The organism is Actinokineospora alba, from assembly GCF_004362515.1.
GTDB lineage: Bacteria > Actinomycetota > Actinomycetes > Mycobacteriales > Pseudonocardiaceae > Actinokineospora > Actinokineospora alba.
On sequence record NZ_SNXU01000001.1, the window covers coordinates 3,657,068 to 3,713,254 of the forward strand.

56 protein-coding genes (2 of these 56 only partly in view) are annotated in these 56,187 nt (G+C 70.2%); 28 read left to right on the forward strand and 28 right to left on the reverse strand.

All coding sequences use genetic code 11. The annotated features are described in order from the left end of the window. The 9 genes from C8E96_RS16730 to C8E96_RS16770 form a co-directional block, all read left to right on the forward strand. Positions 1-1,085: the 3' portion of an acyl-CoA dehydrogenase family protein gene (locus C8E96_RS16730; RefSeq protein WP_091383494.1), read on the forward strand. 115 nt of this gene lie to the left of the window's left edge; the window shows 1,085 of its 1,200 coding nt (coding positions 116-1,200); its start codon lies beyond the left edge, outside the window; its stop codon occupies positions 1,083-1,085. Then, positions 1,082-1,885: an SDR family oxidoreductase gene (locus C8E96_RS16735; protein WP_091383495.1), complete on the forward strand. Its 804-nt coding sequence runs from the start codon at positions 1,082-1,084 to the stop codon at positions 1,883-1,885. Before C8E96_RS16730 ends, C8E96_RS16735 begins: the two co-directional genes overlap by 4 nt. Further along, complete coding sequence (locus tag C8E96_RS16740; RefSeq protein WP_091383496.1) at positions 1,882-2,631, forward strand: SDR family oxidoreductase; 750 nt, start codon at positions 1,882-1,884, stop codon at positions 2,629-2,631. Before C8E96_RS16735 ends, C8E96_RS16740 begins: the two co-directional genes overlap by 4 nt. Further along, a complete protein-coding gene (locus C8E96_RS16745; RefSeq protein ID WP_091383497.1) occupies positions 2,628-3,674 on the forward strand; it encodes a phosphotransferase family protein in 1,047 nt (348 codons plus the stop codon). Before C8E96_RS16740 ends, C8E96_RS16745 begins: the two co-directional genes overlap by 4 nt. After that, positions 3,671-4,315, forward strand: a complete 645-nt coding sequence (locus C8E96_RS16750) for a histidine phosphatase family protein (RefSeq protein WP_091383498.1) — start codon at positions 3,671-3,673, stop codon at positions 4,313-4,315. The genes C8E96_RS16745 and C8E96_RS16750 overlap by 4 nt, the downstream gene beginning before the upstream one ends. Before the next feature lie 34 nt (positions 4,316-4,349). Next, on the forward strand, positions 4,350-5,348 hold the full coding sequence (locus C8E96_RS16755) for an SMP-30/gluconolactonase/LRE family protein (RefSeq protein WP_166658027.1): 999 nt from the start codon (positions 4,350-4,352) through the stop codon (positions 5,346-5,348). A gap of 75 nt (positions 5,349-5,423) precedes the next feature. After that, on the forward strand, positions 5,424-6,338 hold the full coding sequence (locus tag C8E96_RS16760) for a hypothetical protein (protein ID WP_133794523.1): 915 nt from the start codon (positions 5,424-5,426) through the stop codon (positions 6,336-6,338). A gap of 199 nt (positions 6,339-6,537) precedes the next feature. Then, on the forward strand, positions 6,538-7,482 hold the full coding sequence (locus C8E96_RS16765) for an acyl-CoA desaturase (protein ID WP_091383501.1): 945 nt from the start codon (positions 6,538-6,540) through the stop codon (positions 7,480-7,482). Positions 7,483-7,530: 48 nt separating this feature from the next. Further along, positions 7,531-8,007: a PPOX class F420-dependent oxidoreductase gene (locus C8E96_RS16770; protein ID WP_091383502.1), complete on the forward strand. Its 477-nt coding sequence runs from the start codon at positions 7,531-7,533 to the stop codon at positions 8,005-8,007. Here the strand turns inward: C8E96_RS16770 and C8E96_RS16775 are convergent. Next, the gene (locus C8E96_RS16775) at positions 7,985-8,626 is read right to left on the reverse strand and encodes a Pr6Pr family membrane protein (protein WP_091383540.1); all 642 of its coding nucleotides are present in this window, start codon (positions 8,624-8,626) and stop codon (positions 7,985-7,987) included. The two genes, C8E96_RS16770 and C8E96_RS16775, sit on opposite strands and share 23 nt — an antisense overlap. Positions 8,627-8,762: 136 nt before the next feature. Here C8E96_RS16775 and C8E96_RS34400 point away from each other — a divergent pair, with 136 nt between their 5' ends. From C8E96_RS34400 to C8E96_RS33330, 3 genes are all read left to right on the forward strand, one after another. Next, the gene (locus C8E96_RS34400; RefSeq protein ID WP_267463832.1) at positions 8,763-8,894 is read left to right on the forward strand and encodes a hypothetical protein; all 132 of its coding nucleotides are present in this window, start codon (positions 8,763-8,765) and stop codon (positions 8,892-8,894) included. A 218-nt stretch (positions 8,895-9,112) separates the two neighbouring features. Continuing rightward, positions 9,113-9,478, forward strand: coding sequence for an STAS domain-containing protein (locus tag C8E96_RS16780; RefSeq protein ID WP_091383503.1), 366 nt, complete (start codon positions 9,113-9,115; stop codon positions 9,476-9,478). A gap of 330 nt (positions 9,479-9,808) precedes the next feature. Further along, the gene (locus C8E96_RS33330; RefSeq protein ID WP_166658028.1) at positions 9,809-10,303 is read left to right on the forward strand and encodes a hypothetical protein; all 495 of its coding nucleotides are present in this window, start codon (positions 9,809-9,811) and stop codon (positions 10,301-10,303) included. Between the two features lie 73 nt (positions 10,304-10,376). On the opposite strand, the gene C8E96_RS16790 is transcribed toward C8E96_RS33330, so the two are convergent. Further along, entirely contained in the window at positions 10,377-10,658 is a 282-nt protein-coding gene (locus tag C8E96_RS16790; RefSeq protein ID WP_091383505.1) for a DUF2277 domain-containing protein, read from the reverse strand. A 95-nt stretch (positions 10,659-10,753) separates the two neighbouring features. Here C8E96_RS16790 and aroH point away from each other — a divergent pair, with 95 nt between their 5' ends. Then, positions 10,754-11,200 carry a chorismate mutase gene (gene aroH, locus C8E96_RS16795; protein ID WP_228770298.1) on the forward strand — a complete coding sequence of 149 codons (447 nt, stop codon included), beginning with the start codon at positions 10,754-10,756 and terminating at the stop codon, positions 11,198-11,200. Between the two features lie 25 nt (positions 11,201-11,225). Next, positions 11,226-12,266 (forward strand): 3-deoxy-7-phosphoheptulonate synthase, encoded by a 1,041-nt coding sequence (gene aroF / locus C8E96_RS16800; protein WP_091383507.1) that lies wholly within the window; start codon positions 11,226-11,228, stop codon positions 12,264-12,266. Between the two features lie 420 nt (positions 12,267-12,686). Here aroF and C8E96_RS16805 read toward each other — a convergent pair whose 3' ends face one another. Then, positions 12,687-13,307, reverse strand: a complete 621-nt coding sequence (locus tag C8E96_RS16805) for a response regulator transcription factor (RefSeq protein ID WP_228770306.1) — start codon at positions 13,305-13,307, stop codon at positions 12,687-12,689. Between the two features lie 226 nt (positions 13,308-13,533). Next, positions 13,534-14,247 (reverse strand): AfsR/SARP family transcriptional regulator, encoded by a 714-nt coding sequence (locus C8E96_RS16810; RefSeq protein WP_091383541.1) that lies wholly within the window; start codon positions 14,245-14,247, stop codon positions 13,534-13,536. 300 nt (positions 14,248-14,547) lie between these two features. On the opposite strand from C8E96_RS16810, the gene C8E96_RS16815 reads away from it, so the two are divergent. Next, positions 14,548-15,318 (forward strand): helix-turn-helix domain-containing protein, encoded by a 771-nt coding sequence (locus C8E96_RS16815; RefSeq protein WP_091383509.1) that lies wholly within the window; start codon positions 14,548-14,550, stop codon positions 15,316-15,318. 122 nt (positions 15,319-15,440) lie between these two features. Here C8E96_RS16815 and mtnC read toward each other — a convergent pair whose 3' ends face one another. Genes mtnC through mtnA form a run of 4 tightly spaced genes read right to left on the reverse strand, consistent with a single transcriptional unit; the run spans position 15,441 to position 18,269 of the window. Next, positions 15,441-16,127: an acireductone synthase gene (gene mtnC / locus C8E96_RS16820; RefSeq protein WP_091383510.1), complete on the reverse strand. Its 687-nt coding sequence runs from the start codon at positions 16,125-16,127 to the stop codon at positions 15,441-15,443. Further along, the gene (locus C8E96_RS16825) at positions 16,124-16,696 is read right to left on the reverse strand and encodes a 1,2-dihydroxy-3-keto-5-methylthiopentene dioxygenase (RefSeq protein ID WP_091383511.1); all 573 of its coding nucleotides are present in this window, start codon (positions 16,694-16,696) and stop codon (positions 16,124-16,126) included. The genes mtnC and C8E96_RS16825 overlap by 4 nt, the downstream gene beginning before the upstream one ends. After that, entirely contained in the window at positions 16,696-17,286 is a 591-nt protein-coding gene (gene mtnB, locus C8E96_RS16830) for a methylthioribulose 1-phosphate dehydratase (protein ID WP_228770299.1), read from the reverse strand. The genes C8E96_RS16825 and mtnB overlap by 1 nt, the downstream gene beginning before the upstream one ends. Continuing rightward, on the reverse strand, positions 17,283-18,269 hold the full coding sequence (gene mtnA, locus C8E96_RS16835; protein ID WP_091383512.1) for an S-methyl-5-thioribose-1-phosphate isomerase: 987 nt from the start codon (positions 18,267-18,269) through the stop codon (positions 17,283-17,285). The genes mtnB and mtnA overlap by 4 nt, the downstream gene beginning before the upstream one ends. Positions 18,270-18,523: 254 nt before the next feature. On the opposite strand from mtnA, the gene C8E96_RS16840 reads away from it, so the two are divergent. Then, complete coding sequence (locus C8E96_RS16840; RefSeq protein ID WP_091383513.1) at positions 18,524-19,840, forward strand: aminotransferase class V-fold PLP-dependent enzyme; 1,317 nt, start codon at positions 18,524-18,526, stop codon at positions 19,838-19,840. A 105-nt stretch (positions 19,841-19,945) separates the two neighbouring features. After that, complete coding sequence (locus C8E96_RS16845; RefSeq protein ID WP_091383514.1) at positions 19,946-21,976, forward strand: multicopper oxidase family protein; 2,031 nt, start codon at positions 19,946-19,948, stop codon at positions 21,974-21,976. Here the strand turns inward: C8E96_RS16845 and C8E96_RS16850 are convergent, their stop codons facing one another. The 3 genes from C8E96_RS16850 to C8E96_RS16860 form a co-directional block, all read right to left on the reverse strand. Continuing rightward, complete coding sequence (locus C8E96_RS16850) at positions 21,977-22,984, reverse strand: S66 family peptidase (protein ID WP_091383515.1); 1,008 nt, start codon at positions 22,982-22,984, stop codon at positions 21,977-21,979. Between the two features lie 41 nt (positions 22,985-23,025). Further along, positions 23,026-23,871 (reverse strand): hypothetical protein, encoded by an 846-nt coding sequence (locus C8E96_RS16855; RefSeq protein WP_133794527.1) that lies wholly within the window; start codon positions 23,869-23,871, stop codon positions 23,026-23,028. Positions 23,872-24,725: 854 nt separating this feature from the next. Beyond that, on the reverse strand, positions 24,726-26,177 hold the full coding sequence (locus tag C8E96_RS16860) for an MFS transporter (protein WP_091383543.1): 1,452 nt from the start codon (positions 26,175-26,177) through the stop codon (positions 24,726-24,728). Positions 26,178-26,262: 85 nt separating this feature from the next. On the opposite strand from C8E96_RS16860, the gene C8E96_RS16865 reads away from it, so the two are divergent. Both C8E96_RS16865 and C8E96_RS16870 read left to right on the forward strand, forming a co-directional pair. After that, positions 26,263-26,646, forward strand: coding sequence for a MarR family winged helix-turn-helix transcriptional regulator (locus C8E96_RS16865; RefSeq protein WP_091383517.1), 384 nt, complete (start codon positions 26,263-26,265; stop codon positions 26,644-26,646). Positions 26,647-26,702: 56 nt separating this feature from the next. Then, entirely contained in the window at positions 26,703-27,029 is a 327-nt protein-coding gene (locus tag C8E96_RS16870; RefSeq protein ID WP_091383518.1) for a plasmid stabilization protein, read from the forward strand. Positions 27,030-27,267: 238 nt separating this feature from the next. Here C8E96_RS16870 and C8E96_RS16875 read toward each other — a convergent pair whose 3' ends face one another. The 5 genes from C8E96_RS16875 to C8E96_RS16895 are packed head-to-tail and all read right to left on the reverse strand — an operon-like array spanning position 27,268 to position 32,779. Next, positions 27,268-27,954 carry a TetR/AcrR family transcriptional regulator C-terminal domain-containing protein gene (locus C8E96_RS16875; protein ID WP_091383519.1) on the reverse strand — a complete coding sequence of 229 codons (687 nt, stop codon included), beginning with the start codon at positions 27,952-27,954 and terminating at the stop codon, positions 27,268-27,270. Positions 27,955-27,976: 22 nt separating this feature from the next. Further along, positions 27,977-29,011 (reverse strand): NlpC/P60 family protein, encoded by a 1,035-nt coding sequence (locus C8E96_RS16880; protein WP_091383520.1) that lies wholly within the window; start codon positions 29,009-29,011, stop codon positions 27,977-27,979. 8 nt (positions 29,012-29,019) lie between these two features. Continuing rightward, on the reverse strand, positions 29,020-29,514 hold the full coding sequence (locus tag C8E96_RS16885) for a poly-gamma-glutamate biosynthesis protein PgsC/CapC (protein WP_228770300.1): 495 nt from the start codon (positions 29,512-29,514) through the stop codon (positions 29,020-29,022). Beyond that, positions 29,511-30,737, reverse strand: coding sequence for a poly-gamma-glutamate synthase PgsB (gene pgsB, locus C8E96_RS16890; protein ID WP_091383521.1), 1,227 nt, complete (start codon positions 30,735-30,737; stop codon positions 29,511-29,513). The genes C8E96_RS16885 and pgsB overlap by 4 nt, the downstream gene beginning before the upstream one ends. Then, positions 30,734-32,779 (reverse strand): HAMP domain-containing protein, encoded by a 2,046-nt coding sequence (locus C8E96_RS16895; protein ID WP_133794529.1) that lies wholly within the window; start codon positions 32,777-32,779, stop codon positions 30,734-30,736. The genes pgsB and C8E96_RS16895 overlap by 4 nt, the downstream gene beginning before the upstream one ends. A 214-nt stretch (positions 32,780-32,993) precedes the next feature. On the opposite strand from C8E96_RS16895, the gene C8E96_RS16900 reads away from it, so the two are divergent. Beyond that, positions 32,994-33,893 carry a hypothetical protein gene (locus C8E96_RS16900; RefSeq protein ID WP_133794531.1) on the forward strand — a complete coding sequence of 300 codons (900 nt, stop codon included), beginning with the start codon at positions 32,994-32,996 and terminating at the stop codon, positions 33,891-33,893. A 174-nt stretch (positions 33,894-34,067) separates the two neighbouring features. Here the strand turns inward: C8E96_RS16900 and C8E96_RS16905 are convergent, their stop codons facing one another. Together C8E96_RS16905 and C8E96_RS16910 are read right to left on the reverse strand one after the other, a co-directional pair. After that, positions 34,068-34,709, reverse strand: a complete 642-nt coding sequence (locus tag C8E96_RS16905) for a response regulator transcription factor (protein ID WP_091383524.1) — start codon at positions 34,707-34,709, stop codon at positions 34,068-34,070. Further along, positions 34,706-35,953 (reverse strand): sensor histidine kinase, encoded by a 1,248-nt coding sequence (locus C8E96_RS16910; RefSeq protein WP_228770301.1) that lies wholly within the window; start codon positions 35,951-35,953, stop codon positions 34,706-34,708. The genes C8E96_RS16905 and C8E96_RS16910 overlap by 4 nt, the downstream gene beginning before the upstream one ends. 48 nt (positions 35,954-36,001) lie before the next feature. Here C8E96_RS16910 and C8E96_RS16915 point away from each other — a divergent pair, with 48 nt between their 5' ends. Continuing rightward, positions 36,002-38,338, forward strand: a complete 2,337-nt coding sequence (locus tag C8E96_RS16915; protein ID WP_133794533.1) for an ATP-binding protein — start codon at positions 36,002-36,004, stop codon at positions 38,336-38,338. Positions 38,339-38,353: 15 nt separating this feature from the next. On the opposite strand, the gene C8E96_RS16920 is transcribed toward C8E96_RS16915, so the two are convergent. From C8E96_RS16920 to C8E96_RS16930, 3 genes are all read right to left on the reverse strand, one after another. After that, entirely contained in the window at positions 38,354-39,424 is a 1,071-nt protein-coding gene (locus C8E96_RS16920; RefSeq protein WP_091383526.1) for a class I SAM-dependent methyltransferase, read from the reverse strand. A gap of 101 nt (positions 39,425-39,525) precedes the next feature. Then, complete coding sequence (locus C8E96_RS16925; RefSeq protein ID WP_133794535.1) at positions 39,526-41,127, reverse strand: LuxR C-terminal-related transcriptional regulator; 1,602 nt, start codon at positions 41,125-41,127, stop codon at positions 39,526-39,528. 66 nt (positions 41,128-41,193) lie between these two features. Next, the gene (locus C8E96_RS16930) at positions 41,194-41,763 is read right to left on the reverse strand and encodes a TetR/AcrR family transcriptional regulator (RefSeq protein WP_091383528.1); all 570 of its coding nucleotides are present in this window, start codon (positions 41,761-41,763) and stop codon (positions 41,194-41,196) included. 78 nt (positions 41,764-41,841) lie between these two features. On the opposite strand from C8E96_RS16930, the gene C8E96_RS16935 reads away from it, so the two are divergent. After that, on the forward strand, positions 41,842-42,819 hold the full coding sequence (locus C8E96_RS16935) for an alpha/beta hydrolase (protein ID WP_091383529.1): 978 nt from the start codon (positions 41,842-41,844) through the stop codon (positions 42,817-42,819). A 9-nt stretch (positions 42,820-42,828) separates the two neighbouring features. On the opposite strand, the gene C8E96_RS16940 is transcribed toward C8E96_RS16935, so the two are convergent. The 4 genes from C8E96_RS16940 to C8E96_RS34095 form a co-directional block, all read right to left on the reverse strand. Continuing rightward, positions 42,829-45,081: an RNA polymerase sigma factor gene (locus tag C8E96_RS16940; protein ID WP_166658029.1), complete on the reverse strand. Its 2,253-nt coding sequence runs from the start codon at positions 45,079-45,081 to the stop codon at positions 42,829-42,831. Positions 45,082-45,181: 100 nt separating this feature from the next. After that, positions 45,182-46,156 (reverse strand): RICIN domain-containing protein, encoded by a 975-nt coding sequence (locus C8E96_RS16945; RefSeq protein WP_091383531.1) that lies wholly within the window; start codon positions 46,154-46,156, stop codon positions 45,182-45,184. A gap of 121 nt (positions 46,157-46,277) precedes the next feature. Then, on the reverse strand, positions 46,278-46,469 hold the full coding sequence (locus C8E96_RS16950) for a hypothetical protein (RefSeq protein ID WP_091383532.1): 192 nt from the start codon (positions 46,467-46,469) through the stop codon (positions 46,278-46,280). Between the two features lie 121 nt (positions 46,470-46,590). Further along, entirely contained in the window at positions 46,591-47,562 is a 972-nt protein-coding gene (locus C8E96_RS34095; RefSeq protein ID WP_091383533.1) for an ArsR/SmtB family transcription factor, read from the reverse strand. 77 nt (positions 47,563-47,639) lie between these two features. Between C8E96_RS34095 and C8E96_RS16960 the strand changes: the two genes are divergently transcribed. Further along, on the forward strand, positions 47,640-48,914 hold the full coding sequence (locus C8E96_RS16960) for an MFS transporter (protein ID WP_228770302.1): 1,275 nt from the start codon (positions 47,640-47,642) through the stop codon (positions 48,912-48,914). Positions 48,915-48,950: 36 nt separating this feature from the next. Further along, complete coding sequence (locus C8E96_RS16965; protein WP_091372781.1) at positions 48,951-49,358, forward strand: YciI family protein; 408 nt, start codon at positions 48,951-48,953, stop codon at positions 49,356-49,358. Positions 49,359-49,365: 7 nt separating this feature from the next. Here C8E96_RS16965 and C8E96_RS16970 read toward each other — a convergent pair whose 3' ends face one another. Next, entirely contained in the window at positions 49,366-50,190 is an 825-nt protein-coding gene (locus tag C8E96_RS16970) for a poly(ethylene terephthalate) hydrolase family protein (RefSeq protein ID WP_091372778.1), read from the reverse strand. Positions 50,191-50,349: 159 nt separating this feature from the next. On the opposite strand from C8E96_RS16970, the gene C8E96_RS16975 reads away from it, so the two are divergent. Continuing rightward, positions 50,350-52,638 carry a helix-turn-helix transcriptional regulator gene (locus C8E96_RS16975; protein WP_091372776.1) on the forward strand — a complete coding sequence of 763 codons (2,289 nt, stop codon included), beginning with the start codon at positions 50,350-50,352 and terminating at the stop codon, positions 52,636-52,638. Positions 52,639-52,648: 10 nt separating this feature from the next. On the opposite strand, the gene C8E96_RS16980 is transcribed toward C8E96_RS16975, so the two are convergent. After that, entirely contained in the window at positions 52,649-52,945 is a 297-nt protein-coding gene (locus C8E96_RS16980; RefSeq protein ID WP_133794538.1) for a hypothetical protein, read from the reverse strand. Between the two features lie 31 nt (positions 52,946-52,976). Then, positions 52,977-53,897 carry a hypothetical protein gene (locus tag C8E96_RS16985; RefSeq protein ID WP_091372770.1) on the reverse strand — a complete coding sequence of 307 codons (921 nt, stop codon included), beginning with the start codon at positions 53,895-53,897 and terminating at the stop codon, positions 52,977-52,979. 202 nt (positions 53,898-54,099) lie between these two features. Here C8E96_RS16985 and C8E96_RS16990 point away from each other — a divergent pair, with 202 nt between their 5' ends. From C8E96_RS16990 to C8E96_RS17000, 3 genes are all read left to right on the forward strand, one after another. Beyond that, on the forward strand, positions 54,100-54,546 hold the full coding sequence (locus C8E96_RS16990) for a hypothetical protein (protein WP_091372767.1): 447 nt from the start codon (positions 54,100-54,102) through the stop codon (positions 54,544-54,546). A gap of 120 nt (positions 54,547-54,666) precedes the next feature. After that, positions 54,667-54,855 (forward strand): hypothetical protein, encoded by a 189-nt coding sequence (locus C8E96_RS16995; protein ID WP_133794540.1) that lies wholly within the window; start codon positions 54,667-54,669, stop codon positions 54,853-54,855. A 739-nt stretch (positions 54,856-55,594) separates the two neighbouring features. Next, on the forward strand, positions 55,595-56,187 hold the 5' portion of the coding sequence (locus C8E96_RS17000; RefSeq protein ID WP_166658030.1) for a response regulator transcription factor. Its footprint extends 526 nt past the window's final position; the window shows 593 of its 1,119 coding nt (coding positions 1-593); the start codon lies at positions 55,595-55,597; the stop codon falls past the right edge of the window.

Genomic DNA, 56,187 nt, shown 5'->3' on the forward strand with positions numbered 1-56,187 from the left:
ACGATCCGTGGGTCGTCCTCCCGGTGATCGAGGAGCTCAAGGCGAAGGCCCGCGAGGCCGGTCTCTGGAACCTCTTCCTCAAGGCCGAGTCCGGGCTGGCCAACGTCGAGTACGCGCCGCTCGCCGAGCTGATGGGCCGTTCCTTCATCGCCCCCGAGGTGTTCAACTGCAACGCCCCGGACACCGGGAACATGGAAGTCCTGCACATGTACGGCAGCGACGAGCAGAAGAAGCGCTGGCTCGAACCGCTGCTGCGCGGCGAGATCCGGTCCGCCTTCTGCATGACCGAGCCGGACGTCGCCTCCTCCGACGCGACGAACATGGCCGCCACCGCCGTGGTCAAGAACGACGAGATCGTCCTCAATGGACGGAAGTGGTTCTCCACCGGCATCGGCCACCCGAACTGCAAGGTCGCCATCTTCATGGGCCTGACCGACCCGGACGCGCACAAGTACGCGCGCCACTCGATGGTCCTGGTTCCCTTGGACACGCCCGGTTTCAAGCTCGAGCGGATGCTGCCGGTCTTCGGCCGCCACGACGAGCCCTTCGGCCACGGCGAGGTCAGCTTCACCGACGTCCGCCTCCCGCTCGACGCCGTCATCGCCGGTCCCGGCCGCGGCTTCGAGATCGCCCAGGGCAGGCTCGGCCCCGGCCGCATCCACCACTGCATGCGCCTGATCGGCCTCGCCGAGAAGGCCCTCGAACTCGCCTGCGAGCGCGCCACCCAGCGCGAGGCGTTCGGCAAGCCGCTGGCCAACCTCGGCGGCAACCGCGAACGCATCGCCGACGCCCGCATCGCCATCGAGCAGGCGCGCTTGCTCGTTCTCAACGCCGCGTGGAAGCTGGACACCTACGGGCTCAAGGGTGCGCTCTCGGAGGTCTCGCAGATCAAGGTGGTGGTGCCGAACATGGCCCTTGACGTGATCGACATGTCCATCCAGCTGCACGGCGGCGCCGGGATGACCGACGACTTCCCGCTGGCCGCGGCCTACGCGGGCGCCCGCTCGCTGCGCCTGGCCGACGGTCCGGACGAGGTCCACCGCGGCGTCGTCGCCCGCATCGAGCTGAAGAAGTACAGCTCGTGACCGGTCGCATCCTGATCACCGGATCCGGTTCCGGGCTGGGCAAGGCCATGGCCGCGCACTACGCGAAAGCGGGCTGGCGGGTGCTCGTCACCGATGTCGACGCGACCGCCGCCGAGACCGCCGCGAAGGAGATCGACGCCGAGTTCCTGGCGCTCGACGTCACCAAGGACGAGTCCTGGGCCGCCGCCCGCGACTGGTGCGAGGAGCACTGGGGCGGGCTCGACGTGCTGGTCAACAACGCCGGTGTGGCCTCGGGCGGGCGGATCGACCGCATCCCGATGGCCGACTGGGACTGGATCTGGGAGATCAACGTCATGGGCGTGGTGCGCGGCTGCGCGACCTTCACCCCGATGTTCAAGGCCCAGGGCTCCGGCCACCTGGTCAACGTCGCCTCGCTCGCGGCGATCATGAACCTGCCCGCGATGGCCTCCTACAACGTCACCAAGGCGGGCGTCCTGGCGTTGTCGCAGACCCTCCGCTACGAACTCGAACCGCACGGGATCAGCACCACCGTGGTGTGTCCCGCGTTCGTCCAGACCAACCTCAACGACCGCATGCGCACGCCGGACCCGGCCGCGCTGAAGGTCAGTCAGAAACTGATGGCGTCGTCGAAGGTGACCCCCGAAGACGTGGCCAAGCAGGTTTTCGACGCGGTGGCGGCCAAGCGGTTCCTCGTCCACACGCACGCCGACGGCAGGCGCGCGCAGCGGCTCAAGCGGCTCGCGCCGTGGCTGGTGGACAAGCAGGTCGCCAAGTACTGGGCCAAGCTCCGGCCCAAGATGGAGAAGGAAACCCCGTGACTCGTAAGAACATCCTCATCACCGGCGCCAGCTCGGGCCTCGGCGAGGAGATGGCCCGCCAGTTCGCCGCGCTCGGCCGAAACCTGGCGCTCGCCGCCCGGCGCACCGACCGCCTGGAGACGCTGCGCACGGAGCTGATCAAGGCGAACCCGGGCATCAAGGTCGTGGTGCGCGCGCTCGACGTCAACGACCACGACGCGGTGTTCAAGGTGTTCGGCGAGTTCAAGGCCGAACTGGGCACCATCGACCGGGTGATCGTCAACGCGGGCCTGGGCAAGGGACAGCCGCTGGGCACCGGCTTCTTCGAGGCCAACAAGCAGACGGCGGTGACCAACTTCGTCTCCGCGCTCGCCCAGTGCGAGGCCTCGATGGAGATCTTCCGCGAGCAGAACGCGGGCCACCTGGTGGTCATCTCCTCCATGAGCGCCATGCGCGGCCTGGGCGGCAACCTGTCGACTTACGCCGCGACGAAGGCCGGGGTCGCCGCGCTCGCCGAGGGCATCCGCGCCGACCTGCTCAAGTCGCCGATCAACGTCTCCACCATCTACCCGGGCTACATCCGCTCGGAGATGAACGAGAAGGTCAAGAAGACCCCGCTGATGGTCGACACCGTGCCGGGCGTCCAGTCGATGGTGAAGGCGATCGAGAAGGAGTCGGCCGAGGCGTGCACGCCCGCGTGGCCGTGGACCCTGATGGGCTTCGCGATGCGCAACCTGCCGCTGAGCCTGGTCGCCAAGCTGTCATGACCGTGGACGAGACCCGCGAGGTCCGGGCCGAGGACAGCTTCGACACCGCGGCGGTCCACGGCTGGCTTTCATCCATTGTGGACGGGTTGGCCGGCGAGCCCGCCGTGCGCCAGTTTCCCGGCGGCGCCTCGAACCTGACCTACCTGCTGACCTACCCCGACCGCGAGCTGATCCTGCGGCGGCCCCCGGTCGGCAAGAAAGCCGCGTCCGCGCACGACATGAAGCGGGAGTTCCGGGTCCAGCGGGCGCTCAAGCCGGTGTACCCGTACGTCCCGACGGTGCTTGGCCTGTGCACCGACGCGTCGGTGCTCGGGTCCGATTTCTATGTCATGGAACGGATTCCGGGCACCATCCTGCGCGGCGACCTGCCCGAGGGCATGACGCTGAGCGAGTCCGAGGCGCGGGCGTTGTCGACGAAGCTCATCGACCGGCTGGTCGACCTGCACCAGGTCGACTCGGCCGCCGCGGGCCTCACCGACCTGGGCAAGGGCGCGGGCTACGTCGGCAGGCAGGTCAAGGGCTGGTCGGAGCGCTTCCGCAACGCGCGCACCGAGAACGTCCCGGACTTCGTCGAGGTCATGTCCTGGCTCGACGCCAACCAGCCCGACGATGTGTCGACTGTGGTCATCCACAACGACTGGCGCTTCGACAACGTCGTGCTCGACGACAACCGCGACATCGTCGGCGTCCTCGACTGGGAGATGTCCACGCTCGGCGACCCGCTGATGGACCTCGGCGGCCTCATCGCCTACTGGATCCAGGCCGACGACGACGACGTGTTCAAGATGGCGCGCAGGCAGCCGTCGCACCTGCCGGGGATGCTGACCCGCGCCGAGATCGTCGGCCACTACTGCGACCGGATGGGACTCACACCCGCGAACTGGTCCTGGTACGAGGCGTTCGGCCTGTTCCGGCTGGCGGTGATCATGCAGCAGATCTACTACCGCTACCACCACGGGCAGACGCACAACCCGGCGTTCAAGGACTTCTGGATGTTCTCCGGCTACCTGGAGTGGCGCTGTCGCGAGGTGATCGGCAAGTGAGTGTTATCTATTTGCTGCGCCACGGCCAAGCGTCGTTCGGCGCGGCGGACTACGACGTCCTCTCACCGGTCGGGCACCAGCAGGCCAAGGTGCTGGGGGAGGAGTTGCGCGCCCGCGGCGTGAAACCCGCCCAGGTCTGGGCGGGCACGTTGGCCCGCCAGCGCGACACCGCCACGGCCACCCTGGCCGCCGCCGGGATCGACCTCGACTGCGGGACCGACGCGCGCTGGGACGAGTACGACCACCTCGGTCTCGTCCAGGCGCTCGCCGCCCGCGAGCAGGTCGACGCACCGGTGTCGCCCCGGGACTTCCAAGCGCTCCTGGACCGCGCGCTGGAGGACTGGATCGGCAACGGACTGGAAGTCGGGGCCACCGGCACCTACACCGACTTCGCCGACCGCGCGTTCGCCGCGCTGACCGAGGTGGCGGCGGGCGGTGACGCGCTCGTGTTCACCTCCGGCGGGGTGATCGCCGCCCTGTGCTCGCGGCTGATGGGCGCGGGCGTGGTGGCGGTCAACCGGGTCGTGGTCAACGCGGCGATCACCAAGATCGTCGTCGGGCGTTCCGGGGCGTCGCTTGTGTCGTTCAACGAGCATGGGCATTTCGAGGGAGCCAACCGGGAACTCCTCACCTACCGTTGATCAAGCCGTCAACCGAGTGTCGGGAGCAGTAGCAATGGGTCGTCCGAGGATCGAGCCGGTCGTGTGGCGGGCGCCGCGCCCAGGGCGCAAGCCGAAGCCGTCGCTGCCGCCGCTGACGGTCCACCAGGTCACCGGCGCGGGCGCCGAGGACGTCCTCGTCGACGAGCACGGCCACGTGTTCACCGGCGTCGAGGACGGCCGGGTCCTGCGGCTCACCGCCGACGGCAGGCGGCTCGACACCATCGCCGACACCGGCGGGCGCCCGCTGGGGCTGGAGCTGTACCCCGACGGGCGGCTGCTGGTGTGCGACGCCGACAAGGGCCTGCTTCTCGTCGACAAGAAGGACGGCGAGATCGAGGTCCTGATCCCGTCCGGGCCCGGCTTGCGGGTGTGCAACAACGCCGCCGTCGCCCAGGACGGGACGATCTACTTCACCGACTCCAGCAGCCGGTTCGACCTGGAGTTCTGGCGGGCCGACATCCTGGAGCACTCCGGGACCGGCCGACTCCTGCGCCGCTCGCCGGACGGGTCCGTCGAAACCCTCCTGGACGGCCTGCACTTCGCCAACGGGGTGGCGCTCGCCGCCGACGAGTCCTACGTCGTGGTCGCCCAGACCGGCGAGTACTGCCTCAACCGCCTCTGGCTGACCGGTGACCGGGCGGGGGAGTCCGACCTTCTCGCCGACAACCTGCCCGCGTTCCCGGACAACATCTCCACCGGGTCCGACGGGCTGATCTGGATCGCCCTCGCGGCACCCCGCGACCCCGTCGTCGACCTGCTCCTGCGCACCCCGCCGCGGGTCCGCCAGGTGCTCTGGCGGGTGCCGGAACGGTTGCAGCCCAAGGAGAAGCGGCTGGTGTGGGTGCGGGCCATCGACGGCGCCACCGGGCGGCTGGTCCACGACTTCTACGGCAAGGTGCCCGACTACCACATGGTGACCGGGGTCCGTGAGCACCAGGGGACCGTCTACCTGGGCAGCCTCAACGAGCGGGCGATCGCCCTGTTCGCGCTGCCCCAGACGTCGCATCCGTAACGGTCAAGGCCGTTCGGCGTACTCCAGTCGGCGTAGCCTCGCACTCGTCGGGGCCAACGTTTCAGGAGAGCAGCCATGAGGCCCTTGACCCGCGCCGGACTGGTCGTCGCGCTCGCCGCGTCGGCCGTCACCTTCCAACTCGGCACCGCCACCGCGCACGCGCCATCGGGCGCCATCTTCACCACGCTGCCCGACGGCAGCGAAGTGAACTTCAACCACTTCCCCACCAAGCAGGACGTCTACCTCGACGGCGGACCCGGCCCGGGCGCCCCGCAGGATGCGGCCGGACTCGACGACGGCACCTACGTATTCCAGGTCACCGACCCCAGCGGCAAGGTCCTGCTGTCCACCGACCCGGCGCGCTGTAGACAGTTCACCGTCTCCGGCGGCGTGATCTCCGCCGTGGTCGACACCGACTGCGAGCACGTCACCGGCGTCGACCTCGACCACGCCGCCACCACCGTGCAGCTGTTCCCGTACCTCGACACGCCCAACAACGGCGGCGTCTACAAGGTGTGGGTGACCACCGTCGAGGACTTCCTCGCGGGCTGCGCCGAGTTCGGTGTCGCCAACGGGCTCGACGTCGTCGACTGCGGGTCGGTCGGCGGCAACCGCCACGGGTTCGTGCCGGCGCACAGCAAGACCGACAACTTCAAGGTCGGCGACCGGCCGATCATCGAGATCGACACCGTGTTCCGCCGCGCGGGCGGGGACCCGATCGATGGCCTCAAGGTGAAGTGGACCGACACCAACGGCGCGAGCAACGTCAAGTGGTCCTACTGGGCGCCGCAGCTGTCGGTTTACCACGAGGCGCACGTGGAGGCCGTCGAGACCGGCGTGCACCGGATCACCGTGGCCGACCAGCCCGGATGCCAGGTGCTCTCGATCGCGCAGGGCAACAAGCAGACCGCCGGCCCCGGCACGGTGGATGTGCGCATCAACAACCTCGGCCGGTCCTCGACGATCTTCATCAACGTGACCTGCGCCTGACGGCGAACCGGCCCGGCCAGGGTGAGGTTGTGACACAGACCTCACCCAGGCCGGGTCGAGCCTGGCGAAGCGGCATTTCGGACAAGGCCTCATCTCGGCGATGCTTGGTGTACGCCTGTACGCCTGGTTTGCTTACGGCTGAGCAGGTACTAATTCCCCCAGACACACTGGGTGAGTACCCAGGAGCCGGAGGGCAGAGATGACCGCGACCGTCGAGGGCAGCACGCAGGTGGACCAGGATGGGCCCAAGCCCATGTTCGGGGAGCCGCGCGGGCTGTGGCCGCAGATCGGCACGTACTTGTTCATCCTCATTCCATTCGTCGCCCTGATCGCCGCGGTCCCGTTCGCCTGGGGCTGGGGGCTGGGCTGGGTCGATGTCGGCCTGGCGGCGTTCTTCTACACGTTCACGTGCCTCGGCACGACCGTCGGATTCCACCGTTACTTCACCCACGGCGCGTTCAAAGCCAAGCGCGCGGTCCGCGTCGGGCTGGCCATCTCCGGCAGCATGTCGCTGCAGGGGCCGATCCTGCACTGGGTCGCCGACCACCGCCGCCACCACGCCTTCGCCGACCGCGACGGCGACCCGCACTCCCCGTGGGCGTTCGGCACCTCGCCCGCCGCGCTGGTCAAGGGCTTCTGGCACGCCCACATGGGCTGGATCTTCGACCGCAAGCTGACCAACGCCGAGCGCTTCGCCCCGGACATGCTGGCCGACCCGGACATCCGCCGCATCGACAAGCAGTTCGGCATGTGGACCGCGGTCACCATGCTCGCGCCGCCGGTGCTCGGCGGGCTGCTCACGTGGTCCTGGTGGGGCGCGGTCACCGCGTTCTTCTGGGCCAGCCTGGTCCGCGTGTCGTTCCTGCACCACGTCACCTGGTCGACGAACTCGATCTGCCACATCGTCGGCAACCGCCCGTTCAAGTCCCGCGACAAGGCGACCAACTTCTGGCCGCTGGCGATCCTGTCGATGGGCGAGGCCTGGCACAACCTGCACCACGCCGACCCGACCAGCGCCCGCCACGGCGTCCAGCGCGGTCAGATCGACATCTCGGCGCGGCTCATCTGGCTGTTCGAGAAGTTCGGCTGGGTCAGCGAAGTCCGCTGGCCCACGCCACAGCGCCTGGCCAAGCTCACCAAGTAGCCACTTGGACGATGTCGCACTCGGGGCGGCGGACCTAGGTTCGAGGGCATGCCTCGCACCGCCACGGTCCGCCGCCCCGATCGCGTCGAGCTGATCGACTTCCTGCGGGCCCGCTCCCGCTGCGTGCTGACCACGCGGCGGGCCGACGACAGCCTTCAGGTGTCCCCGGTGGTCTACGGAGTCGACGCACGGGGCCGTGTGGTGGTCTCCACGTACCCGGAACGCGCCAAAGCGGTCAACCTGCGCCGCAACCCCCTCGCGACGCTCTGCGTGCTCTCCGAGGACTGGGACGGACCCTACGTACAGGTCGACGGCCGCGCCGAAGTGCTGGAGCTGCCGGACGCGGTCGAACCCCTCGTCGAGTACTTCCGGTCGATCCGCGGCGAGCACCCCGACTGGGCCGAGTACCGCGCGGCGATGGTCCGCCAGGGCAAGTGCCTGATCCGGATCGAGCTCGACCGCTGGGGCCCGATCGCCACCGGCGGTTTCCCGCCGCGGCTCGCTACGCCGGGGCCGTCCGCCTGACCAGCGTGCGGTCCAGCGCGCGGGCACCGAGGGCGAGCACCAGGAACAGCGCCGCCACGATCACGCAGTTGAAGATCACGACGACGTACCCGAGCTGACGCACGTCCACGAACGGGTATGGGTAGAAGTCGACGAACGGCCCGCGGACGAGCGTGAACACCAGCCACAGGATCGGGAACAGCGCCGCCAAGCCGATCACCTGGTAGTCGATGCCGCCGCGCGGGCCGAAGACCAGCCAGCCGGTGATGGTCAGCAGCGGCGACAGGGTGTGCAGCAGGAAGTCGGCCACCGCCGCGCCGCCGTGCAGTTCGTGCAGACCCGAGAGCACCGTGTGGAAGACGACGCCGGTGACCGCGATGCCGAGCAGGCCCGCGAGCCGGAACACCCGCAGGGCCGTCGACTGGCGGTCGGGGGCGAGCGCGAGCAGCGCGCAGGTGACCATCACGATGATGTTCGACTGGATCGTGAAGAAGCTGAACACGTTGGCGACCCGGCCCGCCACGGTGGTGAAGTGGCCTTCGGTGAGCTGGGACGTGACCACCACCTGCGTGACCAGCCCGGCCAGGACCACCACCGCGGTCAGGCCGAACCAGCCGCGGGCCGCCGTTCGCATTGTCATGCCCAGAAGGTAGACGGCCTGATCCATTGTCCGCCAACGCAAAGCGGATGGGCCGATCGGCTGGATCACTACGGCGAACGAGTGATCGACGGTCGCGGTGGGTAACAGCTTGCTCCATTCGGCCGATTGATCTTGTGTGTCAGTCGAACTGCGGGACCTCGCCTGGTCCAAGATCACCGTCGAGCGCCACGCGTGCGAGCAGCGCGCCGAGGCGGCGGGCGACGAGTCGGAGAAGCTCGACGCCGTCGCTCCCGCTGATGATCGATAATGGTCTCGCGCATGTGAATGGCCTGGGAATGGGCTGAGAAATTCACCGGGCCGCCGAATTTCCGCCGCCCGATCCGCGCGTCCGCGTGGCGGCGTCAGCGCCATGCATTCGGTCCGTTATAGTCGCCCCGAACTCGACGGCGACCAGCGTGTATTGCGTCCGCGCGGCCCGGCGACGATGACAAAACCGTCGTTAGTGCTTGATTCTCGGAGGCTGCCGTGCCGCCACCCCTGGAGGTGACCACGCGAAGCACCCGCTCGGCTGTGGTGGTCACCGCCGCGGGTCGGATCGACCTGCTGACCGAGCAGCCCTGGCGGGAGCAGATCGAGGACGCCTGCGCGGAGGATTCGGTCAAAGCGCTGGTAGTCGTCGACCTGGCCCGTGTGACGTACCTCAGTGTGGGCGCCGCACCGCTGTTGTTGCGGGCGCATTACCACTGCCTGCACCGCGGCAGGCGGCTGCGCGTGGCGGTCCCGCCCGGCCCGGTTCTCGGCACGATGCAGCTGACCGGCGTGGCCGAGACGGTGGCTTTGTTCCGCGATCTGGACTCCGCGCTGCGGCCGATGGTCCAGTCGTCGTGGTAACTGGGAAAAGTTCATCTTCGACCCATTTCGGTCGCGTATGCGCGCGAACGGAGTAAAAAGCAAGAGCCCCTTCGAGTGTTTTTGCGAGATTATCGGCACAGAATGAGCCGATCGTGGTTCCTGGTGTTCCTGTGGGTGATTCGCTTGGGTTCCGATCGCTTCCGGTGGCTAATTGACGAGGATCTTCACGCTGTCGTGGATCTCGTCCGCGTGCGTCGAGTGACGATAGGTGTGACCTGCGACGATGACGACTGGTGATCCTTTGGTGACTTACCGTCCCGGCTGGTAGCCCTGCAGTAGCGGTAGAAGACACCCGGAGAGGACCTTTCGATGAATCGTCACCTCGTTCGGCTCGTGGCCTCGGTCGCGACCGTGAGCGTGCTGTCAATGGCCGGGACAGGTATGGCGTCCGCGACCCAGCCCACCTCCGCCTCGGCGGAGGCTTCCAACTCGGCGCCGGCCGCCCAGCTGCAAAAGCTGCACGACCAGATCGACGCCGCTTACAAGGCGGGCGACCCCAAGGCCCTGCTCAGCTCGGTGACCGAGCTCCGCCCGGTCCTGGCTCAGGTCCGCGACATCGCCCGCAGCAACAACACGCTGCACGTCGTCGAGGAGGCCGACGACAAATCCGCCCAGATTCAGGAGAAGCTCAAGCAGAACCCCCAGATGCTGCCCGGTCTGCCCAGTCCGATCGCCTTGGTGACCGACCTGGTGTCGACCCTGCTGACCCTGGTGCTCTCGCTGGTGGCCGGTCTCCTGGGCGGGCTGCCCCTGCCGGTCCCGGTCCCGGTGCCGCCGGTTCCGGTCCCGATCCCGACGCCGTAAGGCTGATCACGGCAGAACCGAGCCCCGGCACCCACACGGGTGTCGGGGCTCGGCTCTGTCCAGGGGCGGTCGGCTATTCGGCCACGCGCACTCCATAGCGCTCGGCGGCGCGGGCGCGGGCCTTGGCCGCCTCGACCTCGCGGTCGCGCGGGGAGGCGTTGGTGACCAGGGAGTCGAGCAGTTCGCGGGTCACCGCGGCCACCTGCTCGACCGCGCGGTCGAAGGCCTCCCGGTTGGCCGCCGACGGCTTCGTCGAGCCGCTGACCTTGCGCACGTACTGGACCGCCGCCGCGTGCACCTCGTCGGAGGTCGCGGGCGGTTCGAAGTTGTGGAGGACACGAATGTTGCGGCACATGCCTCCAGGGTGACACATCTGGGCACTGCCGGAGAAGACGATCCGAATCGGTCGGTGGCACGCTGGGATTCCGCGCCCCCAACGGGTTCGGGACGGTGTCGACGATCTTGGCGGGTGGCGGCATGACGGCGGTGCGGGCGATTCGCGGCGCTATCCAGGTCGACCGGGACGAGGCGTCGCTCATCGTCGCCGACACCGGCACCCTGCTGGTGGAGATCATGGGCCGCAACGGTCTCGTGGCCGACGACATCATCAGTCTCTTCTTCACCATGACCCCCGATCTCGCGAGCGGATTCCCGGCGGTGGCCGCCCGTGAGCTCGGACTGGTCGATGTTCCGCTCATGTGCGCCACCGAGATCGCCGTGCCCAACGCGCTCAGCCGGGTCGTCCGGGTGCTCGCCCACGTCAACACCGACCTCTCGCGCGGCGACGTCGAACACGTCTACCTGCGCGGCGCGGGGAGGCTGCGGCCGGACTTGGCCGCGGGGCCCCGTCAATCCCGGCAGCGGCAATCACGCGGCGGCTCGAGTTTGTCCGCGTGACGGAAGGACGAGAGGAACCACGCTCATGGTTATCGTGATGACGGCCGACGCGACCGAGGCGGATGTCGCGGCGGTCGTCGATCAGATCGAATCGGCCGACGGTCAGGCGTTCGTCAGCAGGGGAGTGCGCCGAACGATCATCGGGCTGGTCGGCGACGTCGACCGGTTCGCCGAGATGGACCTGGACCGGCTCAAGGGTGTGAGCAGCGTCCGGCGGATCACCGCCGGGTACAAGCTCGTCAGCCGCGAGCAACACCCGGCGCGCACCACGGTGCAGGTCGGCGGGGTGCCGATCGGGCCGCACACGGTGACCATGATCGCCGGGCCGTGCGCGGTGGAGACCCCGGAACAGACCCTCGCAGCGGCCCGGATGGCGCAGGCGGCGGGCGCGACGATCCTGCGCGGCGGCGCGTTCAAGCCGCGCACGTCGCCGTACGCCTTCCAGGGGCTGGGGATCCACGGCCTGCGGATCCTGGCCGACACCCGCAAGATCACCGGGATGCCGGTGGTCACCGAGGTCGTCGGCCCGCGCGACGTCGAGGTGGTCGCCAACTACGCCGACATGCTCCAGGTCGGCACCCGCAACATGCAGAACTTCCCGCTGCTGCAGGCGGTCGGGGAGTGCGGCAAGCCGGTCCTCCTCAAGCGCGGCATGAACGCCACCATCGAGGAGTGGCTGATGGCCGCGGAGTACATCGCCCAGCGCGGAAACCTCGACATCGTGCTGTGCGAGCGCGGCATCCGCACGTTCGAGACCGCGACCCGCAACACGCTCGACATTTCCGCGGTCCCGGTCGCGCAGCGGCTCTCGCACCTGCCGGTCATCGTCGACCCGTCGCACTCCGGCGGTCGTCGCGACCTGGTGCTTCCGTTGAGCCGGGCGGCGATCGTCGCGGGGGCCGACGGGCTGATCATCGACGTGCACCCGCAGCCGGAGGCCGCACTGTGTGACGGGCCGCAGGCGTTGGTGAATGAGGACCTGCAGACGCTCGCGCACTCGTTGCGGCATCTCACGGCGTTCATGGGGCGCATGCCCGGTGAGCGTGAGGAGTGGCTGGCGGGGTGATCCCTGTGGACTGTCGGGTATGCCGTCGTGGTGTGCCCGGCAGTCCGCGTTGGGGGCTCCCTCTGGCCGCGTGTGGCTCGCCCTGGCGGCGTGTGTGGCTCCCTCTGGCGGGGTGGTGGGACTCCCTCTGGCTTGATTGTTTAACTCTCGGGTGGCGGTATCAAGGGCGGCCGCGGGCGGCCGTCGCTGCGCGATGGCTGTGCCACCCTTGACACCGCCACCCGAGAGTTAAAGGCGGCCAGGACGAGGGAGCAGGGGGAAGTGCAGGGATTAAGAGCATCGCTTGGGTGCTCTCGTCCGGGGTGGAGCGGGGAGTTGGTCGAGCGGGTGGGGCGTGCCCGGCGTGATTAGTCGGCCATGTTGAGCTGCCGATGCTGTCCGGGCCCCTCGGTCGGATCCATGTGGGATCCACGTCGGAAATCAGCCTGTATTGGACAGCCAGCCTGCTTCACGGGCGATCCGGATGGCGTCCACCCGATTGCGCGCGCCGAGCTTGGTCACGATCGAGGCCAGGTAGTTGCGCACCGTCCCCGGCGACAAGAAGAGTTTCCCAGCGATCTGGCCCGCGTCGTGCCCGTCCGCCGCCAGCCGCAGGATCTCGGTTTCGCGTTCGGTCAGCGGGCACTCGGGCATGTCCCAGGCGGCGAGCGCCAGTTGGCTGTCCACGACCCGCTCGCCGGCGGCGATCCGGCGGACCGCGTTGGCCAGCTTGTCCGCGGGTGCGTCCTTGAGCATGAAGCCGTTGACTTTCGCGGCCAGCGCCCGGCGCACCGTGGCGGGTCTGCCGAGGCTGGTCAGCATCAGGGTGCGGCAGGTGGGGACCTCGACCTGCAGTTCGGCCGCCGCGGTCAGGCCGTCCTTGCCGGGCAGGTCGATGTCGATGATGGCGACATCCGGGTTCGACGCCCGGGCCGCGGGCACGATCTTGTCGCCCTCGGCCACCTCGACGACGACCTCGATGTCCGGTTCGAGATTGAGCAGCGCGACGAGAGCACCCCGGACCAGGTGCATGTCCTCGGCGAGCAGCACCCTGATCACGATTGGTCCCCTTGCTCGTGCGAGCTTCGAACAGCCTCAGCATCGTAAACCCGAGGGTGCGCAACCGTCGGGATTGGGGTGACACCGCCCGCCGCGCAGGTGGTTCGCAGCAGCGGACGGTGTCGGCTCTGGGGACTTCCTACAACGACGATAGCCACCACGATCGGGTGAACAACAGTGATGAGGTCACGATCCCGGGGTGACGGCATGAGTGTCCACTTGAGACGAACTAGCGGCCGACCGAGAGGAGTTCCTGTTGCAGCCGCTGCAGGTCCGCGCAGGGCTCCAGGCCGAGTTCCTCGTTCAGCTTGGCCCGCAGTTCGCGGTACATCTCCAGGGCCTCCAGGCGCCTGCCGCTCAGGCCCAGCGCCCGCATGAGCTGTCCGTGCAGCCCCTCGTCGTGCGGGTTCTCGGTGACCAGTGACCGCAGCTCGGCGATCAGGTCCCAGTGTTGGCCCGCGTCGATCTCGGCCTGGATGCGCAGGTACCGGGCCGCGTGCTGCTGCTCCTCCAAGTCCACCGCGTAGGCCGACAGGACCGGTCCGCAGGGAACGTTGGACATCGCCGGACCCGTCCACAGTGCCAGCGCCGCGCGCAGCGTCTTGGCGGCCTCCGCCGGCCTGCCGTCGGCCATCAGGTCGCGGCCCCGGCGGAACATCCGGCGGAAAGTGAACACGTCGATCTGCTCCGGATCCACTTTGAACACGTACCCGGGCACCCTGGTGCGCAGCACGTCCGAACCGGCCAAGCCGTTGCGCTCGATGCATTGCCGAAGGTGGTACACATAGGTCTGCATCGTCTTGCGCACGCTTCGCGGCGGGTGCTGTGACCATAACTCCCGGATGATGGTCTCGGAGTCGACGACCTGCCCCGCGCGCATCAGCAGCAACGCGAGCAGTTGCAGGACCTTCGGACCGGTGGGTGCGTAGTCCACATCGTTCATGCGGACCTCCAACGGGCCTAACAGGGTGAACCGGACCAGCTCCTGGTCTCCGCGCGCGCCGGTCAATGTGGGTGCCCTCCCCTCGGCCGCATGTTCTTCGACGGTAGTCCCCACGCACGCGCGGCGTTAGTGATCGACACACGAGTGTCCGGGTGAGTTGGTCGCACCCGCGCGGATGCGCAACGCACGCCTTGGACGTGGCGTTAGTCCTGGCTTCGTCCACGCCTCGAACACAGCGGAGCACTGTTGGGCCCAAGAGTACGGGGGTGACACGGTCCCCGGCCGAGACAGGAGGGTGCCATGAAACCCGTCATCCGCAAGGCGATCGCGGTGATCCGGGCCCGGTACGCCGAGCCGATCGCGCTGACCGAGTTGGCCTCCGAGGTGTTCGTCAGCCCGTTCCACTTCTCCCGCGTCTTCTCCAAGGAGACCGGGGTGACGCCGGGCAGGTACCTGACGGCGGTGCGGCTGTTCGAGGCGAAGCGGTTGCTGCTGACCACATCGATGACCGTCTCGGACATCGTCTGCGGCGTGGGCTACAGCAGCGTCGGCACGTTCACCAGCCGGTTCACCAAGGCCGTCGGCCTGACCCCGACCCAGTACCGGTCGCCGGAGGTGGCGAGGATGCTGCTGGCGGTCGCGCCCGGCTTCTTCGCGCTGCCCTCCCTGGAGGACGTCGGTCCGCAGGTCGGACTGGTCTCCGGGCCGGACTCGGTGTCCGGCCGGATCACCCTGCCCGAGGGCATGCGTGGCAACGTGATGGTCGGCCTCTTCGCCGACGCGATCCCGCAGGGCGGGCCCGTCGCGTACCGGTATGTGGCGGCCTCGGGTGCCTCCTCGTTCACGATTCCCGGTGTGCCGCCGGGAAGCTGGCACGTCATGGCGATGGCCCGCTCGGCCACCGGTGAGATCCTTATCGGCGCTCCGCGCGAGGTCGTCGGGGCGGGGGACTACGTCGACGTGCGGATGCGGGAACTCGATCCCACCGATCCGCCCATCGCCGTCACGCTGGCGCGTCGGGAGATGCTCGGCACCGGTACCGGCCGCACGTACCGGTTGCGCGCGGTCTGACCACGGTTGCCACGGCCGGCGCCGGTTTCCGGCGCCGGCCGTGATCGGGTAATGGTTCGCTTCCGCGACCCGAAGCCCTTTCGTCCGCTAAGGATGCGGCACATGGCTTCGGCGTGACGTCCTCATGGTTGCGGTGGGAATTCCTCACGCGGAACGGCGGCGAACGTCGCGACCGCGGGATGCGTTCCCGCGTCGGGGGACCCGTCCTCGGGCCTGCTGACGCCGACCGTCCGCCACCCGGCCTCGCGGGCCGCGTCGAGTTCGGCGACGGCGTCGGAAAGGAACAGGAGCTCGTCGGGCCTGCCGCCGATCACGCTCGCGATGTGCTTGTAGGACGCGGGTTCCCGCTTCGGCCCGCCGCTGACGGTGTCGAAGTGCCCGTCCAGCAAGGGCAGCAGGTCACCCTGGTCGGTCTTGGAGAACCAGAGCCGCTGGGCCAGCACGGAACCAGACGAGTAGATCCAGATCCGCACCCCGCGCTCGCGCCACTCCGTCAGCGCGGGCCGCACGTCCGGGTACACCACCCCGCGCAGTTCCCCGGCGAGGAAGCCGCGCTCCCAGATCAGCCCGTGCAGTGTCTTGAGTGGACTGTGCTTGAGGTTCTGGTCGTGCCAGTCGAGCAGGGTGGCCACCACGTCGGCGTCGGCCCCGGCCAGCTCGCGAACACCGTCGCTCACCTCGGGTGTGCCCGGCCGCTCGTCGCCGATCCAGTCCGCGATCCGGTCCCGCGCATAGGGGAACAGGATGTCGTGGACGGCGGACAGGGGACTGGTCGTGCCCTCGATGTCGAGGACGACGGAGCTGATCACGTGGCCAGCAGTTCGTCGAGGGTCGGCATCCCGGCGGAGATCTTCGATCCGGTGAAGCCCGCGACCCAGCCGTCTTCCTCCTGGAAGAAGCGGATCGCGCAGAAGTGCGGCCGCTCGCCCATGTCGAACCAGTGCGTCGTCCCCGCCGGGACCGACATCAGGTCACCGGCCTCGCACACCACCGCGTACACCTTGCCGTCGAGGTGCAGGTAGAAGCAGCCGGTGCCCTCGACGAAGAAGCGGACCTCGTCCTCGTCGTGGGTGTGCTCGTCGAGGAACTTGGCGCGCGCGCCGTCGGCCTTCGCCTGCCAGTCCGGGTCGCTGTCGTCGGGAACCAGTCGCACCACGTCGACCAGCGGGTACGGGCCCTCCTTGGACACCCGGTCCACCTCCGACCGGTAAGCGGCGAGCACCTCGTCCTGACCCGCGCCCGCGGGCAGGTCGACGGTGTCCCAGTTCTCCAGCGTGATGCCGAACGGCGCGAGCTGCGCGGAGATCTCAGCGGAATCCCGGGTGCGCACCAACACTGTCGTGGCGTCGTCCTCCGGCATGACCTGAAGCAGGGTCATCACGCGTTCCTTTCGATCAGCAGTCGCAGCCTGCACAGCATTTCGAGGCATTCCATCCGGTTGCGCGCCGTCTCCAGCGTCGGACCCCAGGTCGTCGCGCCGTGCGCGCCGATCAGCAGCGCCGGGGGAGCGTCCGGGGTGAGCCGGGCGGCCACGTCGGAGCCGATGCGCGGCACGTCTGCGTGGTTCTCGAAGACCGGGATCAGGACCTTGTCGGTGGCGCCCAAGCCCTTGATGATCTCCAGCCCGACGAACTCCTCGGCGTCGGCCCCCCGCCGGGCGGCCAGCGCGGCCACCGCCGTGGCGTAGGGCGGGTGCGCGTGCACGACCGCGCCGCAGTCGGGAAAGATCTGGTAGAGCGCGGTGTGGATGGACGTCTCGGCCGAGGGGCGCTTGCCGTCGGACTCGACCGGCTGGGCGTCGGCGATCCGGACCCGCACGGTGTCGTCGCTGGTCAGCGAGCCTTTGCTGACCCCGCTGGCGGTGACCAGCGCGGTGTCGGCGTCGAGCCGCACCGAGAGGTTGCCCGCGGTGCCCTCCATCCACCCGCGCGCGTAGAGCTGGGCGGACATGGCTGCGAGGTCGGTCACCCGAATACCCCCTGTTCGGTGACGACTGCGGTGATCAGATCGGTGGGTGTCACGTCGAAGGCCGGGTTGAACACGGCCGTCCCGGCGGGCGCCACGGCGACACCGCCGAACGCCGTGACCTCGTCGGCCGAGCGCTGCTCGATCTCGATGTCGGCCCCGGTGGCCAGGGTCGGGTCGAGCGTGGAGACCGGCGCCACGACGACGAACGGCACACTGGCCCGCCGCGCGGCCAGGGCCAGCGAGTAGGTCCCGATCTTGTTGGCCACGTCACCGTTCGCGCACACCCGGTCGGCGCCGACGAGCACGCAGTCGACCATCCCCGCGGCGAGCGCCGCCGGGCCCGCCGAATCCACGCACAGCCGGTGCGCGATGCCCGCCTCGGCCAGCTCCCACGCGGTCAGCCGGGCGCCTTGCAGCAGCGGCCGGGTCTCGCCGAACAGCACTTCCTCGACGTGCCCGGCCTCGGCCAACGCCCGGATGGTGCCCAGCGCGGTGCCCCAGGCGACGGTGGCGAGCCTGCCGGTGTTGCAGTGGGTCAGCAGCCGCAGCGGGCGCCGTTCGCACAGCCGCAGCACCAGCGCCGCGGCGTTCGCGGCGGCGGCCCGGTTGCGGTCCTCGTCCTCGGCCAGGATCGCCAGCGCCTCGGCCAGCACCGCTGCGGCGCCGCCGTCGAGGCGGGTCAGGACCCGGTCGACGGCCCAGCTCAGGTTGACCGCGGTCGGCCGCGCGTCGGCGATCCGGCGGGCGTCGGCGAGGACGGCGTCGAGGTCGCAGCGCCCGTCGACGGTGTGCAGCTCGGCGGAGATGGCCACCGCGAGCGCGCCCGCGACACCGATCGCCGGGGCGCCGCGAATGGCGAGGCGCTTGATGGCGTCGATGACCTCGTCGACCGTGCGCAGCCGAAGTTCGCGGTAGTCATGCGGCAACGCGCATTGGTCCACCGCGACAACGCTGCCGTCTTCCCATGCCAGCGACCGCGCCATGGCCCCATTCCACTCGTCGTCCGATTCCGGGGGCCACTATATGTGCGTCGGAGGGCGTCCGGTCGGCGTCCCACAAGCATTCCTATTTTCTGCGCTCCGACCCGTGTTCCCTGTTCGCCAAGCACATGAGATGTGAACCTGGGAACAGTGAAGATCACACCGAATGGCTGTGTACGCGGAGATGCGCAGGTGCCAGGTTGTTGCGTCGTCGGGCACGAGCCGACGAACTGTACGAACTCGGGAGGATCCACCCCATGTCGACGCAGTCCCCGCCCAACCCCATCGCCGCGACCCGCACCCGACGCCTGCAGCCGGAGGGCCAGGTCGAGCAGCCGCCGCCCGGCCCGCGCGTGCTCGGTGGGGATGTCGTCGTCGACACACCCCGTGGGTTGCTGACCTACGCCAACCTCGACTACGCGGCCTCGGCGCCGTGCGCGGTCGCGGCGCAGGAGGCGGTCAACGAGATCCTCCCGTACTACGCCAGCGTGCACCGCGGCGCCGGAGCGCTGTCGCAGAAGTGCACGCGCGGGTTCGAGCACGCCCGGCAGACACTGGGCTGGTTCATCGGCGCCCGATCCGACGACCTGGTGGTGTTCACCCGCAGCACGACCGACTCGCTCAATCTGCTGGCCCACATCGTGCCCGCGGACGCGAAGGTGGTGACCTTCGCCGGCGAGCACCACGCGAACCTGCTGCCCTGGCGAGACCCGATCCGGCTGCCGGTCCCGGCCACCCCGGCCGAGGCGGTCGCCGCCGCGGAGGCCGCGCTCACCGACCTGCGCCGCACCCACAAGGGCCCGATCCTGCTGGCCGTGACCGGCGCGTCGAACGTGACCGGCGAGGTGTGGCCGGTCGCTGAACTCGCCCGGGTCGCGCGAAGCGTGGACGCGCGCATCGCCCTCGACGCCGCGCAGCTGGCCCCGCACCGCCGGGTCGACATGGCCGAACTCGACGTCGACTACCTGGCCCTGTCCGGTCACAAGCTGTACGCGCCGTTCGGCGCGGGCATCCTGGCGGGCCGGTCGGACTGGATGGACGCGGCCACCCCGTACCTGGCGGGCGGCGGCGCGAGCGCGCTGGTCGGCGACGCCGCGGGTGAGGTGAGCTGGCACCCGTCGCCGAGCAGGCACGAGGCGGGCAGCCCCAACGTGATCGGCGCGATCGCCATGGCCGCGGTCTGCACCGCGCTCGACGACGCCGACTGGGCCGCGATGGCCGCGCACGAGCACCGGCTGGTCGCGACCCTGCGCGAGGGACTCGCCACGATGTCCGGCGCCCGGGAGCTGTCGATCTTCGGCCCCGGCGCCGACCGCGTCGGGATCGTCACCTTCGCCGTCGCCGGGCACGACTCGTCGGACGTGTCGGCGTACCTCGCCAAGTGGTACGGGATCGGCGTTCGGGACGGCCTGTTCTGCTCGCACCCGCTGACCCGGGGCCTGCTCCGCGAGGCCGGTTCCGCCGAGTGCACGCTGCCGCCCACCGCGGTCCGCGCGTCGGTCGGGCTCGGATCAAAGATCGAGCACATCGACCGCCTGATCGATGGCCTACGCGGGTTGACCTCAGGGGAGTGACCCTGACCCCGACCAGGGACGTTCCCCGATGTCCGCGGCGGGACGCGCTGGGAGGGTGAAGCCGGGAGCGCGGCAGACGCGCGGTTCGCGGCGAGGGGATTTCCGATGTTCGAGGTTTTAGCCGGGTCCGACACCATGGTCGACTTGGCGTTGATCGCCCTGTGGGCCTTGGCGGCGTGGCGGCTGGGGGGCTTGGCGAGGCAGCCCGACGCCCGGAAACGGGCGTCGGGCGCGAAATGGGTGCGGGCGCTGCTGGTCGTCGCCGCCGTGCCGGTCGTGGCGAAAGCGGTGCTGATCGCGTTGCTTCTGTTCCATGGCTGGGAGTTCGGCGCCAACGACCTGGTGTTCGGGGTGCCGATGGTGCTGGTCCCGGCCGTATTCGCCTACGTCTGGACGTTCCCCGCCCTGCGCAACCCGGACAATCCCGCGCTATATGCGGATTTGAAGGTCGGCCTGCCGCCTCGGCTGACCGCGATCGGCGGCGCGTTCGCCTTCTGGCTCGGGTTCTTCAAGCAGCCGGTCGGCGGGCTGTTCGACGAGGTCGCGATCTACGGCTTCCTGTTCCTGATCGCGGCGCTGCTGCAGGTCGTCAAGCTGCGCAAGGTTTCCGGCCTGCTCGCCACCGGCTCGCCGTTCCCCGGACTGGGCGCGCGGCTCCTTCGGACCGGCGCGAAGGTCACAGCGTTCGTCGCGGTGGTGGTCGTCGGGTCCGTGTGGGGGTCGTCGTCGAGCACCCTTCCGGGCAGCTACAACATGGCCGAGCACGGCGGCGTCGCGCACGCCGCGGGCGGCCACAGCTCGGATGGCATCTCCCCGGTCGCGTACAGCCCCGTGCCGGGCAAGCCGATCACCGAGCTCACCGGGCCCAAGGATGGCGTGCCGGACAAGAAGTTCACGCTGACCGCGCGGACCACCGAGATCACCCTTCCGTCCGGGGCGAAGATCCACGGCTGGACCTACGACGGGTCTGTTCCCGGTCCGCTGCTTCGGGTGCGGCAGCACGAACTCGTGGAGGTCGAACTGCTCAACGCCGATGTCGAGGCGGGCGTTTCCCTGCACTGGCACGGGGTCGACGTGCCCAACGCCGAGGACGGTGTGCCGGGACTGACCCAGGACGCGGTGCGGCCCGGCGGCAGGCACGTGTACCGCTTCCGCGCCCCGGACGTCGGCAGCTACTGGTACCACTCGCACCAGGTCTCCTCCGAGCAGGTGCGTGCCGGCCTGTACGGCGGTTTCATTGTCGATCCCGCCGAACCGGAAGCCCCTGTCACCGACATTCCCGTTGTGGTGCACACCTTCAAGAACCAGATCCAGGTGATGGGTGGAACCGACCTGCTCGACCGCAAGGCGGTCGCGGCGGGCACGAAGACCCGGCTGCGGCTGATCAACTCCGACAGCCAGACCCGCCGGTTCAGCCTCACCGGCACGCCGTTCAAGGTCACCGGCATCGACGGAACACCGGTCAACGGTCCCACCGAGGTCACCGACAACATCCTGGTCCTCGGCGGCGGCGCCCGCTACGACGTCGAGTTCACCATGCCGGACGCGCCGGTGCGACTGGCCACCCTCGGGCAGCCGGACTCGGGAATGCTGTTGAGCCCCGACGGCGCGGGCGACCGCGCACCCAGGTTCGACGGCCCGGAACTCGACGCGAACAGCTACGGGACCCCCGCCCCCACGGAGTTCGGCGCGGATTCCCCGGCCGCGCGGACGGTCGAGTGGGTCATGGACAACCGGCTCGGCTTCTACGACGGCAGGTTCGCCATGGTCTACACGGTCAACGGCGACCTGTTCCCGAACGTCCCGGCCGTGGTGGTGCGTGAAGGCGACCTGGTGCGGATGCGGTTTGTGAACCGAAGCTTCGTCGACCACCCGATGCACCTGCACGGACACCACGCGCTTGTGTTGTCGCGCAACGGAAAACCCGCCACGGGCAGCCCGCAGTGGCTCGACACGGTCACCGTCCACCCGGGAGAGACCTACGAGGTGATGTTCAAGGCGGACAACCCGGGGCTGTGGATGGACCACTGCCACGACCTCGACCACGCGGCGCTCGGGATGGTCATGCACCTGTCGTATGAGGGCTACCGCACGCCTTTCGTGGCCGGGTACGACACGCCCAACCAGCCGGAATGATTAGTCCAGCGTCTGGATGACGGTGCTCTCGGTCGCGTTGTGAACGACGCGGCCGAGTGCGCCGTTGACCAGCGGCAGGAACGGCGGAACATGACCGCATTCGACGTCGGCGACCAGCGGCACGCCAAGGCAGCCGAGGGCGTCGACCACCGCGTCGTACTGACTCAGTGACGCGATGCCCGGCGCGCGGGTCCGGCCGATCAGCACCGCCGCCGCCCGGTCGAAGAACCCGGCGAGCCGCATCCCGTGCAGGTTGCGGCAAATCGTCGCCGCGTCGTCGCCCGAGGCTTCGAGGTAGATGAGCTGATCGCCGGGAATCGCCGCCGTGTCACCAAAGCGGGTTCCCATGAGGTTGCAGAGGGCTTCGACGCAGCCGCCGATGAGCCGCCCACTCACGTCCACATCACCGTCGCCGTCGAGCCGGATCCATCGGCCGTCGCGGTCGAGGGTGAACTCGTAGGCGTCCGGGTGGTCGCGGTAGTCGTCGAACCCGCTTGAGCGGTGGACGCCGGGGGAGGACTGGGTGAAGGTCGACCCGGTGGGCAGGGCGGCGATGTCCAGCCAGGACAGCAGTCCCTTCGGGGTCACGTAAGGCGTGTCCATGAGGTTGTTGCCGTGGATGGTCGCGACGCCGGTCAGCAGGGTGAGCGGGGTGATGATCGTGGACATGTCGGAGAACCCGACGACCCAGGTCGGTTCCGCGTCCCGGATGGCGTCCCAATCGAGCAGGGGGAGGAGGTCGATTGCCAACTCTCCGCCCCACGGCGGCACGACCGCCCGGATGTCCGGGTCGGTCAGCATGGCGGTCAATTCCCGTGCGCGGTCGGCGGCGGGGGCGCTGATGTGGCCGGCGCCGTCCATACACTCGCCGACCACGACCTCATACCCGCGGGTCTCCACCACTTCGACCGCGAACTCCAGGCGTGGCAGCAGATCCGCGTCCACTCCGCTCGACGGTGAAGTGACGCCGATCCGGTCGCCCGCCTTGAGCGGTGCTGGAAATCGCATGCCCCGGAACCTATCGCCGCCCGGCATGATCGGCTAACCGATTAGAGGCCGGACACGAGCCTCCGGGGGCCGATCAGGGCGGCGACGCCGACGAGCAGGTAGCCCAGGGTCGGCCCGAACGCGCCGACGCTCAGGTCGCTGAGGTCCGAGGCCTTCTGCAGGTCCATGACGGCGAACACATGCACCCCGGACAGTCCGATGAGGACGAGCCCGGCCACCCGGCGGAACATGCTGACCGCCGTCTTGAGCACGAACACCACCAACACCACCCCGGCGACGGCCACGAGCGCCACGACGATCTCCATCGTGCCGAACTCGTGCTCACCGAAGGAGCCGGTCAGCGGGCCGAGGCCGTAGCGCAGCAGCAGGTAGCCCATGCCGAGCAGCATCAGCCCCGCCCAGACGACCTTCATCGCGACCGATTCCAGCACCGCGGCGAAGGACAGCAGCACACCCAGGATCATCAGCGGGTAGGTGAACAGGAGGACGTACCAGTCACCGAAGCTGTTCGCGCCGCCGTTGGACAGGGTCTCCCACAGGTCGAACAGCGAACGCGGGTCGTTGCCCTGGCTGGCCCAGGGGAGGACGGTGAGGCACAGCAGCTGGACCGCGCTGCCCAGCAGCGTCAGGATGAGCCCGATGCCGGGAATCCGGAACCCCGAGGACGAAGACTCCGCCCGGGCCGCGGGCGCCTGCACCCGCTGCTGCGACGCAGGCGCCCGATACTCGGGGCGACGCTGCGGTTCCGCTTCCTGCCAGTACTGCCCCTGCTGGTAATCCTGCTGGTACTGGCCCTGGTGGGGCGGGTACTGGCCTTGCTGCGGCGGCTGACCAGGCTGCCAGTTCGGCTGCGGGGCGCCCTGTGGACGGTGCGGCGGCTGCGTCATGCCCGGAACCGTACAGTCCCGGCCGTCGTTTGTGGCCGGACACTTTCGCCCGCGACGGGCGTGTCCCACGAAGCCGCCCTGGGATGCGCCCGGCCACCCGGCCACCAGGGGGCGCAAGGGAAGAACCCCAACCACCCCAAGAACGCAACGGGCCAGCACCAACGGCCTGTTTGGGTGGTTCGCCTTGATTCGGGGGAGAAGGACCTAAACTTTCGCGGCGCGGGGCAGTTTCTTCACCCTGCCCGCTTTACCCGCGCAGGTCCTTCTCCGGGGTCCCCGAATCAAGGCGAACCACCCAAACAGGCACCAGCAGCCAGAGCCCGCCGAGTTCAAGCACCGGCGTTGTGGCGGCTAGCAGAAGCTAGCCCGCAGACGGTAGACCAGCTGCTGACAGCGCCTGCCACAGCGAAGGCTGCGCCTGCCGCCGAACATCCAGCCCACCGACGTAACGGCAACTGAAAGCCTCAGCTCGCAGCTCCGAAGATTTCCCGCCGTTGTCGGTGAACCGCAACACGAACGTCGGACCCAGGTCGGCGGTGCACTGTCCATCGGAAGGCGCTTCGGGCAACTCGCAGACCGCTCGGGCCACCTGCCTGATCGCCGAAGCGTCCGCGGTCGTCTTGGTCGGCGGTGGCTCCTGCGTGGACCCCACTGGATCTTCGCGAGTGACGGTCAGCCCACCAGGCTGGTAGTCCGACGAGCACAGCGGGGACTTCTCCGCGGAAGTCCCCTGCCCGCACCCCACGACAAACACAGCAACAGCCAGCGTGCCGATCAACTTGAGCACCATGGAAACAGAGTGGCACGCGGGGCGGCCTGGCACCGCCGAAACCAGCCAGGCCGCCCCACCCGTCCTACTCCACCGCGAGAGCGAACTCCGGTGCCATCACCGGCTCCTCACGCCGCCCCAAGACCCCCGACAGGGCGACCAGCAGCCCCAGCACGGAGATCCCGGTGACCACCAGCAACGCGGGCGTCAGCCCGGTGAGCAGTGCGGCACGGGAGGCCTCGCTGCCACCGTTCGCGGTGAGGACCGCCGTGATCACCGCCAGCCCGATGGCGCCGCCGACCTGCACCGACGTGTTGAGCAGGCCGCCCGCGAGCCCCTGCTCGCTGTCCGCGACACCCGCGGTCGCCTGGATGTTCAGCGAGGAGAACGCCAGGGTGAAGCCGATGCCGAGCAGGACCATGCTCGGCAGCACCGCGCCGAAGTAGCCGGAGTGCTCGTCGACGCCGAGGAACAGTGCGTACCCGACGACGTGCGCGGCGACGCCGGCGAGGATGGTGCGCGGCGTCCCGAAACGGTTGATCAGGGGTTCGACCCGGGGCGAGCCGAACGCGACGATCGCGGCCGCCGGAAGGAACCCGAGCGCGGTCTGCAGCGGAGACCAGCCCAGGACCGACTGCAGGTAGAGCATCACCACGAACTGGAAGCCGATGTACCCGCCGAAGAACAGCGCCCCGCCCAGGTTGGCGCGGGCGAGCGGTCCCGACTTGAGAATGCCGAGCCGCAGCAGCGGGTGCGTGCTGCGCTTCTCGATGATCACGAAGGTGGTGAGCAGCGCCAGGGCCAGGGCGAACGAGATCAGCGTGCGCGGTTCGGCCCAGCCGACCTCGGGTGCCTCGACCACGGCGAACACCAGCAGCAGCGAGCCCGCGGCCCCGGTGATGGCGCCGGGCAGGTCGTAGCCCGCGCCGGTGCGTTCCGGCCGGTAATCGGGGATCAGCTTGATGGCGGCGACCAGTGCGGCGATCGCGATCGGGACCGGCAGCAGGAACGTCCACCGCCAGCCGACCTCGGTCAGCAGGCCGGAGAAGACGAGACCGGCGGAGTACCCGCTGGCGCCGAACACCGCGAAGATGCCGATCGCCTTGTTGCGTGCCGGGCCCTCACGGAATGTCGTGGTGATGATGGAGAGTGCGGCGGGCGCGGTGAACGCGGCCGCGACGCCCTTGATGAACCGGCTCGCGATCAGCAGCGCGCCGTTGTCGACGAGGCCGCCGAGCAGCGAGGCGACCGCGAAGACGGCGACCGCGATGAGGAACACCCGGCGCCTGCCGAGCAGGTCGGCGGTGCGGCCACCGAGCAGGAGCAGACCGCCGTAGCCGAGGACGTAGCCGCTGACGATCCACTGCAGCGCGCTGGTCGAAAGGCCGAGCTCGGCCCGGATGGACGGGAGGGCGACGCCGACCATGGAGACGTCGAGCGCGTCGAGGCCGATGACGGTGGACACGGTCAGGAGGACGCCCCAGAGGCGTGCGTCCCACCGTGTGGAGGTGGTGGACAGCTGGGTGGAAGAACTCATGATCTGCACGCTACATGCATACGCATCTAATGCCAACGAATTAAATGTGTTTGCATCAAATTCGTCTGCATGATACTTTGGCGCGGTGAGCGAACTCGCCGATGAGGGTCTGGTGCGGCAGTGGCGTGGCCTTCTCGCCCGCCACGCGGCGGTGTTCGGCGCGCTCGAATGCGAGCTGCAAACCAAGCATGGCCTCGGTGTCAGCGAGTTCGAGGCCCTGGAGCGACTGGCCACCGGCGATGAGAAGTGCCGCGGCGCCGATCTCACCGAGGCGGTCCACCTGAGCCAGAGTGCCACGTCCCGCCTTGTCGCTCGGATGGAGCGCGAGGGCCTGGTCGAGCGCGCGATGTGCGAGTTGGACCGCCGCGGCATCTTCGTGTCGCTGACCGAAGCGGGTCTTCAGCGCTACGAGCAGGCCAAGCCGACGCACCGGGCGATCCTCAGGGAAACGCTGGCTTCGGACGACTGATTCCGCCGCGGGCTGGGTAACCGGTCCCCGGCAGGAAACGTCTGGAGGAGGTCGTCATGCCGCAGCGGGCGTGGAGCGCGAAGCGGGAGCGCCAGTACGAGCACATCAAGGAAGGCCTGCTCGACCGCGGGGAGACCGAGGACACGGCGGAGGAGATCGCCGCGCGCACGGTCAACAAGGAGCGGGCACGGGCGGGCGAGGCTGAGGAAGCGAGCCGTACGTCTACTTCGGACATTTCGTCGGGTCGGAGGGGTGGGTTGCGGTCGCACAAGGGGCCTGGTGGGCGGACCCGGGATCAGCTTTACAACGAGGCTCGGGAGAAGGGGATCGAGGGGCGGTCGAAGATGACCAAGGCTCAGTTGGAGAAGGCTGTGGGGCGTTGATTCTCTTTGGCTCCCAAGGGAATCGGGCTCCCTCGGGGTGGATCTCCCTCGGCCTCAAGTGTTTAACTCTCGATCATCGGTGTCAAGGGCGGCGCGAGCGCCGTCGCTTCGCGATCAGCGGAGCTGACCCTTGACACCGATGATCGAGAGTTAACGATGGCCAGGACGAGGGGCAGGGGGAAGAGCAGGGATTAAAAGCATCGTTGGGTGGCCAGGTGCTTGTTGGGCTCTCCGCCGGCTAGTGCGGTTGTGAGGTCCAGGCCTGGTTGTGGAGGCGTTCGAAGCCGTCCAGGAGCACGTCCAAGGCGAACTCGAACTCGAACTGGTCGTCGCAACCTTTGCCGACCGACGAATCCTGGTCGTGGGCGGTGGTGGTGGCCAGTTCGGCGATGTGTGGGTACTTCTCGGCGAACTGGGCGAACATGGCCTCGCGGGTGGCCGGGTCCTCGGGGGGTGGGGGAGTCGGGAACACCTCCTGGGTGAATCCCCACATCCGGCTGCCGAGCGCGTGCATCACGTGGTGGGTCAGGTCGATGGAGAAGCCGCCCGCCCGGAACATCCCGATCAGCGAGTCCATGTACGCGAGCACGACCGGGGTGGCGTGGGCGCGCGACTCGATCACCTGGGACGCCCAGCGGTGGCGCAGCAGTGCTTCCCGGGCGGAGAGCACACGCTGGCGGATCGCGGATTTCCAGTCGGTGTCGGCCACCGGAGCGGCTATCTCCCCGACGATGACCTCGACCATGCCGTCAAGCAGTTCTTCCTTGTTGGCCACGTGCTTGTAGAGCGCCATGGGCACGACACCCAGCTCTTGCGCGAGGTTGCGCATACTCAACGACTCGATGCCGACGTCGTCGGCGAGTGCCACGGCGGCGCGCAGGACGCGGTCGCGGTTCAGCGGGACGCGACGTGGATCGCTTGACATGTGTACACCGTATACCCGCAGTTCAGACGCGGCGGGCTGTGCGCCAGGCGCGCGAGTAGTGCCCGTCGTCGTCGAGTAGTGACGTGCCGCCGAGGTCGCCCATGGTGGGGCCGTTGGCGCGTTCCCGGCTGGAGACGAACCGGTGGTGCCCGTCGGTGTCGATGCCCAGGTAGATCCCGGAGTGGTCGACCTGGGTGTCGCCGTCCTCGGACTCGAAGAACACCAGGTCCCCAGGCTGGAGCCGGGCGTATTCGGTGGTCGTCGTATGGGTGTTGGGCACGAGGACGACCCCGGGGCCGGACTCGGCCATCGCGTAGGCGCGTCGGGGCAGTCCCGGCCCGGGATCGTTGCCGCCGCGCAGCGGGTAGCCCCCGCGATAGCCGAAGACGAGGCGGACGAAGCCGGAGCAGTCGGCGGCGCCGTGGCGGGTGCGGTCGGGTTTGCGCTTGGTGCCGTCGGGGAAGGTCCACGCGACGCCGAGGTAGTCGAGGAAGTCCGACCGCTCCAGCCGTCCGGCGCCGGACGCCGCGACGGGCCCGAACGCGGCGTCGCCACGGAACCGGACGCCCTTGCCGTCGTGCTCGATCGGTGCGCCGTCGAGGTACTGGGTCGCGATCGCGAGCAGGTCGGGCTCGCGCTCGTCGCGGGCCTTGGCGAGCCAGGGGCCGAACCAGGGCGCGTCCTCCTCGCCCGCCCGCCACTCGGTGGGCAGCAGCCGGACCCAGGTGCTGGTCACCACGGCCGCGGTGGTCGTCTTCGGCTCGCTGAAGGTGCGGCGCGGCCCGGTGATCGCCACGGTCCGGGCGCCGTCGGTCAGGGTGGCCAGGACCGCGCCCGCCGCGGTCCGCACGACCGTGCGGTCCGGCCCGCTCAGCCGCTCGTAGCGCAGGGCCCCGGCCGGGTCGGGGCCGCGCGAGTCGGTGACCAGGGTGGTCGACGCCTGCCCGTCGGCCGCGCCGCCGACCTCCCGGGCGAAGTGGAACACGCCCCACACGGCCAGGCCGATGGTGACGGTGAAGACGGTGGCTCGGGTGATCCTCGCCGCGGTCTGGGTCATGGTGTCCCTCAGATGGTCGGCACGATGCCGGCGAGCACGCCGGTCGCGAGGATGCCGTAGGCGGCGAAGCTGACCGTGCTGGTCGCCAGGAGCGTCGCGCCGGGCGGCTGGCGGACGAGTTGATAGGCGATCAGACCCGGCACGACGAACCCGAGCGTCTGGTGGGCGAACAGCAGCGGATAGTCGTGTTGGATGACCAGGACCATCGTCGTCTGCAGCAGCACCCCGGTCAGGACCACCGCCGCGAACAGTCGCTTGCCGTAGAGGATCACCAGCCGCTGCAGCACTTTCGTCGCACCGAAGGTCAGGCCGGTCATCACCACGACGATGCCCGCGCGCCGGTAGTCCTCGACCAGGGTCAGCGCGAGCCAGCCCGGGGTGATCATGCCGCCGGGGGAGAGGTTGGTCGTCAGGTAGCAGACCAGCGAGAGCACCAGGCCGATCGCCAGGCCGATCGTGGCGATCTCGGGCGACAGTTCGCCGCCGATTCCGTGGCCGGTCAAGGGGTTCTCCGTTCCGAGGACACCTCAGTACCGGCGAGTGCTGGGGTGTCGAGGGGGTCAAGGGTGTCGAGGGCGGCGAGCAGCAGTTCGCCTTGGCCGTGGATGTTGCCGATGGCGACCAGCGAGGCGGCCGTGTCGACGCCCGCCACGATCGCCTCCACCAGTTCGGCGGGCGGCCTGCCGCCGCCGAGGTCGGCGACGATTCCCTGCCACCGCTGGGGAATCGCCTGTCGAGCGCTGCGCGTCGGCTCACCGATCAGCACGACCCGCTCCGGGTCGAGGTCGGCGATCAAGGCGCCCATCTGCGCGTTGCGCTCGATCCGGTCCGGCCTGCAGTTGATCACCACGTGCAGCGGGCGTTCGATGGCGCCGCGGTCGAGCAGCTGCGCGATGTTCATCAGGGTCGACTCGGGGTCGTTGGCGGCGAACACGTTCGCCACCCGCAGGGACTTCTCGCCGTGCCGGTAGCGTTTGACGACCAGCACGCCGGGGTCCGGCGGCGCCGCCCACATGCCTTGCAGGGCAAGGGTTCGGCTGACCCCGAGCAGGTCGGCCACGGCCAGCGCGATCGCCACGTTCTCCTTGAAGGTGATCCAGCTGAACCCGGCCATCTCCGCGTCGGACACCGACTCCGGTGCCACGGCGATCAGCTCGCAGTCGCGCCGTTCGGCCTCGCGTCGCAGGATGGGCAGCCGCTCGCGCTCGGCGGTGACGCAGATGCCGCCGACCGGCATGGACCGGCTCAGCGACCGGGCGACGTCGTCGAGGGTGGGGCCCATCTCGGCGAGGTGGTCCTCGCGAACGTTGCACAGCACGCCGATGGTCGAGCGGACCAGCTTGCGCTGGTTGATCTCCTGCAGTTCCGGCATGACCGCCATGCACTCGATGACCAACGCGTCGGGTCGGTAGGCCGCGGCCTTGCGCACGATGCCGATCTGCTCGACCACGTTGGCGATGCCGAACTTGCGGTACACCGGTTCCTCGCTGCCGTCCGGGTGGATGAACCGCGCCGCGGTGCCGGTCGTCTTCGCCACGGTCACCAGGCCGCCGCCGCGCAGCGCGCCCGCACACAGCCGGGTGATCGAGCTCTTGCCGCGGATGCCGTTGACCAGCACCCGGTGCTCCATCCGCCGCAGGTTCGCGTAATGCCTGCGCTGCTCGACCATCCCGCTCACCAGCAGGCCCACGCACGACAGGAGCAGCACGCAGTAGAGGAAGGTCATCGGCGCAGCGCCTCCGGCCGCCGCACCGGCGTGGGCGCGTCGATGCGGGTGATCAACACGGTGGCCTCCATGGCCGTCCCACGCGGCCGCCGGACCTCGCCGAGCCGGTCGATCCCGTCGACGACACCCTGACGGCAGATCTCCAGGCAGGACACCAGAGTCCCGATCTGGTCGTGCCGCTGCGGGTAGAGGACCGTGTCGAGATCGCCCGCGACCAGCCGGTCGGCCCGCTGGGCGAGTGCGCGCAGCGGCCGGACCAGGACGAAGTGGTGCCAGCCGAACAGCAGCATGGCGAGCAGCACGCCGATCAGGCTGACGACGAAAGCGTTGCGCCGCAGCGTGTTGTCGGCGAGCGCCAGTTCGCCGACCGGCTTCTCCGCCACGACCGACCAGCCGGACCCGGTGGCCTCCCCGCCGCGCAGAGCGGTCGCCACGACCACCGCCGAACCGTCGAGGACATGCGCGGTTCCGCCGCCCCGAACCGCTTCCACACCCTGGCGCAACCGGTCGGTGGAGACTTTCTCGAAGGCGACATAGCCGTCGGTCGCGGCGAGCGTGCGCAGGTCCGCGTCGAGCAGCCGCACCTTGCCGGGGGCCCGGCGCAGCAGCTCGGCGAGCCGGTCGACGTCGAACTCGCCGATCACCGCGGCGCCGCCGCTCAGCGGGACGTGCGCGTAGAGCACCGCGACGCGGCTGCCGCCGTCCTGGCGCACCCCGGCCTTCGGTGGCGGCGGGCCCGCCGCACGCAGCGGCTCGCGGCCCGCGACGTGCTGGGTGCGGCCGTCCTTGTCGACGAGATAGACGCTGCGGTAGCGCGATTGGGTCGCGTGCAGCCGATCGAGCACCGGCCGCAGCGCGGCGGTGTCCACGCCCTGGGTGAGGGTGGCCACCGCCTTGAGGTCGGCGAGGCCGCCGCCGAGGCTGTGCCGCAGTGTCTCGCCGGTACTGGCGGTCTGGTCGCGCAGTCCGGTGACGACCGACTCCGCGACGGTGACCTCGTGGCGGGTCGCGAGCAGGGCCATACCCGCCGACCAGCCCAGGACTCCCACGGTCGCGATGATCACGGCCGCGCGGGCCGACAGCCCGCGGCGCGGACGGTCGCGCTGGGCGGGCTCCCCGCTCATCGTGGTCCGGCAGTGCTCGAACGCCAAGGCGATCCGCTGTGACTCGCGCGTGCGCGGAACCCGCACCGGCTTGGCGAGGTCGCCGTCGGCCACCTGAAGCGCGTCGGCGCGCAGCCGCAGGATCGGGGTCACCAGGCTGCGTCGGATCAGCAGGAAACCGAGCAGGGCCACCACCGCGAGGGTGATCGCGGGCAGCACACCGACCGCGCCCGCCGCCGCCGCGCCGGTCGAGACCTGGGCGACGGCGACCACGGCCAGCCCGACCGGGCCCAGACCGGGTGCGGCCACGGGCGCGTAGCTGACCGCCGCACCGGACTCGCCGTGCAGAGTGCCGTGTCCGCCCTCGGTGGCCGCCGCGGCCGCTTGGGCGACCAGCGGCATCACCTGTTCGGGAACCGGTCCGCGGGATTCGACCACCTGACCGGTCTTGGTCACCACGACCAGGCCCTGGCGCAGGTCGACGCGCGGCAGCCGGGCGCGGCTGGTGGCCACGAGCAGCCGGTCACCGGGCAGCGCGATCGCGGTCACCGCGCGCAGGTTCCCGTCGGCGTCGGAGATCGGTGCGACCGCCGCGTCGGAGACCGACGGGGGCAGCACCTCGATCGGCACTGGCTCGCCCATCGCCGCGATCAGTGTCCGGCTCTTCCCGTCGAGCACCACCGCGCCCCGCCACTTGCGCACCTTGGCCAACCGGGCGAGCAAATCGTCGGGACCCACGGCCGGGACCGTGACCGCCACCCGCAGGTCGTCGGCGTTGTGGCCGATGGCCGCGCCCAGTGTCTGGCCGACGCCCTCGACGAGGTGCCGCTGCGACTCGGTGACCGCCTTCGGCACGGTGCCGCCGTCCGGCGTGCCGAGCAGCAGCACCGACAGGCATGCGAGCACCGCCAGCGACAGCGCGGTTGTCGTCGCGGCCACCCCCACACCGGATGGGAAGCCGCTTTCGGGCATTTGCGACGCGAGGACGCGGCCGCCGGATTTCCCCCGAGTACTCCTGGTCACCATTTCTCCCAGACATCGTCATCCGGTCACACCGAGTGGTGTCGCAACCCGAATGTGCGGACTGTATTACAGCGACATTCCCGTTCGGGTGAAGAGGGGACGAACTGTTCGGTGGGCTAGTTTTGGGAATGTGAGTTCATCGATTCGGCTATCTCGGGTACTCGCGGTCGCCGTCGCGGCCGTGGTCGCCGCGGTTTTCGTGCTGTTCATCACGTCGCCGGACCCTGAGCCGACCGGGCCCGACCCCGACCTGGCCGAGGTCGTGCGCGAACACACCGACGGCCTGCGGCCGGACGCGCGCTATCGCCCACCCGACGACGCCGAACGCCACGCGTTCGTCCGCGGGCTGCGTGCGTTGGGCGTGGGCCAGGACGCCGAGGCTCTTCGCGCGCTGGGCTTCTCGGTCGACGTGGGCACCGACCGGGCGACCGGCCGCCGGTTCGCCTTGGCCGTCAACGCCGCCGGGGAGCGGGCCTGGGGGCTCTACCTGATCGACCTCAGCGAGCCTTCCCGGCTGTTGGTCGAGGTGCCACATCCCAACTATGACCTGCGGACCGAGGTGGTGGGCCTGGCGCTGTGGCGGGCCGTGCCCGGCTCCCTGCTGGCCGTCTCCGGCACGCACCGCAAGGCGGCCAACGGCGCGGGCGATGTCGCCCACCGCGCCGACTCGATGTTCCACGCGCTGGCCACCGACTTCGCCGAGCGCGGTGTCGCCCAAGTGCAGCTGCACGGCTTCGACGACGCGAGCCTGCCCGGGGAAGAGGTCGTCCTGTCGGTGGGTACGGACAGCCCAGGGCCCGCCGCACAGCGGGCCGCGGATCGCATGTCCGACGCGGGCCTGGCGGTCTGCCTGCCCTGGCGGACGACCTGCGGCAGGCTGGAGGGCACCCGCAACAAGCAGGGAATCGCCGCCGCGGGCGCGGACTCGCTGTTCCTGCACGTGGAAATGAATCGGTCGGTGCGCGACTCCAGGACTGAGTGGACGGCCGTGGTCGACGCGCTGGCGGGCGCGGATTTGACCCGAGGGTGAAATCCGCCGGGGAAAGAACAGCCGATCGGCTGGACAATTGCCGACGATCGGCGGGTCGAATACCGACGATCGTAGGGTGGCCGGGTGGTTTCACAATTACCAATACCCCGACAAATGTCGGGGGTCAGCGGATTCCCGCGACAACTCGAATAGTTACGCGCGGTGAGCGTGGTGCTAGTCCACGAGACCCGCGCGCTGGGCGAGCAGGGCCGCCTGGACCCGGTTCCCGACGCCCAGTTTGGCGAGGATGGCGCTGACCTCGTCCTTGACCGTGCCCACGCTCAGGTGCAGCCTGCCGCCGATGTCGCCGTTCGACATCCCCTCGGCGAGCAGGGTCAGCACGGCCCGCTCGCGTTCGCTGAGCAGCCGCAGGGGTTCGGCCGCGGCCTTGCGGGCGCCGCCGTCGAGGTAGCCGTTCACCACCGTGCGGGTCACCGCGGGGGACAGGACCACCCCGCCTTCGGCGAGCGTGCGGATCAGGTCGGGAAGCCGGTGCGGGTTGGTGTCCTTGAGGAGGAACCCGGCCGCCCCGGCCCGCAGCGCCGCCGCGACGTACTCGTCGGAGTCGAAGGTGGTCAGGATCGCCACGATCGGCGGGTTCGGTCGGCGCCGCAGCTCGCGCAGGATCGTCAGGCCGTCAACGTCGGGCATCCGCAGGTCGAGCAGGACCACGTCGGGGGCGTGCTCGGTGATCAGGTCCAGTGCCTGGCCGCCGGACGCGGTTGCCACCACGTCGATGTCGTCGACCGCGCGCAGGATCAGCGCGAACCCGGACCGGATCAGCGCCTCGTCGTCCACGACGACAACCCGGATCATCCGCGCTCCGCCCCGCTGGTCGGCTCCGCGGCCGTTGGGCGCGGTATTGGCTTCCCGCGGCCCAACTGGAGCCGGACTTCGAAGCCGCCCGCCGCGGTCGGGCCCGCGGTCACGGTCCCGCCGAGCAGTTCGGCCCGCTCCCGCAGGCCGACCAGGCCATGGCGGTCGCTGGGCAGTGCGAGGGCATGCCGGGTCGGTGCGGTGTTGGTGATGGTCGCGCCCAGGTGGGTGTCGTCGTGCCAGATCTCCACCGTGGCGGTCGCGCCGGGTGCGTGTTTGCGGGCGTTGGTGAGCGCTTCCTGCACGGTCCGGTAGACCGCGCGCTGCAGGGACGGGGCGAGGTCGGCGGGCAGGGAACCGTCGAGCCGGGTGACGATGCCGCTGTTGGCCACCAGCGGGCGCAGGTCGGCCAGGGTCGGCTGCGGCGCGAGTTCGGTGAGCGACGTGCCCGACGCGCGGAGCACCGCGACCATGTGCCGCAACTCGTCGAGCGTGCTGACGCTGAGCAGGCGGATCGTCGTCGCCGCCTCGCTCACGACCGGGTCGGGCACGCTCATCTGCAGCGCGCCCGCCTGCACGGCGATCAGGCTGACCTGGTGGGAGACGACGTCGTGCATCTCCCGCGCCAACTGCGCCCGCTCCCGGGCGAGCACGGTCTGTGCCACCAGTTCACGCTCGTGCTCGCGCGCCTCGCCGATCTCGACGAGCCGCGCGGACAGGTCCCGCCGGGTCTGCACGAGCTGGCCCAGGAACGCGATCGCACCCGCCCAGCTCACGGCGTAGCCGAGACCCGGCAGCGTCGTGCTGTCGAACACCTCGCCCGCGACCCACGGCCACGGCAGCACCAGGCACACCGCCACCACGGCCGTGCAGCAGGCGAGCACCGGCCGGTTGCGGCTGCGCACGGCGACGGCGTAGAGGGTGATGGCGGTGGTCGCCTGCGCGCCCGCCATCAGCGTGGCGGGCACCGCGATGAGGAACGCGACGAACGGCCACCGCCGCCGAAGCGGCACCCCGAGCACCGCGATGATCGCCACGACCAGCACCGCGGTATCGGTGGGCTCCTCGTCGGCGAACTGGAACATGAACCACACGTCGAGCGCGCAGACACCCAGGAGGACACCGTCGACGACGGCGCGCGGCAGCCGACTCGGCAAGGACGTCCACTTGCGGCCGGTCGGCGGTGTGTCCCCAGGCCCACCGTGCACGCTGCCCCGTCCCGATGATCTGTCGTCTGCGGACACTCGATCTTAAACCTACCGAGTACGCCGTTCGGGCGTAGTTTGGCGGCTGTGACACGTCTTGACCAGCCGCGCCTGCCCGTCGACGTGACCAGCTTCGTGGGCCGCGGGGCGGAGCTGGCGGACATCCGTCGGCTGCTGGGCGCTTCGCGGCTGGTCACGCTGACCGGGCCCGGTGGCGTGGGCAAGACCCGGTTGGCGCTGCGGGTGGCCGAGCAGGTGGGGCGGACGTTCGGCGGGCGGGTCTGGCTGGTGGAGCTGGCGGAGCTGCGGGACCCGGCGCTGCTCGCGCACACCGTCGCCGCCCAGCTCGACCTGGCCGACCACGCCCAGGGGGACATCGCGGACGCGCTGCTGGAGCACCTGGCCGACGCCCATGTCCTGCTGGTGCTGGACAACTGCGAGCACCTGGTCGACGCGGTGGCCAAACTGGTCGACCGGATCACGCGGGCCGCGCCGCGGGTGCACGTCCTGGCGACCAGCCGGGAATCCCTGGGCGTTGTCGGTGAGGCTGGGTTCGTCGTGCCGCCGCTGCCGGTGCCGGACCCGGAGGCGGTGACCTCCGCCGCCGAGGTTCTGCGCTACGACGGGACCAGTCTGCTGATCGACCGGGCGCGGGCGGTCCGGTCCGACTTCCACGTCGACGACCACAACTACGCTGCTGTCGCCGCGCTGTGCCGATGGCTCGACGGCATCCCGCTGGCGATCGAACTCGCGGCGGTTCGGCTGCGGTCGCTGTCGGCCGAGGAGATCGTCGATCGGCTGGGTGACCGGTTCCGGCTGCTGACCCTGGGCCGCCGCTTCGGCCCGGCCCGCCACCAGACGCTGCAGGCGACCGTCGAGTGGAGCCACGCCCTGTGCACCCCGGCCGAGCAGACGATGTGGGCGAAGGCGGCCTTGTTCCCCGGCGGGTTGGAACTCGACGCGGTGGAAGCGGTGGTGGTCGGCGACGACCTTCCCGGTTCCGCGGTGATCGATGTGCTGGATTCGTTGGTGGACAAGTCGATCCTGAGCACGGAGGGCGGCGAGCACACCCGGTACGTCATGTTGGAGAGCCTGCGGGACTTCGGTCTGCGGCAGTTGGACGCCGAGGAGTCGGCGACCCTGCGGCGTCGGCACCGGGACTTCTACGCCGACCTGGTGGCGACCCTGCGGCTGGCGTACCTCGACGGCTCGGGCGACGTCGCGATGGCGCGGATCCTGCGCGAACGCGGCAATCTGCGCGCGGCACTGGAGTTCTGCGCGACCGAGCCCGGCGAGGCCCGGGCGGGCATGCGCATGGCCGCGGGCCTGCTCGCCTACTGGTCGGCGAAAGCGGCCGCCGAGGGTGCCCGGTGGCTCGACCGGCTGCTCGCCGCCGACCCCACCCCGAGCCGGGAGCGGGCCCAGGCGCTGTGCGACCGCGCGTGGCTGCCGGTCCTGCGGCCGGGGCAGTCCGCGAGCGGGTTCCTCGACGAGGCCGAACAGGTCGTCGAGGAACTCAAGCTCCACTCCGGACTCGAGTCGATCCTCATCCAGCGTTCCCGGGCCGCGGCGTGCCTCTACGAAGGCAGGCCCGCGGCGGCGGCGGAGATCCTGGCCCGGGTGCTGACCTGGTTCGAGACCTGGGAGCCCAGCTCGGAATGGGACCGGGCGTACCGGCCCTACGCGCTGCTGAGCTGCCGAATCGTCCTCGCCCTGGCCCACAGTGCCACCGGGGAGCCGCGCCAAGCCGAGGCGTTGCTGCGCGAGGCCCTCCCGGTGGCGGCCGAACACGGGCACACCTCGCAGCGGGCCGTCGGGCTGTGGAACCTGGGGATGTTGCGGCTGGAGGCTGGTGAGACGGCCGAAGCGGCCGAGCTGGCCAGGGAGTGCCTGCGGCTCGCCCGGGACATCGACGACCAGACATGCGTCGCCGACGGACTGCGGCTGCTGTGTTCGATCGCCGCGGCCGAAGGCGACGCCACCCATGCCGCCCTGCTCTGGGGCGCCACCGCCGAGGCCGACCAAGCCAACGCCGCCATGATCATCAGCGGCTGGGAGTCCGACGTCTACGCCCGCCACCGCGCCTTGGCCCACGACGCGATCGGCGAGGAGTCCTTCGACGCCGCGTACCGGCTCGGCGCAGGCCTCACCACCGCCGAAGCCATCGCGGTCGCCCTCGACGAGAGACCGGCGCGCGCCCAGCGGCTGGCGAAGCTGGAACGGACCCTCACCCGACGGCAGAACCAGGTCGCCGACCTCATCGCCGAGGGCAAGAGCAACCGCGAGATCGCCGACGCGCTGACCATCTCCGTCCGCACGGCCGAATCGCACGTCGACCACATCCTGTCCGCCCTCGGCTTCAGCACCCGCGCCCAGATCGCGACCTGGGTCGCGAGCGGCCGCGGCGAGCCCCCGCCGCCCTGAGCACCCTCGTGCCGGTCACCGCTTGCGGGCGACGTAGAGGCAGTCCATCGGGTCGTCGGGCACGTCGTCGACCGAGACGAGGTCGAAGCCCGCGTCGTCGAGCATGCGGCCGGCCAGCTGCCTGCCCCACGCGGTGCCGAGCCCGGCTCCGCCGACGGCCAGGGACACGGTCATGCAGTGCAGCACGCTGACCGAGTAGATCAGTGGGGCGATTGGGTTTCCGACGTTGTCCTCGAGGTTGCTCGACGCGTTGATGTCGAACATGACGAACACGCCGTCAGGTGCCAACGCCGTGTGGATGGCGCGCAGGACACCCGCCGGGTCGGCTTGGTCGTGGATGGCGTCGAAGGCGAACACGGCGTCGAACGGCGGGTCCGACGGCAGCGCGGCGACGTCCTGGACTTCGAAGCGGACGTTGGTCAGGCCCAGCCTGGCCGCCTCCGCCCGGGCCGCGTCGATCGCGTCGGCGCCGAGGTCGTAGCCGACGAACTCCGAGGCGGGGTAGGCGGCCGCGAGCAGGTTCGCCGCGTGTCCGGTGCCGCAGCCGATATCGGCGACCCGGATGCCCGCCGCCAGCCGCCGCGGCAGGTCGCCGGTCAGCGGCAGCACGCCGTCGATCAGCTGCCCGTCGAAGAACCCGCGGCTCATGGCGTCCATGACCGAGGTGAACCGCGGTCGGAACCGGTCGTAGGAGACGCCGCCGCCTTCGCGGAACGCGGTGATCAGCTCGTCGAGGTGGGTGCCGAGCAACGCGCTGATGAGGCTCATCGGCGCGAGGTTGGCCGAACCGTCGCCCGACAGGCAGAGCGCGTGTTCGGCGGGCAGGGTGTAGGCGCCGGTGCCCGGGTCGTACTCGAACACGCCCCCGGTGGTCAGCGCGCCGAGCCACTCGCGCACGTACCGCTCCCGCAGACCCGCGCGGGCGGCGAGTTCGGCGCTGGTCGCGGGGCCGTTCGCGGCGGCGTCGAACAGGCCGGTCCGGTGGCCGATGTCGATCATGAAGGTGAGCAGCGACTGGGTGTAGGTGTCGAACAGGCGGCCGGCGAACTCCTCGACCCTGCTCTCGTCGATGGTGGGTGTGCTCATGGCGGTGGCCTCCTCGGTCGGTGTGGAGTCGACGCTAGGCGGGCCAAGGCGCGGGCTGCTTCCACCGAACTATGCAACCGACGCCGGTCGGCTGGTTCGAACTACGCATCGGTGCGGGCGACCAGCCCATGGTCGAACGCGTAGCCCGCGGCGGCGGTTCGGGAGGACAGGTTCAGCTTGAGATAGATGTTGGCCAGGTGCCGGGCCACGGTCTTGTCGCTGAGCACCAGCTCGGCGGCGACTTCGCGGTTGGACTTGCCCGCCGCGACGAGGGCGAGCACATCCAGCTCGCGGGTGGTCAGCCCGTCCGGGTTCGGCGACGCGACCGAGGCTCCGAGCCGGGTCAGCACCGTCTTGGCCGCGGCCCGTTCACGCTCACTCGCGTCGCGGTCGCCGAGAGCGTCATACGCCTGGGCGAGCAGCAGCCGGACCCGGGCGCAGTCGTAGGCCGCGCCCAGTTCGCGCCACTGTGCGCAGGCGCGGCGCAGCACCGGCAGCGCCTCCTCCGGGTTGCCCTCGGCGAGCCGCACCGCGCCCTGCGCGTGCCACGCCATCGCCCGCAGACCAGAGCTGTCGTAGTCGCGGGCGGCCTCGTCGAGTTCGTCGGCCGCCTTGCGCGCGACGTCGATGGCGGCGGCGGCCACGGCGATCTCCACCGCCGCCGCACACAGCCGGACCCGCCGCAGGAGTCCGCGGTCCTCGGCGATGAGCGCGGACTGGATGGAGCGGAGCGCGACGTCCGGGCGGCCCTGGGCGAGCCGGAGCAGCGCCATCCCCGGCTGCGGATCACGCCCGAAGTCGTGCGCGGCAAGGTAAGCCTGTTCGGCACCGGTGAGATCGCCGCGCAGCCGTCGCGCCTCGGCCACCACGTAGTGCGCCTCGGCGGCGCCGGCCACGGACAGCTCGCGCAGGTCGGCGCCCGCGCGCGCGGCGTCGGTCTCCGATCCCGCCCAGTCGCCCCGCACCTGGCGGAGCTGGGCCTGGTGCACCTGGCAGATCCCGCTGAACACCGCCTCGTCGGGCAGGGTCGAGCACCAGGCGCTCAGCGCTTCGGTCCACACGCGCATGCGGGCCAGGTCGACGAGTTCATGGCAGGCGCCGACCAGGTTGCAGTAGAGGTAGCCGATCCACTCCGGCTTGAGTCCGCGGGCGAGCGCGGCCGCCATCGAGTCCTCGACGAGTGCGAACCCCGCGGCCACCTGGCCCTGCCGGACCATGGCACGCCCCTCGGCCATCGTCGTCATCGCCGGCAGGTTGGGGTCGCCGTGGACCCGGGCCCGCTCGCGCAGGCGCGTGGCGGCGTCGATGACCGCGGCGGACTCCCAGCGGGCCTGGGCGGGTTCGACCTGCTCCAGGTAGTCGAGATAGACGCGCTCCACGCTGTCCGGGTGGTCGCGCAGCAGCCGATGGGCCTGGCTGAGCCACGTGGAGCCGAGCGTCTCCTCCCCGCGCAGGAAGTGCATTCCCGCCAGGTCGATCGCGGCCATCGCCGCCTGTCTCATGGCACCGACCCGCTCCAGCCCGACCGCGGCCGCCTCCGCCGCGACCCGCGCCTCCCGCACGTGGCCCAGCCACCACTCGACATCGCTGAGCGTGTGCAGATCGGCGGGGCCGAGTTCGCCTGCCGCCAGGAACAAGGCCCTGGCCGCGGACCACTCACCACGCCGGTGCGCGGCGCGCGCGTCGACGAGCGGGTCGGTCATGGTCACCGTCCAGCGGCTAGGTCATCCGAACGGAGTATCGCCCCGAAGCCTGGTCGCGCGACACCGCTAGGCGCGGTCGGCGAAGTGGCGCAGAACCATCTCGGTCAGCGCGGTGACGTCGGCGTCGACCATCGGCGTGCCGGTCATGCCCAGCCGGTGGAGCAGGGTTCCGACGACGATGTCGATGAACAGCAGGACCCGGCTCTCCGGCTCGCCGAGGGCACCCTGAAGCGCGATCCGGTACGGGTCCTGAAACCGGGTGGACAGGATCTCGCGGAGCGCCGGATCGCTGACGGCGTCGACGAAAACGCCCGCGAACGCCGCGCCGATCCCGGGCTCGCCGATCTTCGCCGCGATCCAGCGGATGGCCGAGGACAGGTTGTCCTCCCGGCTGGCGGCGGTCAGCGGCACCGACCCCAACGCGTCCAGCAGGCAGTCGGTGATCAGCGCGCCCTTCGACGGCCAGCGACGGTAGATCGTCGTCTTCGCGACGCCCGCCGCCGCCGCGACGCGATCCATCGTCGCGCCCGTGTAACCCAGCTCGTCGACCGTTTTCAGCGCCGCGGCGAAGACCACGGCGTCGATGCCCGCGCGTGGGCGACCGGGCGGCTTGGCGGAGGTGGTCTCTCGGGTCATGGCACCACGATAACGAATTACGCTACGATCGGTATCGCTACGAGCGGTAGCGAAATTGTCTCGGTCGAGGGAGAAGCCATGAACGACGTCACCGTGATCGAACGGCCGCCGCTGGGTATCCGGCTGCTGCAAGCCCTGGGCGGCGAGCGGGACTGGTTGGCGATGACGGCCGAGGACTTGGCCACCTTCCGCGAAGCGGAGAACCGCAAGCGGGCGTCCCGTCTCGCCCGCGTGATCACCGGGTTCCCGGACCGCCGGGCCACGGTCCAGTGGCAGGAGGTGACGTTGCCCGACCGCCTGCTCCCGGTCCGGGTGTACCGGCCGTCCGCCAACGGCGACGCCGACCTACCGCTCGTGCTTCACGTGCACGGCGGCGGGTTCGTCGGCACGGCGGCGCAGAGCGACTGGGTGAACAGCCATCTCGCCGCACGCCTGCCCGCGGTCGTCGTCTCGGTCGAGCACTGGCTCCTCGCCCCGGGGACCGCGCTGTCCGCGGCCGTCGACGACGGCTGGGACGTCCTGCGGCACGTGGTGCGCCACGCCGCGCAATGGGGAGTCGACCCGGCGCGCACGGCGATCGTGGGCGAGAGCACGGGCGGGTTGATCGCCGCGCTGGCCGCGATCCGGGCCAAGGAGTCCGGCCTGCTCCTGCGGGCGCAGGTGTTGGTCAACCCCGCCGTCGACCTGACCGAGACGATGTTCGACCACCCCTCGTTCATCCGGCACGCGAACACCCCGACCCTGAACGTGGAGCAGTTGCGGCTGCTGCACCGGTTGGCCGTTCCGCCGGGAACAGACCCACGCCCGCTGTCGCCGCTGCACGCGGACGACCTGGGCGGGCTGGCCCCGGCACTGGTGGTGGTGCCGACCCTCGACCCGCTGGCCGACCACGGCCGCCGGTTCGCCGCACGGCTTCGCGAGTCCGGGACGCAGGCGCGGCTCGCCGAACATCCCGGAGCGACGCACGCGTTCCTCAGCATGCCGGGCGTGGTCCCGCAGGCCAAGGCCGCGCGGGCGGAGATCACCGAGTTCCTCCGGGACCGCCTCGCCTGCTGACAGGTGGGGTCATTGGTAGAAGCTCGTGGTCGCGTAGGTGACGTGGAAGGCGCTGTCCGCCGGTGCGCCCGCCGCCGTGTAGCACCCGATCAGGAGTACGGCGTCGTTCGGTTTGCTGTAGTCGTTGCGGAGCACGAGGGTGCAGTAGCCGCCGCCGACCGCCGTCACCTGGGTGTAGCTGGGCAGCAGACCGACCGGGAACCGCACGGTGTAGCGGCCGAGCCCGGTGCGGGTGACGGTGGCCTGACCGGGTTTCGACACCCAGGCGTGGTCGACCGTTCCCGTGGGCCCGATCCGAGCGTGGGCGCCATGGGGGCGTCGCGGTTCGCCGATCAGGCTGCCCGCGTGGGTGTGGCTGAGGGTGAACACGGTGTCGGCGGGCGTCGCGTCGGTGGTGAAGCAGGCGATCGACGCCGACCGCGTGGTCCGGTCGGTGATGGCGCAGTGCCTGCGGGTGGCGCCGACCGGTGTCACCTGGACCGCGTCGGCCTGGCCGGTGGCCACGGTGTAGCGGCCGACGCCGGTGCGGGTGACCGTCCCGCTGTTGTGCCGGTTCCCCGGCAGATAGGCGGATGCGGCCGGATTGTCGGCGTGGACGTACCCGCGCTCGGTGTCGGCGTGCCCGGCCAGGAAGAGCCCGGTGAAGGGCACGTCGGCGGGACCGCCCGCGCGGTCGAAGCAGACGACCTCGATGGCTTGGTCGACACCCTGCTTCCACCAGCGGAGCGGTTGGCATGAGGCGCCGACGGCCTGGAAGTCGTTGGCGGTCACGTGCGCGATGCCGCCCGGCGCCCCGATTCCGGGCAGGACGACCACATGCCTGCCGGTGCCGAGGCGGGTCACGGTCGCGCGCCTGGGTTCCGCCGGGGTGCGCAGGGCCCATTCGCCCGACGTCCAGTTGCTCTCCTCGTTGCCGGGGTGTTGGGCCGACGGCGCGAGTTCGCGCGTTCCCGGGTCGGCGGCCCACCTGACCTGCCAGTGTCCCCACGTGGCCGGTTGGGTAACGGGAGCAGGTGTGGGTTGGGGGCGGGGTTCGCCCGGCCGCGGGTCGTTCGGGCGTTCGCCCGGTGGCACAACCTCGGGCGCGACGCTGGGTGGCTGCGACACACCGCCGGACTCCGGGGGATTCGTCGTGGTGGCACCGCTGCCGGGCGGCGGGTTCGACGGCGAGGTCGGCGGTGTGGTCGGCGTCGACGTCGGTGCCGCGGGTGCTGACGTCGAGGTCGGCTCGCTCGGCGGCGGCACAGCCTCGGGGGAACCGGCTGGGCTGAGCAGGACCAGTGCGACGACCGTGCCCGCCACGGCCAGACTTCCGCCGATCCCGAGGAGCGCCTTCGCTGAACCCGCGCCCGCCGCCGCACCGCCTGCGGCCGTTTCGGCGGTCGCCGCGCCTGCCTGTGCCGGGTTGAGCAGGCTGAGCAGGGGCCCGAGGGCGCCGATCCCGGCCGCGGTGCTCACGGTCGCGGTGCCGAGGAACCTGCCCGCGTGCGCGGCGGCGATCGCGGCGACCCCTAGAGTGGCGAGCACCCGGTCGACGTCGACCTGCGAGGTGGAGCTGCCGGAACAGGAGCCGCACTTCGCCACGTGCTCGACCAGCGCGGGCCACTGATCCGGCGACGGCGTTTCAGGGACGAGCTTGGCCAGGTTCGCGCAGTGGGTGAAGTCGCCCTTGTGCACCATGGCGATCACCGCGCCGATCTTGGCGAGCTTGGCTCGCAGGCGGGCGATCCTGGTGCCCGCGTACATCGGCGTCGTCCCCAGCAGTTCCGCGGTCTCCGACCGGGTGAGCGTTCCGCTCTGCTCCCGCACCCACAGCGCGAACAGCGTCCGCTCGTCCTCGCTGAGACAGGCCGTGAACTGCAGCGACAGCCACCGCATGTGCGCCTCGGACTCCAGGTCCAGTGTCGGCGCGTCCGGCGCCGCGACCTCGGGCACCTGCTCGGTGTAGTGCTGGCTCACCTTGCCGCTGCGCGGCCGCACCTGGTCGACCGCGCGGCGCTGCGCGATGCGGCACAGGTAGGGCTTGAGCGCCCCGTTGTCGCGGAACCCCTCGAACCGCGACTTCACCACGCCGAGGAACACCTCCGCCGCGGCGTCGTCCGCGGCGTCCTTGTCGAAGTGGAGCTGGGCCCACGCCGTGGCGTGCACCGGGCTCCAGTAGCGCCGGAAGATCTCGCCGAACGCCGAGTTGTCGCCGGACCTGGCGCGCCGCACCAGTTCGCTGTCGGTCGCGGCGGTGGAGTCATTCTGGGAGGTCGACACCCCGAACACACCTCGTTCCCCGTCGTGCCTGTTGATCAGAAGGTCGCGGGGACGCGCGCCGGCGTTTCGGTCGCGCGCCCCCGCCCGAATCACTGTGGTGTCAGCCGATCCGCCACTGCTGGTTCCAGCCGGTGTGGCAGTCCCACTGCAGCAGCCGGGCACCCACCGGGGCGTCGTGGACCCAGATGTCGAGGCACTTGCCGGTCAACTTGTTGCGGTAGCGGTTGATCGGGTGACCCCACTTGTCGGTGAGCACCCGTTCCTGCAGCCACACCTGGTTGGTGTCGGCGAGGTCGCAGGGCAACTGCACGACGAGGGCGCCGTTCTGCGGGCTTCGTCCTTGCACGCCAAGGCATTTGCCGGAGTGCAGGAAGCTGAACCGGCGCGCCTGCGCGCCGAAGCCGCTCGCGTAGGGGGCGTACACCTCCTGGTTCGCGCCGCCGTGGAAGGGCCACATCCATGCCTGCGCACCGGAGGCGGTGTTCCCGTCCCGGATGTCGGCGACGTGCCCGCGGGTCGGGTTGCTCAGGAAGTTGCCCTGCCGCCATTCCTGGTTGCGCCCGCCGTGGCAGTCCCAGATCCGCAGCACCGCGCCCTGCGGGGCGACCCCACCGGGAACCTCCAGGCAGCGCTGGCTTCCCTTGTTGCGCAACCGAAACGTCGAATAGCCGAACTGGTCGACGGCAAACGTCTCGGGCTTCCACAGCTGCGGGTCGCCGCCGTGGCATGGCCACTGCCACACCTCGGTGCCGTTGTTCCAGTTGCCCCACCGGACGTCCAGACACATCCGGCTGTGCGTCGCCGCGATCGTGTAATACGGCGTGTTGGGCACACTCTTGACCTCCCAGTGCTGGTTGAGGTCACCGTGGAACGGCCACGTCCAGATCGACGCCCGCTCCGCCCGGCTCTGCCCGGCCACGTCGACGACCATGCCGCTCGCGGGGTTGCTCAGGTAGGCCCACGTGGTGCTGTCGGTGAACGGCGGCACGGCGGCCGAACTCGGTGCGGCGCCGGTCAACACCGAGCCCACCACGGCCGCCGAAACCAGCCCGATCTTCAAGATGAGTCGCCTCATGCTGTGTTCCTCCCGGATCCCGCCGCGCCGGGTTCGGCGCCGCGTGACTCCGATTCGGGTGGCGACTGCGCCGGATATCACCGGAAGCCAGGAATCCTGGCGATTCACTCGATCGGCGTACCTACAGAGTTCGTACGAACGTCACGATCGCCTGGACGGCCCCGGTGAACCACCCCCACGCCACCCGCACGGCCGCCGCCGCGTCCGCGGGCGACTCGAAGCACCAGACCAGCAGGCCCACCAACACGATCAGCCCGATCCAGCGACGCCCCGACGGCCCGTCCTTCTCCATGATCACAATCGGCTTGCCCATCGCTGCCTCCACCCACGCCGAGTCCCGCGGCGATCGCCACGGCCACTTCAGTTCGCGTGGGCGCACCGGTCGATATCACCCCGACCGACGGCGTCACCCGACCAGTCCAGCGTGGGCCTGATCAACCCGTCAGCGTCACCCCGAGTGCCGTGCGTTCGTAGAGGACCACCCGTCCGACCCGGCGGCTGGTGACCAAGCCCGCATCACGCAGCGCCGCCAGGTGATCGGACACGGTCGCCGGGCTGACCCCGTGGGTGCGCGCGAGAGCTCCGGTCGAGGCCGGAGCGTCGAGTGTGACCAGGATTCGCGCCCGAGTGCGCCCGATGAGCCTGCCCAACGCGTGCGCGGACCGCTGGGGCCGGGCTTGCCACACCTCCGCGACCCCGCGGGCCGGGTAGATCAGCGTGGGTTGCCACGGCGGCTCGACCACGACGGTCACCACCGGCCAGATGAACACGCTGGGCATGAGCAGCAGGCCTTGACCGGTCAGCTCACGGCGCAGCGGATACGCGGTGGCGACGCGCACCGCGTTGTCGGTCCACCGGACCTGCGGGTTCAGGTCCGCGAGCACCTTGCTCAGACCGCCGTCGGCCAGGTGCCGGGCACGCACCGCGATGTCCGCTTCGAGCCGGTCCCGAACCAGCGGCCAGTGCGGCTTGATCAGCCGTTCCCAGCAGGTGCGCACGATCGCCGTGATCTCCGCCAGGGTTTTGCCGGGATCGGCGGACAGTCTCGCCGCGAGTTCCGGCGACACCGGCCGCGGTCCGCGCAGGCACCGGTCGAGCTCGATGGCGACCTGGTCGGTGTCCGTGGCCGCCAGCTGAGCGAGTTCCGTGTGGAACTCGACCAGCGGTCCTTGTGGTGGCGGGGTGAGGAAATCCGGGGTGTACCCCTTGCGGGGGAGCAGCGCGAGCAGCGGGGCGAGGTAGTCGGCGTCGACGAGGCCGTCGACCTTGCGCAGCCACGGCAGGTGGTAGGGCTGGCGACGCACGTCGGTCAGGGTGCGGACCGCCGCGAGCGTCTCCCACAGCGGAGACAACGCGAAGCGACAGCGCAGGAGGTCGTCGGTGCCCACCACCAGTTCCATCGCCATGGCACCTCCCGCTGGACGTCGATTCGACTATCCCCGAATCCATTGAGCGGCGACAGGGCGCTCCAGATCCTTATCGGGTGACTTCACGGATGACGTACCGCCGCGTCCTGGCCATCCCCGAGTTCCGCGCCATCTTCACCGCCCAGGTCATCGCGACGCTGGGCACCGTGGTCGCGCAGCTCACCCTCTCCGTCGTGGTGTACCAGCGAACGGGATCCCCGCTGCTCTCGGCGCTGACCTTCGCGCTCGGCTTCGCCCCGTACCTGCTCGGCGCGACCCTGCTGTCGGCGCTCGCGGATCGGCGTCCACCGCGGGACGTGCTCGTGGCGTGCCAGGCGGTCAGCTGTGGCGTGGTCGCCACGATGGCCGTCCCCGGCCTGCCGATCGCGCTGCTGTTCCTGCTCCTGCTCGTCCTCGGCACGGTGGCGCCGGTGTTCCAGGGTGCCCGGGCGGCCACCTTGCCGGACGTGGTGACCGGTGCGGGCTACGCGCTGGCACGGTCGTTGCTGCGACTGGTTTCCCAGAGCACGCAGCTGATCGGGTTCGCCGTCGGCGGCGTCCTGCTGGTTGTGCTCTCGCCGACGGTGTCACTTTTGTTCGCCACCACCGGTTGCGGAGCCGCCGCGGTTCTCCTGCGGTTCGGCACCGAACGCAGGCAGGCGCGCACAGCCGACGCCGAGGACTCGATCGCCAAGGCGTCGCTGGTGGGACTCAAGCAGGTCATGGGGGTGCCGGGGTTGCGCCCGCTACTGCTCCTGACCTGGCTCCCGCCCGCGTTCGCCGTCGCCCCCGAGGCGCTGGCGGTGTCCTACGCCGACGACCTGGGCAGTGGTCCGGCGGTCGTCGGGCTCCTGCTGTGCGCCGCCCCCGCGGGCTCGGTCCTCGGCGAACTGCTCGCCGGCGCCTTCCTGCCCGCCGCGACCAGAGTCCGGATGGTGGCGCCGATCGCCACGCTGATGTTCCTCCCTCTGCTGGCGTTCGCCATCCGCCCAGGTGCCGCCCTGGCGACACTGCTGTTGTTCCTCTGCGGATTCGGCTTCACCTATGCGATGGGCTTGGACCAGCGGGTCATCGACGCCACCCCGGAGCACCTGCGCGGGCGGACACTGACCATTACTCTGGCCGGACTGATGATCAGTCAGGGACTGGGTTTCGCCGCGGCGGGTGCCGCCGCCGAATTCGTGACACCGCACGTGGTGGTCGTCGCCGCGGGTGTGCTCGGCTTGGCCACGGTGCTGCTGTGCACGATCCGGAGCAACGCCGATTCGAGTCCGGGACAGCCCGTGAAGTTCGCCGGAAAAACTTCGCGGTGGGATGTCGAGAACCCGAGCGCGGCTCCGTCCCCTGAGTGAAACGGCCACAATGGCTGTACCGCGAAGGAGAACATCATGGCCAAGTACCTGCTTCTCAAGCACTACCGTGGCGCGCCCGCACCGGTCAACAACGTGCCGATGGACCAGTGGACGCCGGACGAGGTTTCCGCACACATGCAGTACATGCATGACTTCGCCGCCAAGCTGGAGGGCACCGGTGAGTACGTCGATGGTCAGGCGCTTGCCCCGGAGGGCACGTTCGTCCGTTACGACGGCGAGGGTCGCCCGCCGGTGACCGATGGCCCGTTCGCGGAGACGAAGGACTTGATCGCCGGGTGGATGGTGATCGACGTCGAGACCTACGAGCGGGCGATCGAGCTGGCGGGTGAGCTGTCCGCGGCTCCGGGTGCCGGTGGCAAGCCGATCCATGAGTGGTTGGAGCTGCGTCCGTTCTACGGCGTGTCCCCGACCATCACGGAGTGACCACGGGTCAGCGGGCCAGTGCGTTTCGCTCGAAGCGGGACCAGATTCGGGAGGCGCAGTATCCGCAGCTCGGGCCGGAGAACTCGGCCCGAGCCCGGTCGTCGCCGAGCAGCTGAGCCCGGAACCACGCGGTGATGGGGCCGCGGAAACCGCCGCCGTCGCGGGCCGCGGTGAAGTGGCCGGCGCCCGCCAGTTCGCCGTAGACCGCCGGGATGTGGGTCGCCTTCTGGTAGCGCGGGTAGACGAGCAGCTGTGGGGAGACGATCCAGTCGAGCTGGCCCGCGAGGAAGAACGTGGGACCGTGCAGGGCCGCGACGTTGCCTTGGGGGCCGGGTTCGATGGGCACGGTGGTGTCCACGCGGGGATCGGCGCCTGCCGCGATGGCGCCGCCGCCGCCCTGGGAGTGGCCCGTCGCGGCGACCTTGGTCAGGTCGACCTTGCCCGCGTAGGCGTCGCCGGGGGTGGTGTTCCGGGTCGCCAGGTAGTCCAGGCCCGCCAGCATCTCGCGGCCAGAGCCGGACTGTTTGGTGTTCGCCGCGGCCACGATGAACCCGTGCGAGGCGAAGTGCCGCAGCAGCGCGTCGTAGGACGTCGGTGTCGCACCGGTCCCGTTGCCCCAGATGATCACGGCGTGGGTGCCGCAGCCGCCGAGTTGGGTGGGCCGGTACAGGGTGTGCGCGTTCCCGCCCGCTTCGACGGTGACCGGGTATGGGCCGGGTGCCGCCCAGTCCGAGGGAGCGGGCGGGCACTCAGCCGCCATGGCCTGGCCCACCACGGGCACGGCGGCGGCGATGGCCGCGACAAACCCGATGGCGATCAGTCGTTTCCTCATGGGGGCACTCCCTTGTGCGGATGCTGCGTGGCGGGTCGGCCCGAAGTCTGGCCGCGCCTCGCCGCGTTCGGATATAGGTGAAATCGCGTATTGTCTGTGTACTCGGCCCGTTGTTGGTGGGTGGAATTCGGCGCGAGCGTGCGAGGTGTGAGTCCGGCGATGGGCACGGAGTCGGCTGAGCTGACCAGTTACGTCGGGCGGCGGCAGGAGAGCGCCGACCTCCTCCGCAGGTTGTCGACCGGTCGCCTGGTGACGGTGACCGGCCCCGGCGGGGTGGGCAAGACCAGGCTGGCCACCCGGGTCATGCGGGAGACGGCCGACCGGTTCGACCACCGGGTGTTCGTCGGCCTCGCCGAACTCGACGACCCCGGCCTGCTGCCCAACCTGGTCGCGGCGCGCCTCGGCCTCGGCGACGCGGGCGGTCGCCCGATCATGGACACCGTGCTGGACAACCTGCGCGACAGCGTCACCCTGTTGCTGCTGGACAACTGCGAGCACGTGGTGGACAGGTGCGCCGAGTTCGTCGCCAGGGTCCTGGAGCACTGCCCTGGCGTGACCGTGCTGGCGACCAGCAGGCAGAGCCTCGGCGTGCCGGGCGAGCAGACGGTCCCACTGGCCCCGCTGCCCCTCCCGCCCGAGGCGGGCGACCTCTCCGGCGACGCCCTGACCTCCTACGACGGGGTCCGGTTGTTCGTGGAGCGGGCCACCGCGGCGTGGCCCGCGTTCACCCTCACCCCCGCCAACAGCGCGGACGTCGTGCGGCTGTGCGGGCGGCTGGACGGCCTGCCGCTGGCGATCGAACTGGCGGCGGCCAGGGTCCGGTCGCTGTCGCCGGGGCAGATCGCCGACCGGCTCACCGGCGACCTCGCGCTGCTCGATACCGGTTCGCGCGGCGCGTCGAAGCGCCAGTCCACGCTGCGCGCGGCGATCGACTGGAGCTTCGACCTGTGCTCCCCGGCGGAGCGGGCTCTGTGGGCGCGGGCGTCGGTGTTCGTCGGATCGTTTGACCTCGACGCCGCCGAGCAGGTCTGCGTCGGCGGCACGGACCCCGCGATCGAGCGGGACCTGGTGCTGGGTCTCGTGGACAGCCTGGTGGACAAGTCCGTGCTGGTCCGCGAGGACCAGGAGGGGGTCGGGCGCTACCGCCTGCTGGAGACGCTGCGCCAGTACGGCCAGGAGCGGCTGGACGCGGCGGGCGACCGGCACCGGACCCAGCGGCGACACCGTGACTGGTGCGCCCGGCTCGTCGCGCGGGCGGGCGCCGAATGGACCAGCCCAGCCCAGGTCGAGTGGACCAAGCGGCTCCGCGCGGACCAGGCGAACCTGCGCGCCGCGCTGGACTGGTCGGTGCGCGAGCCCGGCGAGGCCGCCGCCGCTGTGTGGATGGTGGTCGACACGACCGAGTACTGGACCGTGTGCGGGTCCAACATCGAGGCGCGCACCTGGCTGGACCGGGCCATGGCCGCGCTGCCCGCGGATCACCCCGACCGCCCGCGGGCCCTGGCGGGCAGCGCGCTGTTCGCCCTGCTGCACTCCGACCCCGCCCGCGCGCTCGACCGGCTCGCCGAGGCCCACCAGCTGTCCGGCGCGCTCCCCGAGGGCCCGCGCGCGGTGGCGCTCGCGCACGTCGCGCATGTCAGGAGCCTGGCCGGGTTGATGACCTTCGACCCGGCGACACCGGAGCTGGCCGCCACGGCGGTCGCGGCGTTCCGCGCGCAGGGCGATGTCCGCCGCGAACTGCACCCGCTGTTCGTCCTGGCCATCGCCACGGCCTACGCGAGCCCCGACGTGGCCGACGCCCGCGCGGTGTTGGACCGGATGACCACGCTGACCGAGTCGTGCGAGGAGTTCTACTACCGGTCGATGTGCTACCACGCCATCGCGTTCGTCGAGGTCGAGTTCGGCGACGTCGACGTCGCGGCCAAGGCCGGACACGAGGCGCTGGCCGCGACCGAGCCGCTGCACAACCAGGTGGGCGCCGCCTACGTCACCGAGACCCTGGCGTGGATCGCCGACCGGCAGGGCGACCACGTGCGCGCCGCGACCCTGTTCGGTGTCGCCGCGCGGCTCTGGCACGCGAACGGCGCCACCGCGGAGGTGGCCGTGTCGCTGCCGCACCGCAGGCACCTCAGGAGCACCGTTGAGGCACTCGGCCAGGCCCGGTTCGACCGGGCGTTCGCCGCGGGCAGGGCCAAAAGCGACGTGCGGGGACGGGTGTACGCGCTGAACGCCGACGCCGCGCCCGCCGACGCCGAGGACACCCCGCTGAGCCCGCGCGAAGTGGAGATCGCCGGACTCGTCGCGGCGGGCATGACGAACCGGGCGATCGGCCTGAAGCTGGTCATCGCGCCCCGCACCGTCGACACCCACGTCCGGAACATCCTCACGAAGCTGGATTTCCACAACCGCGCCCAGATCGCGTCGTGGTTCACCGCCCGCCGGTCGTGACCGGCTCAGGTCACTCCGATTCGCCGAGATCGGCGAACGCGGTCTCGTCCTCGACCGCCGAATCGGAACCATCGGGATCGGCCGGTTGCCACCGGGGACCCGACCGGTCGTCGAACAGACCCAGGACGTCGTCGACTGGCTCGCCGTGATCGCCACCGGTGGCACCGCCGAGAGCACCGTCGACCAGCACCCACGTCCCGGCGTCGTCGTCCGTTCCCTCCCCGACGCCCAGCCCATCGGGGTCCGCCTGACCTGGCAGCGCGACGAACAGCACCCGGCGACGCGAACTTCCGTTTCCCTGCTTCACCAGTCGTGGTCCCTTCTTGTGCGACTCATCGTCAGACGACCACGGCGCGGAACGCGTGGATGCACCAAGGGCTGTTGTAGCTGGTCGCCCAGAGGTTGGCGGCGTGGCCGTTCAAGCGCTGCCCCTTCGCGGTGCCGGACAGGTAGAGCTGGACGGATTCCTTGCCGCTGCTGATGCCGTCCATCCCCGTGTCGATCTTCAGGTTGGGCTGGTAGCCGACCAGTTCGTCGACCTTTTGCGGGGTGGCGATGGCATCGGTGCAGAGCAGGCTCTTCGCGGTGGCCGCGTCGCCCGCGTTGACGCTGTCGAGGAACTTCTGCATGACGGCGAGTGCCTCCGGTGCGACCGGCTTTCCGCCTGCCGTAGGGGAATCCGGGGTAGTCGTCGTCGTGGGTGTCGGTCGGCTGGTGGTCGGCCGGGTGCGCTCGGCGGGCCGGGCGTCGCTCCAGCACCAGGTGTCGTCTTTGCGGGTGACCGTCAGCTCGACCTTCGCCCGCCGCACGTCGGTGGTGATCGAGACGATCGCGGTGGCCCTGCGGGCGCTGATCTTCTTGGTGTCCAGCAAGGTGACCTGATTGATCGCTGAGGCGTTGTCGATGACCGTGCTCACGGAGGGGCGCTTCAGTTCGCATGCCAGGTCGGTCAGCGCGGTGGCGTCGCGGGTGTCCAGGGCGCTCACCAACGTCTTCAGGAAGTCCTTCGGGTCGTCGCTGGGCTTGGTGGAGGTTGTGGTGACGGTGGTCGGCGGCGCGGTCGGGGTCTGTTCGCTCACCAGGAAGCCGGGCGCGATGAATCCGGTTACTCCTAGACCGAGCACGGTCACGCCCGCCGCGAGTGCCGCGATCACCGGGCCGGACTTCTTCGGCGACGGCGGGGGGAAGTCCCCGCCGTACTGGATGGTCGGTCCATAGGGCGGCCTGTCATCGGGGTACGGCAGCTGTGGATAGGTCACGTCGCCTCCTCGCTCGTCGTTGGCATTACGACGGAAGGTGCGTTCCGGCAGTTCCTTACGGAGGTATTACGGGAGGTCGCGTCGGGTCCTTTTCGGACTGATCCGGAGCGGAGTTCTTACCGCGGTCTTACGCGACCGAGGGTGCCGGAACGGCGGTGGTGACGCTCAGCTCTCACTGGGGCCAAACGAAAGGAGAGTTGACATGAGGTCAACTGGAAAGCGACTCACCACCGCGGCACTGCTCGCGGTCGCCACGACCCTGGGCTCCGTGCTGTTCGCAGCGCCCGCGTCGGCGACGGGCGGACCGTACTGCGGCGACGGCGGGTACACCAAGCGCTGGCTGTGGGAGCGGCCGGGCGGCAACAACATCGGCCAGGCCTGTTACTGGGACTCCGGCAACCGGATCAACGTCGACGACCAGGAGGCTGACGACCACTCACTGGTGCTGCGGCTGCGCAATCCCCGGACCGGGGTGTCGTGGACCTACTGGAACACCACCGGAGCCTCCGGCCCCGGTCAGACCGGCACGGTGACCCAGTTCCCCGACAACATCATCGTCGAGGGGCAGCTCTGTCTGGGGGAGTGGTCTGAGACCAACCCGCGGGTCCTGGAGCGCACCTGCCGGGCGTGGTCCAGCGTCCGGCTCTAGGTGCAAGCTGGTCCGGGCCCATCCTCATCGAGGGTGGGCCCGGACCTGTTCGCGTCACCCGACCACGAGCCGTTGTCTCGTGTACCGGCGTTCACGCTGCCCGAGGCTTACCCTGACCGGATGTCCTGGTTGCGGTGGTTCGGCTGGGCGGTGGTGGGCATCGGGTGCGGTGCCGTCGTCATGATCCCCTGGGTGCTGGGCAACGGTCGCGGCGACGAAGTCGGCGAGGGCGTGATCGTGGCCGCCATCTGCTTCACGGTCGGCGGCGCGATCCTCTACTTCACGCGACGGCGCGTCAGTGGAGAGTGAAGGCCCCAACGCCGACATTTACTCGTAGTGCCACACGAACTGGGCGACATTCCGATCGCCTTCTCTGTCCTCGACCATCCCCGCCACGCGCCGAGTGCCCGCACCGACGATTTCGGTGTGCGGGAGGCGCGCCATGCCTGGCTGGACCTCGCGGTTGTTCATCGACGTTCGCCGCGTCTTGATGTTGTTCCGGTGATCTTGCGTGGATCGACGCCGGTGCGAGACGGTGGGTTCACCACACCTCCGGTGCCGGGGAAGTGGCCGTTTCCAGCGGTTTCCGTGCAGCGCTCGCTACTTCGGGGCTCGTCGCGACAGCTCGCGATAGTCGCGTCCGCTGTCGGAAGGAGGTCGCGGAAATGGTCGTTCCTTTGCGCCGAACGGTGCGTGCTCGTCGGCTCCGCATCGCGCGTCGCCGGAGGGTGCGGCGGTGCCGCTCGTGGTCACCCGTGCTCTGGTCGGGTGGCCGTGTCGTCCTTCAGCTGCTGGAGGGCGTGGCGGCTCTGTTGAATGGGGAGGACGCCCTCACCACAGTGGTAAGGGCGCTCCTCGGGGTTGGTGCCACGATCGCCGGAGCTACCAGGCGTAAGCGGTCGTGATACCGGGGTCCGGCCGCCGCATGGCGGCTGGACCCTCTCCCAGGAAACACCACGGTTCAGCGCAAGCCAAGCCCAATCCCTCGACGGATAGCTTGGTGCGACACGAAACGCGTTTTGTGTCGGCAAATCGGAGGAGCTCTGCGGTGACGACGCCAGGGGGCGGCACCTGCCAGGTATGCGGTGGTCCGATGCCGCGGCTGAGCACGACAGGTCGGCCTCGGAAGACCTGCTCGAACAAGTGCCGCTCGCAATCCCGTCGCGACCGGCAGCGCCAAGCCGAGCCCGCCATCGCGCGGTGCGAGACGGAGCTGTTCGGACAGGCCTGTCAGCGTGCCGCGGTGTATGTGGTGTCGGTGGACGGCACCGAACAGCGGGTGTGCCAGGGGTGTCGTGAACCGGCGCTGGCCCTGCTGGTCAGCCAGGGCGCGGCGGCGACAGCGATCGAGGTGCGACGCCACGGCGAGGCGGTCGCCCAGCAGGCGCCGGGTGATCCGGTGCGGGGAAGAGTGCTCCTGATCGAGGACGACGAACGCGTGGCAGGCGCCCTGGCCCCGGCGCTGCGGCGCCGCGGCCTCGACGTCGCGTGGGCGGGCACCGGCAGTGCGGGCCTACGTGAGGCGATGGTGCGGAGCCTGGACGTCATCGTGCTGGATCTCGGCTTGCCGGACGTCGACGGCATCAGCCTCCTGCGCAGGCTCCGCGACGTCAGCGAGGTTCCCGTGATCATCGCGACAGC

Bases quoted from the DNA above. Each gene is read 5' to 3' on its own strand.
- C8E96_RS16745 (WP_091383497.1), top strand. From the start codon at position 2,628: ATGACCGTGGACGAGACCCGCGAGGTCCGGGCCGAGGACAGCTTCGAC.
- C8E96_RS16755 (WP_166658027.1), top strand. From the start codon at position 4,350: ATGGGTCGTCCGAGGATCGAGCCGGTCGTGTGGCGGGCGCCGCGCCCA.
- C8E96_RS16760 (WP_133794523.1), top strand. From the start codon at position 5,424: ATGAGGCCCTTGACCCGCGCCGGACTGGTCGTCGCGCTCGCCGCGTCG.
- C8E96_RS16765 (WP_091383501.1), top strand. From the start codon at position 6,538: ATGACCGCGACCGTCGAGGGCAGCACGCAGGTGGACCAGGATGGGCCC.
- C8E96_RS16770 (WP_091383502.1), top strand. From the start codon at position 7,531: ATGCCTCGCACCGCCACGGTCCGCCGCCCCGATCGCGTCGAGCTGATC.
- C8E96_RS16775 (WP_091383540.1), bottom strand. From the start codon at position 8,626: ATGACAATGCGAACGGCGGCCCGCGGCTGGTTCGGCCTGACCGCGGTG.
- C8E96_RS33330 (WP_166658028.1), top strand. From the start codon at position 9,809: ATGAATCGTCACCTCGTTCGGCTCGTGGCCTCGGTCGCGACCGTGAGC.
- C8E96_RS16790 (WP_091383505.1), bottom strand. From the start codon at position 10,658: ATGTGCCGCAACATTCGTGTCCTCCACAACTTCGAACCGCCCGCGACC.
- aroF (WP_091383507.1), top strand. From the start codon at position 11,226: ATGGTTATCGTGATGACGGCCGACGCGACCGAGGCGGATGTCGCGGCG.
- C8E96_RS16810 (WP_091383541.1), bottom strand. From the start codon at position 14,247: ATGAACGATGTGGACTACGCACCCACCGGTCCGAAGGTCCTGCAACTG.
- C8E96_RS16815 (WP_091383509.1), top strand. From the start codon at position 14,548: ATGAAACCCGTCATCCGCAAGGCGATCGCGGTGATCCGGGCCCGGTAC.
- C8E96_RS16825 (WP_091383511.1), bottom strand. From the start codon at position 16,696: ATGACCCTGCTTCAGGTCATGCCGGAGGACGACGCCACGACAGTGTTG.
- mtnA (WP_091383512.1), bottom strand. From the start codon at position 18,269: ATGGCGCGGTCGCTGGCATGGGAAGACGGCAGCGTTGTCGCGGTGGAC.
- C8E96_RS16840 (WP_091383513.1), top strand. From the start codon at position 18,524: ATGTCGACGCAGTCCCCGCCCAACCCCATCGCCGCGACCCGCACCCGA.
- C8E96_RS16845 (WP_091383514.1), top strand. From the start codon at position 19,946: ATGTTCGAGGTTTTAGCCGGGTCCGACACCATGGTCGACTTGGCGTTG.
- C8E96_RS16850 (WP_091383515.1), bottom strand. From the start codon at position 22,984: ATGCGATTTCCAGCACCGCTCAAGGCGGGCGACCGGATCGGCGTCACT.
- C8E96_RS16855 (WP_133794527.1), bottom strand. From the start codon at position 23,871: ATGACGCAGCCGCCGCACCGTCCACAGGGCGCCCCGCAGCCGAACTGG.
- C8E96_RS16860 (WP_091383543.1), bottom strand. From the start codon at position 26,177: ATGAGTTCTTCCACCCAGCTGTCCACCACCTCCACACGGTGGGACGCA.
- C8E96_RS16870 (WP_091383518.1), top strand. From the start codon at position 26,703: ATGCCGCAGCGGGCGTGGAGCGCGAAGCGGGAGCGCCAGTACGAGCAC.
- C8E96_RS16875 (WP_091383519.1), bottom strand. From the start codon at position 27,954: ATGTCAAGCGATCCACGTCGCGTCCCGCTGAACCGCGACCGCGTCCTG.
- C8E96_RS16880 (WP_091383520.1), bottom strand. From the start codon at position 29,011: ATGACCCAGACCGCGGCGAGGATCACCCGAGCCACCGTCTTCACCGTC.
- pgsB (WP_091383521.1), bottom strand. From the start codon at position 30,737: ATGACCTTCCTCTACTGCGTGCTGCTCCTGTCGTGCGTGGGCCTGCTG.
- C8E96_RS16905 (WP_091383524.1), bottom strand. From the start codon at position 34,709: ATGATCCGGGTTGTCGTCGTGGACGACGAGGCGCTGATCCGGTCCGGG.
- C8E96_RS16920 (WP_091383526.1), bottom strand. From the start codon at position 39,424: ATGAGCACACCCACCATCGACGAGAGCAGGGTCGAGGAGTTCGCCGGC.
- C8E96_RS16925 (WP_133794535.1), bottom strand. From the start codon at position 41,127: ATGACCGACCCGCTCGTCGACGCGCGCGCCGCGCACCGGCGTGGTGAG.
- C8E96_RS16930 (WP_091383528.1), bottom strand. From the start codon at position 41,763: ATGACCCGAGAGACCACCTCCGCCAAGCCGCCCGGTCGCCCACGCGCG.
- C8E96_RS16935 (WP_091383529.1), top strand. From the start codon at position 41,842: ATGAACGACGTCACCGTGATCGAACGGCCGCCGCTGGGTATCCGGCTG.
- C8E96_RS16945 (WP_091383531.1), bottom strand. From the start codon at position 46,156: ATGAGGCGACTCATCTTGAAGATCGGGCTGGTTTCGGCGGCCGTGGTG.
- C8E96_RS16950 (WP_091383532.1), bottom strand. From the start codon at position 46,469: ATGGGCAAGCCGATTGTGATCATGGAGAAGGACGGGCCGTCGGGGCGT.
- C8E96_RS34095 (WP_091383533.1), bottom strand. From the start codon at position 47,562: ATGGCGATGGAACTGGTGGTGGGCACCGACGACCTCCTGCGCTGTCGC.
- C8E96_RS16965 (WP_091372781.1), top strand. From the start codon at position 48,951: ATGGCCAAGTACCTGCTTCTCAAGCACTACCGTGGCGCGCCCGCACCG.
- C8E96_RS16970 (WP_091372778.1), bottom strand. From the start codon at position 50,190: ATGAGGAAACGACTGATCGCCATCGGGTTTGTCGCGGCCATCGCCGCC.
- C8E96_RS16975 (WP_091372776.1), top strand. From the start codon at position 50,350: ATGGGCACGGAGTCGGCTGAGCTGACCAGTTACGTCGGGCGGCGGCAG.
- C8E96_RS16990 (WP_091372767.1), top strand. From the start codon at position 54,100: ATGAGGTCAACTGGAAAGCGACTCACCACCGCGGCACTGCTCGCGGTC.
- C8E96_RS16995 (WP_133794540.1), top strand. From the start codon at position 54,667: ATGTCCTGGTTGCGGTGGTTCGGCTGGGCGGTGGTGGGCATCGGGTGC.